This window comes from Marivita hallyeonensis (assembly GCF_900129875.1).
Lineage (GTDB): Bacteria > Pseudomonadota > Alphaproteobacteria > Rhodobacterales > Rhodobacteraceae > Marivita > Marivita hallyeonensis.
In genome coordinates, this window is the sequence record NZ_FQXC01000008.1 from 1 (window position 1) to 55,165 (window position 55,165).

Consider the following 55,165-nt stretch of genomic DNA (forward strand, 5'->3'; position numbering starts at 1 on the left):
GCGATATCCAGACGTCCGTTCGCCGAAACAAACCAAACCGCCCGCATATCTCTTCAGATATCATCAATGTCAAAGAGCCAAACCCCAGAGACAAATACCAGACCAGTGCGCCCTATAGAACCGGCGCGCCCGCCTGACATAAACCTCTAAAGTTATCCGCTAGATCAGCCTCGAAGCTCAGCCCCGCTTCCGATCCGCGTCCCAACGTCCGCCTCAGCAGCGCCGGTGAAGGGGTATTTACGGTTAGGGCGGTGGGGGTGCAAGAGGAAAATTCGACCAAACTGCACTTTTTTTCATTTTTTCATTTTGCTTATGAAAACATGGGTTTGACGCAATTATGTGTCGTCAGTCCGCGTCGATACAGCTGAATTTTCTGATCATGCCCACATCTTGGGCTTTGTGAAAACCACACCGCTACAGCTGGCGCTCGCGTGAAGTGGATCAGCCTATCCCCGGGCGGGTGTCGAGCGACTCGCCCAAGGTAACTCGCGGATGCGCGTGGCCAGCAGCCCCAGAATGACCAGTGCATACAGGATCGGCTCCCACTGGAAGCCCTTGACCAGAAGCAGGAAGTGCAGCGCGCCCAGAATGGCGATCGGATAGACCAGCTTGTGCAGCTTGCGCCACGTGTCAGTACCCAGTTTCCGCAGGCTCCAATTGTTCGATGTCAGCGCCAGCGGGACCATCAATACAAAGGCCAGCATACCGACGGTGATGTACCATCGCTTCACGATGTCGGCCCAGACATTCTGGAACTGCACATCCAAGACCAGCCACGTGAGCAGATGGGCCAGCAGATAGAAAAACGTGATCACGCCGATCGCCCGACGGAACTTGAGAAGGTTCACGCCTGCGAACCGGCGCAACGGGGTCACGGCCAGACCCGCGATGATCAGCCAGAGGCTCCACAGGCCCAGCTGGTGTTCGATCACCTTGGCAGGGTCCACACCCAACTGCCCGGTCAGGCCCAGGTAATAGATCCAGAGCACCGGAAATGGCGCCGCCGCATACAGCACCCATGCGTGCACGCGGCGCAGACCAGAGTTGAGCGCAGCCACCATGGTCAGATGAACTCGCTCAGGTCCATGCCGTCGTAGAGGCTGGCAACGTCTTCTTCGTAGCCGTTGAACATGAGGGTCGGTTGGCGCTTGGCGAAAAGGCCGCCGCCGATCCGGCGTTCGGTCGCCTGTGACCACCGCGGATGATCCACGTTCGGATTCACATTACTATAGAAGCCGTACTCGCGCGGGTTGGTGACGTTCCAGCTTGCGGGCGGCTCTTCCTCCACCAGCGAGATACGGACAATCGACTTGATCGATTTGAAACCGTATTTCCACGGCACCACCAGACGCATCGGTGCACCGTTCTGTTTGGGGATGTCGCGGCCGTAGATGCCGGTCGCCATCATCGTCAGCGGATGCATGGCCTCATCGAGACGCAGACCTTCCACATAGGGCCAGTCCAGAACGGGCGATGCGAGACCGGGCATTTCCTCGGGGCGCATGGCTGTCTCGAAGGCGACGTATCTGGCAGAAGACTGAACACCGACCCAATCCAGGAGATCGGCCAGTTCAAACCCGTTCCATGGGATCACCATTGACCACGCCTCGACACAGCGGAACCGGTAGATGCGCTCCTCGACGGTCATCTGGGACAGGATATCGGCAAAGCTGTAATCGCCCGGCTTGTCGACCAAACCATCGATCCGCACGGTCCATGGGTCGATCGTGAGGCGATGGGCATTGCGCGCCGGGTCGTCCTTGCCGGTGCCGAACTCATAGTAGTTGTTGTAGCTGGTGATCTCTTCCCAAGTGTTCGGCTCCAGCGCGTCCTGAGCGCGGGATGCCATCGGCATCGCTCCGGCAATGGCCCCCGCCGCGGCGCCCGCCATCAACTGGCGTCGGTTCAGGTATGCGGCGTAGGGGGTCACGTCGTCAGACGTCAGCGTGTTTTTCCAGCGAAATGCCATGAGGTCCTCTGCTTTGATTTCCAACAGGATATAGAAAGCGGATGCGCGTCATCCAAACCAACTCGTCTCACATTGGCGTGGTGGTTTTGAAATGTTTGGCAAAAGTCGCAGCGGATTGCGGTCAAGACCCCGCTTTGATCGGATACCGATCCGCTTCCGCGAAAGCATCGATCACACATGTGCCCGCCTTGATCCGGGCGCCGTGTTCGACACCTGCGGGGATATCGTAGCTTTCACCAGGGCGGTAGGTTTTCGTCTTTCCGCCAATCGTCAATTCAAGTTCTCCTTCAATCACGGTGCCCCATTGCGCGCCGTGCGCATGCGGCGGCAGCTCCATATCCTTGTGAAATGTAAAGAAGGCCACCAGACCGCTATCGGATCGGATCACGTTGCTCTGAACGACGTCGTCGGGGAAGGGCACGTCGAGCGCCGGGAAGGATTGGATGAAATCGGGATAAGCCATGGGAAGGTCCTGTCATGCGGTTTGTGACACAGCCGCAGCCTGCGAGACGCAACGCCGCTTGGCAATGGCTGGCTGCACGGCGCACTTGCCATGGGTCAGGAATTCTGCGACCGAGGGCCCGTTCTCAGGGCGGGGCGGAATTCCCCACCGGCGGTAAGTGGGGAAACCTGCAAGCCCGCGAGCGCCTCTCGCGTTGAGAGGGTCAAGCAGATCAGGTGCGATTCCTGAGCCGACGGTCAAAGTCCGGATGAAAGAGAATATGTGGCCGACCCGCATCTGCGGGTTCGGTTTGCATGTGATCGCCTTGGGTGACGTGTCACTACGAAAGGAGATCCACATGACACACACCCGATACGCTTTTATCAAAGCCAACTGGCACCACGAGATTGTCGATCAGGCACTGGTCGGATTTCTGGAAATGGTTCCAAAAACCAGCGTTGACGTGTTCGACGTGCCCGGCGCGTTCGAGATGCCGCTTTTGGCCCGCGATCTGGCACGTACAGGGCGCTACTCTGCCATCGCTGCGGCGGCCTTCGTTGTAGATGGCGGCATTTACCGGCACGAGTTCGTGGCGCAAGCCGTGGTCAACGGTCTGATGCAGGTCGGTCTGGAAACCGATGTGCCTGTCTTGTCCGTCTCATTGACCCCGCATCAGTATCAGGAGACCGAACATCACACCCGCATCTATCGCGAGCACTTCGTCCTGAAGGGCCGCGAAGCTGGCCAAGCGGCTCTCAAGATGACAGAGCTGCGCACCGCCAAGGCAGCCTGACCGAACTTGGGCGGTGGGCAACCACCGCCTGACACTACGCGGCGGATTGCGGCCAGAGATCAGACATCAGAATGGACCGACCGTCCGGTTGCACGACGCGCACGTGTTGACGTCGCATCAGGCGCGGTTCAGCCACTCCGACGGAATGGGCGATGGTTTCTACCTCTTTGACGATCTCCTTTGCATAGGCCGCGACGCGCAGTTCCTTGTCTTCGACAACAAGCCCTGACTGAAAGCGTGGATTGTGCGTGGTGATGCCGGTGGGACAGGTGTTCTTGTTGCACTTGAGCGCCTGAATGCAGCCCAACGCAAACATGAAGCCCCGTGCCGAGGTGACGAAATCCGCCCCAGTCGCAAGCGCCCATGCCACGTCCCCTGGATTGACCAGCTTGCCGCTTGCCACCAGTGGAACGCGGTCGCGCAGACCGTGGGCATTGCGGATGTTGGCGACCATGGGCAGCGCCTCGCGAATGCTCATCCCGACAAGGTCGATCAGAGGCATCGGGGCCGCGCCTGTTCCGCCTTCTCCGCCGTCGATGGTGATGAAATCCGGCGCGGCATCCGCCCCTCGTTTCGAGATGGCGTCGAACAGCGCGGCAACACCGTCTTCGGACCCGACGCACATCTTGATGCCCGCCGGTTTGCCGGTCACATCCCTCACACGCGCGATCATGTCCATGAGGTCGTCCCAATCATCGACCTCTTCGTGCCGATTGGGCGAGATGCTATCCTGTCCCTCAGGTATGCCACGCACGCGCGCGATTTCTGGCGTGATCTTCGCGCCCGGAAGGATGCCGCCCTTGCCCGGTTTCGCCCCCTGACTCAGCTTGATCTCGAACATGCGCACTGTCTCGTGCGCCGCCACCTCGCGCAGCTTGTCTTCGTCCAGCGCGCCGTTTTCGTCCCGAACTCCGTACTTGGCCGTGCCGATCTGAAAGACGATGTCGCAGCCACCTTCAAGGTGATAGGGGGACAAACCGCCTTCGCCGGTATTCATCCAGATGCCCGCGCGCCTTGCTCCTCGACTCAGCGCCTGCACAGCCGGCTTTGAGATCGCGCCGTAGCTCATGCCGGACAGATTGAAGAAAGACCGCGCTGTAAAAGGCATCCTCGCGCCCGGACCAATCACCTTTGGCTCAGAACTCGCAAACTGGTTGTCGACCGGCGGAAATGGCGCGTTCACAAAAATCGGCGTGCCCACGATCGAGGTGTTCCGCGTCGATCCGAACGCCACGGTGTTCCCATGGCCCTCTGCTGACCGTTTCACCCATTCCCGCTGTGCCCGATTGAACGGTAGCTCCTCGCGGTCCATGGCGAAAAAGTATTGCCGAAAGAACTCCCCAAGGGTCGAGAACAGCCCGCGAAACCGACCGATAACCGGATAGTTCCGGCGGATGGCGTCGCTTGTCTGCGACCGGTCGATAATCAGCAGCGCGATCCCGATCAACACGGCCACGCCGATCAGGCCGACAAACAGCACTGCCAGAAAATTCAACGCGTACATTGCAGCGCCCATCACAGCCTCACATTCGATTCATTGCATTTATTGCAACATCCAGACTACACTATCGGCACAGCGCTCCGACTCTGTCGACCTGAAACCTGCCACACCTGCCACAAATGGTGATCCCATGAAACGTCTGCTCGCCTGCCTCATCCTGACCGTCCTCGCCTCCGGTGCCGTGGCGAAAGACGTCATTACCTACGACACGGACCAATCCTTCGACGATGTCATCTTCGGCCTCGAAAGCGCGATCCTAGACCGTGGTCTGGTGATCGACAGCATCAGCCACACGGGTGACATGCTCGAACGCACCAAGGGCGACGTCGGATCCGACGTGACGCTGTACCTGCACGCCGATGTCTACAGCTTCTGTTCGGCTCAGCTCTCGCGCGAGGTGATGGAGGTCGATCCGATGAACATCATCTATTGCCCTTACGACATTTTCGTCATGGTCCGTCCCGAGACGCCCGACACCACCACCATTGGGTTCCGCACCTTTCCAGATGGGCCGATGAAGCAGATCGAGGCACTTCTCGACGGCATCAGTCGAGCCGCAATCGGGCTGGATGAATAACGGACCTCACACGCGATATCACAAGAATATCAGTTGATTGCGCAAAATCCTGCGGCTTAGGCGGCGAGGCTTTGCCGTCAAGCCATATCGGCGAAAATCCCCGGTCATCCAAAACGATTTTACCATCGTTATATGGACAGATGTGGATGACACACATCACAACGTTATCAAAAGGACGACCCTAATGTTTCGTAAGACAACAATCGCCGTCACTACCGCAGCCGCTCTTCTGGGCACAGCCGCCATCGCAGGCTCCATGGGCAAGAAAGACATCGTGGACACTGCCGTTGAAGCAGGTTCCTTCACCACGCTCGTGCAGGCAGTCGAAGCAGCTGGCCTCGTTGACACTCTGAAAGGCGAAGGCCCGTTCACCGTGTTCGCACCGACTGATGAAGCGTTCGCTGCTCTGCCGGAAGGTACGCTGGAAGACCTCCTTCTGCCGGAGAACCAGGATCAGCTGGTCGCGATCCTGACCTACCACGTCGTGCCGGGCACCGTCATGTCCACGGACCTGACCGACGACATGGAAGCAGCGACCGTTCAGGGCTCTAGCGTGACGATCGATCTCGACAATGGCGTCATGGTCGAAGAAGCGTCTGTCGTGACTGCAGACATCGAAACGTCGAATGGCGTCATTCACGTCATCGACAAGGTGATCCTGCCGGAAGGTTAAATCCACCACTCGCACAAAACCTTCAGGGGCCGCCAAACTGGCGGCCCCTTTCTTGTCTCTGGGTTTCACGCGCATCGCCTGCTAACAGCAGGGAATGTTCCAGGCGCTCACCGACAAAGGCTATGACATCGCCATTTCTAACCACGCAGGCGCGATCCTGTCGGTGGATTTCTCTCGCGTGACCCGCGAACTGGTTGGCGCGCTAGAGGATTTGACGATCCCCGACACCGAACTGATCGGCTCAGGTGGCGGCGAAGCTCCGTCGACGCAACGCCTGCGCCGAAGACTCTACGAAGCGGGCTGGCCAAAACACACGTTCGACTTCCGTTTGATCGTCGATGGCCGCGAAACCGTTTCGCATAGCCACGAGATCGACCACGTCCGCCGCGCCCATGCCGGCACCGTCGCGCTCGAGATCGAATGGAACAACAAGGACCCGTTCTTCGACCGTGACCTGGAAAACTTTCAGCGTTTGCACGCGCAATCAGCCATTTCCGTCGGCGTCCTGATCACCCGTGGCGCAAGCCTGCAAGACCAGATGCTGAACATCATCCAGAATTGCATCATCCGTCACGGGATCGAAAACGAGGTTGCACTCGTCGAGGCGTTCAACATGAAGGACCGCACCAAACGTCAGCGCGAAGCGGTCGACCGACTGATGGCATCCGGTCTGCCCTTCCCCGATGCGTTCGCCAAGCAATTCGTCAGCGACAAATTCGGGGCCGCGACAACGCACTGGCAAAAGCTGAAAGACCGGATCGACCGTGGCGTCGGCAACCCGTGCCCTTTGCTCCTGATTGGCTTGCCCGCATCGATCATCACTGCATGACCTTCATCGATTTGCCGTAATATCCAGGCATAATCCTTGTATGCGGCACGGATTCGAAGATCATGGGCTGAGACCCTATTTCATCTCTGCGGCACTTGTCGCTCTGATCGCATACGCGCTGCTGATCGTGTGGATCGCCTTTCTCCCCCCTGACGAACTCAGCAGAGAAGACAAAGCGCTTTCACTAACACTTTTGACGGCACTACCTGCAAAATTCGGCCTTTCGTAGTGTTCAAGCATTTCAAGGTGCCTCCTAAACGCCGCGAACGACTGTCGACCGCATTGTTCATCGGTCTCATAGTCGCTCTATTTAAAGCAACCGAGGTCGGCGGTTACGTCAATGCCATCCGCACGTTCTGCGTGACGTTCACTCTCGCAACACTCGCGGTGATGGCGCTTGACGTCGCCACAGACTGGATATGGACAAAATGGAAAGCACGCAGTGCCTGACTGCTCAGGGTGCTTTCTTGGTCCCGCCTACTCGGCCGCGACGCTCGAATTGTGCTTATAGGTCTTCCAGGTCGGCTTGTAGTCATCGTCAGCCTGATTGCCCCAAACGGTCCAGCCATCGCGACGTCCCCGGCCAAACAGTTCAAGATACGGACCCCAGGAACAGCCTTCGATGATCCGGTACTGTTCATCCGGCTTGCGGCTGTGCTCGCGCTTGCGCGTCTTGAGCACATCGCCGTCGGGCTCTTCCGCCTCGATGTAATTCACCTGGCTCCGGCCGGGAGCAAGAGTACGGACATCTTTTCCACGCACGCCGAAAAGGAGAATCTCGGTCACATTGCGGAAATAGAAACCAACACCGCGGCCATCAGGGCCGCCGTCTTTGCGCACCTTTTCCCATATGATGTTCGACTTGTATTCGAACCCCCACGCGTCCAGCACCTGCAAGCCCTCTGGCAAAAGCGCGTTTGGCACCCAAAGGTAGCAATGCGCCCGGTCTTCCAGATGCTCAGCCACGGGCAGCGCGCAGATTTCACCCAGTTCCATCGTCGGATAACGGGCAAGCCGCTTGTGCTCGGGCGCGACCTTGCCGGTGCGGTTCTGGAATCGCCAAGGAGGATCGGCCATGACACAGCCAAAACGGTCTTCGCCCAAGAAACCGCGCAGATCGTCTGCCGCTGTCATACCTGCCTCCGCTTGTGTGGTCTGCCACATCTACCGCAACATCTAGTCGACAGTAAACGGGATTCCCCTGCGCACGAAAGCGTTTTCCCAAAGAAGTCCTAAAAAATCGTAGGCCGGGCAAATGCCCGGCCTACAGATCATTGGTTAGTGTACGACCGCATCATCCGGTCGTGGCCGGTTCGACGCCGCCACACGGTCACCGATGATGAGCCCTTCAGCCCCTGCCGTGACCGGTACCATGTCGCCGTCCGCGATATCGCCAGCCAACAGCATCTCTGCCAGCGGATCCTGCAAAGCGCGCTGGATCACGCGCTTCAATGGCCGCGCGCCGAAGACCGGGTCGTAGCCCTCCTCGGCAAGCCACTTGCGAGCACCGTCGTCGAGTTGCAGGTCGATCTTCCGCGCCGCCAGCCGCTTGAGCAGCCGCGTCATCTGAATATCGACGATCCCCGCCATATCCTCACGCTTCAGGCGATCGAAGATCACGGTCTCATCCAGACGGTTCAGGAACTCCGGCCGGAAATGCGCCCGCACAGCGTCCATCACGTCGCGTTTGGCCTGGCTCGGATCAGCGCCATCGGGCAACTGGCTCAACGCCTGAGACCCAAGGTTCGACGTCAAAACGATCAACGTCTGCTTGAAGTCCACCGTCCGGCCCTGACCATCGGTCAGTACGCCATCATCGAGCACCTGCAACAGCACGTTGAACACGTCCGGATGTGCCTTTTCGACTTCGTCGAACAGAACCACCTGATACGGACGCCGCCGCACGGCTTCGGTCAGCACACCGCCCTCGTCGTATCCGACGTAGCCCGGAGGCGCGCCGATCAGACGGGCCACCGCGTGTTTCTCCATGAACTCCGACATATCGATGCGCACCATGGCGTTGTCGTCGTCAAAGAGGAACTCGGCCACAGCCTTGGTCAACTCAGTCTTACCGACACCGGTCGGCCCGAGGAACAGGAAGCTGCCCAGCGGACGGTTCTCGTCGTTCAGCCCCGCACGCGCGCGCCGCACGGCATTCGCAACGGCACGCACCGCCTGATCCTGACCGATGACCCGCTTGTGCAGACCGTCTTCCATGCGCAAGAGCTTCTCACGCTCACCTTCAAGCATCTTGGACGTCGGAATACCGGTCCAACGCTCGACGACGCCAGCGATCTGTTCAGGGCGCACAGCCTCTTCTACCATCACGTCGTCATCGGCGCTTTCGGCCTCGGACAACTGTTTTTCAAGCTGCGGGATCACGCCATAGGACAGCTCCCCAGCCTTCGCCAAATTGCCTTCGCGCTTGGCGATTTCCAACTCGGCCCGTGCCTTGTCGAGCTGTTCCTTCAACTCGCGCGCCGACGCAAGCTTGTCGCGCTCCGCCTGCCACTTGGCCGTCATCTCCGCCGATTGCTGCTGCAGTTCGGAGAGGTCCTTTTCCAGCTTCTCAAGCCGGTCTTTCGACGCCTGATCGTCTTCCAGACGCAGCGCCTCGACCTCGATCTGCTTTTGCAGAATGTCACGGTCAAGCGCGTCCAGTTCCTCCGGCTTGGAGTCGACTTCCATCCGCAACCGCGACGCGGCCTCGTCCATCAGGTCGATGGCCTTGTCAGGCAAAAAGCGATCCGTGATGTAGCGATGCGAAAGCGTGGCCGCAGACACCAGGGCCGAGTCCGAAATTCGCACCCCGTGGTGCAGTTCGTACTTTTCCTTGATCCCGCGCAGGATGGAAATCGTGTCCTCGACTGTTGGCTCAAGAACCATCACCGGTTGGAACCGGCGGGCCAAAGCCGCGTCTTTTTCCACGTGCTTGCGGAACTCATCCAACGTCGTCGCACCCACACAGTGTAACTCACCCCGCGCAAGCGCAGGCTTGAGCAGGTTCGACGCATCCATCGCGCCATCGGCCTTGCCCGCACCCACGAGCGTGTGCATCTCGTCGATGAAAAGGACGATCTCACCGGCAGCTGCGGTGACTTCGGACAGGATGGCTTTCAGTCGCTCTTCGAACTCACCGCGGTACTTCGCACCGGCAATCAGCGCACCCATGTCGAGCGCAAGCAATCGCTTGTTGCGCAAGCTCTCGGGCACGTCACCGTTGACGATCCGCAACGCGAGACCTTCGGCGATTGCCGTCTTACCCACACCGGGCTCACCAATCAGAACAGGGTTGTTCTTGGTCCGGCGCGACAGCACCTGCATCGCGCGCCGGATTTCGTCGTCGCGCCCGATGATCGGGTCGATCTTGCCCTCGCGCGCCCGTTGGGTCAGGTCCAGCGTGTATTTCTTCAGCGCCTCGTACTGATCCTCAGCGCTCGCGCTGTCCGCTGTACGCCCTTTGCGTATGTCATTGATGGCAGAATTCAGTGCCTGTGCATTGACCGCACCGGCGTCCAAAGCCTCTTTCGCAGGGGATTTCACCATCGCCAGCGCCATCAAAATGCGCTCGACCGGGACAAAGCTGTCGCCCGCCTTTTTCGCGATCTTCTCGGCCTCGTCGAGGACTTTGCCGGTTGCTGAATCAAGATATACCTGACCGGCATCACCCGATACCTGCGGGATCTTGGCGAGCTTGCCATCCAGCGCCTGAACAACGCGCTGCGGCGCACCGTCGGCAGCCGTGATGAGGTTGGAGGCCAGCCCCTGCTCATCATCCATCAATGCTTTCAGAATGTGTTCGGGTGCCAGCCGCTGGTGGCTCTCCCGCATCGCGATCGTCTGGGCGGCCTGAATAAAGCCGCGCGACCGCTCCGTGAACTTCTCTAAGTTCATGGGCCTTCTCCTTCTCCTAAGCACCCTGAAACCTGAAAACGCCCGCTTGGCGGCACGTCTTGTGTAGGGCCTTCGGATAAAGAGATGGGAAACGAAAACGACCCCTTCAAGGGGCCGTGATCGCTCAGTTCTGTATTTCTTCGAGAACGGTTTCGTTATCGCCGTATTCCGGTCCGGACGGGCTCGGGATGAAACTGCCGTCTGTGTCAGGGTCGTCAACCACTTCAAGCGCAGTCTGAGGCGCCACACCCGTATCGAGAGGGCTTGTCTCGATTTGTGCCGAAGGGGGCGCTGCGGGGCCGCCGGTGCGCTCACCGACGAGCACCATACCGCCCGCGAGGGCAACAAATCCAAGCGGAATGAGGACGTATACTGTGCGTGGCATCGTCATCCTGAGCTCCCTTCAACTTCGTCGGCCCGGATAAGACCCGTGTCATTGCTTACCGTGCCATTCTCAAGGTCATGTACGTCGCTCGGCGACAAAAGACGGCGCCCCTCATCTGCGACAGTGTTTTCGTATCCCGGACGCTCTATCGCCGTTAGGTCAGACGCGTCACCAGAGCCGTCGATAAGCGATCCAGTGTCCACATGCATGACGACGCCGTCATCCGATAACGCAACGGTCCCTTCAGGGTTGCTTCCTGCCCCTGTCGGATTCTGTGCAACGGTATCTGCATAAGGATTGGTCTCTGAGTACGGTGTCGGGCCAAAGACCCATACTGCGACACCGACAAGGCCAAGGCACACCACCGAAACAGCGGTGAACGACAGCGCGGTGCGCGTAAAGCTTGGTTTGTGGAAGTCAGTCATTGGTTGTTCCTTTCGTTGCCTTCTCAACGGCTGAGCTGCGTCAGAGTTCCTTGACCCGAACAAACCACCCTGTAAGACAAGGCAAATTTGCAGAGGGAGTTCACCCCATGACCGATGACCGTTTGATCGTTGCTCTGGACGTGCCGAATGCCGTTGCCGGTCTTGAACTGGCGGCCCGGATTGGGGACGCGGTGTCATTCTACAAAATCGGCCTTGGCATGCTGACCGGCGGCGGTCTGGCGCTGGCGAATGAGCTGAAGCAGGACCACGGCAAACGCATCTTTCTCGACATGAAACTGTTCGACATCGGCGCGACCGTCGAAGCGGCAACACGTGGCCTCGCGCAGTTCGATCTCGATTTCCTGACGGTGCACGGAGATCCCCATGTTGTCCGTGCTGCAAAAGAAGGCGCGTCAGGGTCGGACCTGAAAATTCTGGCTGTCACGATCCTGACCTCGCTCGACAGGAGCGATCTTGATGCCAATCTGATCCGCGAAGGCGACATTCCCGAAATCGTGGCCGAGCGCGCGGTTAAAGCTTTCGAGGCAGGTGCCGATGGAGTAATTGCGTCGCCCAACGAGGCGGCCATGATCCGTGCTCTGCCCGAGGCCGAGGGTCGATTGATCGTCACGCCCGGCGTGCGCCCTGCGGGGGCCGATCTTGGCGATCAAAAACGTGTCGCAACCCCGGCCAATGCAATCGCCAGCGGCGTCGACCATATCGTGGTCGGACGCCCGGTCTGGCGCGCGACCAACCCGCGTGCAGCCGCCCTCGCCATCGTCGCCGAGATGCAATCGCCGCAAGCTGTTCAAGCCAACGCCTAATCCTGCGGACGCGTGGTCACATAGCGCTGCACCATCATCGCGAAATGCGGGACGGCGTCTCTATGGCTGATAAACGACTGGGGCAGCATGAGGTGCCAGCCCAGCCCTTCACCGCCGAACACGATATCGCGGTCCGCGCCATCGGGAAGATGCGAGGCAAAAAACACGCCGCGCTTGTACCTTGCCCGCCAGACCAGATGGTCGTGTTCCAATCGAAGGCCGATTTCTTCGTGAGTCTCGCGTAAGACACAGGCTTCCGCCGTCTCGTCGCCTTCACGCCCGCCACCCGGCAGGTCGAGCCGCCCTGGCCAGGGGATACCGGGCGTGTGGTCACGCTTGAGCACCACGATCTGCGGACCGATAAAGAGGATCAGTTTCGCCCCGCCGAACTCTGTCACCGCTTGACCCTTTTGCCTTCTCAGCCGTGGGTGTACTCTGCCCGCACCCGACCGGAACGCCAACACCATGCCTGCCGTTTGCCGCGATTGCCTTACCGAATTCGACACCGGACCCCGCTGCCCGTCCTGCCGGAGCCCGCGCATTATCGCGCATGATGAGCTTTACGATCTGACCATCGCGCATATGGATTGCGATGCGTTCTATGCGTCCGTCGAAAAGCGCGACAATCCAGAGCTTGCAGACAAACCCGTCATCATCGGCGGTGGTCGGCGCGGGGTCGTGTCCACCGCCTGCTACGTTGCACGCATTCGCGGTGTCCGGTCGGCAATGCCCATGTTCCAGGCGCTCAAGCTCTGCCCGGACGCGGTGATCATCAAACCACGCTTTGACGCCTATGTCGCCGCATCCAAGGCCATCCGCGCGATGATGGACGAATTAACCCCCATCGTCGAACCCCTGTCACTCGACGAGGCGTTCATGGACCTCACCGGCACCGCTCGCCTGCACGGCCATCCGCCAGCGGTGATGCTGGCGCGGCTGGTGAAGCGGATGCGCGAAGAACTCGGTCTGACCGGCTCAATCGGGCTCAGCCACAACAAGTTCCTCGCCAAGATCGCCTCCGACCTCGACAAACCGCGTGGATTCTCGGTGATCGGCAAGGCCGAAACCGAGGCCTTCCTGCGCCCCAAACCAGTGCGCCTGATCTGGGGTGTCGGCCTCGCCACTCAGGAGGCCTTGGAAAAAGCGGGCATTCGCACATTCGAAGACCTTCATCGCTGGGACAAAGAGGATCTGACCGCCCGCTTCGGCGGGATGGGAGAACGTCTTTGGTACCTCGCACGTGGACAAGATCATCGACGCGTTTCGGCCAACGCACCGATGAAATCCATCTCGAACGAAACAACCTTCCACGAAGATACCAACGACCCCGACTTGCTGGACGGCCATCTCTGGCGGATGTGCGAAAAAGTGGCTGACCGTGCGAAAGCCAAGGGGATGGCGGGGCGCGTTGTCACTCTCAAACTCAAACGGTCGAACTTTGCGCTGGTGACCAAGCGCACCTCGCTGACTGATCCCACCCAGATCGCGGACCGCATCTACCGCATCGCGCGCGGGCTCTTCGATCAAGTCGGAGATAAGGGCCCATACAGGCTCTTGGGTGCAGGCATCAGCGATCTCAGCCCCGCAGACGGAGCTGACCTGTCGGGCGATCTTCTTGATCCTCAGGGCGTGAAGCGGGCACAGGCGGAACGGGCGACGGACGCCATTCGGGACCGGTTTGGACCCGACGCCATCCTGAAGGGTCGCGCCCTACGCTAAGGTGCGGCCGTTACCACATTCACATCAACTGGTTTTCCTCGTCGGTCGCCGAGATACCCAAAGCCTCAAGCCCCGCTTCCAGATGGTCGGCCAGATGAGGCGTACCAATCAGGTAGTCTGCAGTCGGCGTCGTCGCTTCGCGCATGGCTGTCGCGTAGGCTTCGTCCCAGTCATCGACCTCGAACGCGCCTCGTCCGATCCACATGATGGTGACCAGCGCGGCTTGCTCTTCCTCGTCCATCCGGTCGATGAAGGCCCGCATCTCGCCCTCCGCGCGCTCAAGCTCGCGCGCCATCACAATAACTGCGGCGACCTTCCTGACGCTGATCTGTTCCATGCCGACTCTCCCTTCCGGTTTCGCTCAGAATGAAAGGATTACCGCGGGTCGGCTTTGATCTTAAGCAAATAAACGATAGTAAAGCCAATCCGGCAGGAATTGACTGCCGCGGAACACCCAGGAAAACACGGTTGGAAAGCTGCGCTTGAAGCTGTCGGTGTTCATATGTTCGAAAAACTCGCGCGCCGCTTCGTCGGGTTCCATGATAAACGGCATGCTGAAATCATTCTTGTCGGTGAGGCGCGTTTTCACGAAGCCCGGGTTCACCAACTGCACCTTCACGTTGCTTTTATGCAAATCGGCATAAAGCGACTCGGCAAGTGTCATGACGCCCGCCTTGGACGACGTGTAAGCCGCCGCGTTGGGCAAGCCACGGAACCCGGACAGAGAGCCCGTCAGAACAATATGCCCGGCGTCCCGTTCCACGAACTTCGGAACGACGACGCCCATCAAACGCATGGCACCTGTGAAATTGATGTCGGCCATTGCGACGGCTTGATCCGCATCCCACTCTTTTGCGCCGAACGGCCAGTAGACGCCCGCGATCTGGATGACGCCGTCGATGTCCCCTATCGAGTCAGCAGCCTCTTTGACCGAGTCCATGTCCGACACATCAACGGTCACCACATCGGCGCGGCCGGGCAATTGGTCGGCCAGTTCCTTGAGCTTGTCTTCACTTCGCGCAGAGAGGATCAGATGCACCCCTGCCGCACTCATCTTTTTCGCAAGCGCTTGTCCCAGGCCTTCACTCGCCCCGACCAACCAATACCGTTTTCCAGCCCAATCGCTCACGCAGCTTCCTTCCGTCGCATCGTGGCCACCAACTCGGCCACCTTGATTCCGTATTTACGGAACTGGCTGCGGTTCACGATGGTTCCGTTCGGTGCCAGATACATCCAATCGGTGGTATCCAGCACATGCCCGCCCTGCGCCTCGGGGAGCTTGAACTTGTATTTCAACTTAACGGTCGGGCCGCTTTGCATGCCTTCGCCTTCGCCGACCACGTCTGAGGCCGTCGCGCGAATGCGACCGTCATTACCCACCGTGAGGTTCCACTCGCGCAAGGCCTCTTCGCCGTTGTCGTAGACGAACCGTTCCCTCATGACGCCCTTGTTGCCGGTCCATTCCGCTTGGAAGTCGCCAACAAAGCGCGACGTCACGCGACCGGTCGGTCCATAGATGACCCCTTCACAGACAATCGGCCCGTTAAGATGCGACCGCAGGTCAAACACCTCGCCCTGCGCATCGGCGTAATCGGTCGGATTTTGGCTGATGAAGCCGAAATACCGGCTTTTCAGGTAGCCGAGGATGAGCATGATGCTCGCCCCTAGAAAGACGAGAAAGACAGTCTCCATGACGTCACTCCTTCCCTAGTGGTGTTGCGACCAGCAAAGCGATCGCCACCAGTTTCAACGCGCAGGGAACTCCTGCGTAGAGCAGTGTCAGTGTCCAAAGAGCGGTTTCAGAATTGTCGGTCCCCGAGACAAAACCGCTTGCCTCGAGGATCGGAAGTAGCGCAATCGCCGCAAAGGCCAGCGTGAACTTCGACACGAAGCCCCAAAGCGCAAATCCTTCTGTCGCGTTCGGCGCCACCGTTTCCATCCGCCGCGCGAAAATCGCAGGCAGAAGCGTCAGATCGGCGCCCACCGCCGCGCCGGAGGCAAGGCAGATCACAGCAAAGAACAGCGTGTCGCCACTGCCGAGAAAAAGCGCGAAACTGAACGCGATGATGGCCAGAACCATCGCGGCCAGCAGCGCCTGCTTCGCGCCGATCCTTTCGGCGAGCGTTCCCCAAACGGGCGCCGCTGCTGCAGCAGATACGAAAAACAAGAGAAGAAGCGGACCTTCCCAACCCGGCGCATCCAGACGGCTTTCGACAAAGAACAGAAACAGTGTCGAACTCACCGCCACTGGCGCGGCATTCACCAATGCAATCAGCAAAAGCCTGCGCGAGACACCGTCCTTCAAGACCGGCCCGAACCCCGCCGACAACGTCGTCGCGCGGCCGCGCCATTCGTTCTGCATCGCCAGTCCAGCCAGCACACAGGCCAAAGCGAAAACGATGGCGTAAGCGGTGAACTCAGGCCACGCCAGTGCAAGAAAGATCGATGGCATCACGGACGCGACGCAGACACCCAGAAGGGCCCCGGTCTCACGCCACCGCGCCAATCGGATGTGGCCGGTGCCGCTGCCCAGCGCTTCAGCCTTCTGCACTCCGCGCGCATAGAAATTGATGGTGAGGAAACTGAACGCGGAAAACACCAGCGTCAGCATGACGGCAAACCACAAAACGGGATTGGTCGGCGGATCGATGGCGAACAACCCGAACATCGCCACCGCCATGATCGCAAGCGCCAGCGCGATCGCAAGTCCCTGAAACCGGCGCACGGCGACGGCAAGTTTCCCCAACAGCGGGTCCTGCACCACGTCAAGCAAGCGCAACCCGAACAAGACGGTCCCGAGGGCAGCAAGGCTCACGCCGTATTCGTCGACATAGAATTTCGGCGCGTGAATATAGATCGGCAAACCGGCTGCCGCGAGGACAGCCGCAAAGACGGCGTAGCCGCCGAGGTTCTGCCGAACGGCCTGCATTATTGGCTCACTTCTTCCATCGGCGGCTCCGGCCGCGTACGATAGCGCGACCCCTTCCACCAGAGTTTCAGCGCCTGCCAATGGATCAGCGCCAGAACGCGCCGCGACCCCAGCGGTCGACGCAGAAGCGACCGCAAAATCGACCCGTTGCTGATGGCCTTGCGCGGTCCCGTGAGTGTGGCAATCAAACCGCCCGAGGTCTGGCTGTAATCAATCCAGATCCCGATCTTGTCCGGCCGGATATCGAAGCGGAACTCGTACCCACCTTCGACCGGTTGGAACGGCGAAACGTAGAAAATCTTCGTCGCGGTCAGCCGGTCGGACGGTGAAATCGGCGATCCGTCAGACTTGCGGCAGAGATAAGAATGACGGTCCCCAAACGTGTTCGTCACCTCTGCTATCACTGCGACGAGATTGTCGTGCGCGTCATGCGCCAGCCAGAAGGACACCGGGTTGAACACATGGCCCAGAACCCTCGGTTGCGCGAGCAGCATCAACCGCCCCTTCGCCCGTACCTGATGCGCCTCCAGAACCTCACGCGCCCAAGTCGCGCCTCGGCCCTGCCCCGGCGCGCCACCGTGATCGACGTCGTAAAGGCTCGTCAGATTGCGCCCGTTGCGCGAGAAGAACCACGGCGTCTGCGGCTCTTCCTCAGCGTCCAGCATCACGTAGTCGATAGAGTAGCGAAACGCATTGTCGTTGCTCCCCTTGCGACCGTGATAGGTGTGGCCGACGATATGATCGACGGTATTCATCACTCGGCCGCCACCGCAACCGCGCTGCGCGCGCGGATTGCTTCGACCACGTCAACCGCGCTCGACAGCCCGTCTTCGTGGAAGCCATTCTTCATCCACGCCCCGCAGAACCACGTGCGATGCGTCCCGTTCATATCGCGCACGGTTTCCTGCGCCGCCAATGCCTCAAGGTCATAGACCGGGTGACGCAAGGTGCATTCGTCGTAGATCAGCTCCTCGCGAATGGGTCGCGTCGTGTTCAGCGTCACGAAATGTGGATCGCTCTCCGGGATCGGTTGCAGCGAATTCATCCAGTAGGTGAGATCAATCGTGTTCATCTCTTTCTGCGCCGTCTCGGTGTAGTTCCACGACGACCAGCAAAGGCGCTTCTTCGGCATGATGTTCGGGTCTGCATGCAGGACCACGCGGTTCGGCTGATACGTGATCGCGCCCAGCGCCTTTTGCTCAAGCGGCGTCGCATCCGACAGCAATCGCAGCGTGTCGTCGGAATGCGTGGCGAAGACCACCTCGTCGAACCGCTCCCACTCAGCGCCCTTGGCTTTGACCTCCGCCCCCATCACATCGCGGCGGACACCGTCAGTTGGCGCGCCAAGGCGCAGGGTCGTACCGCGCGCCCGCAAGGATGCCTCAAGCCGCTTCACGTATTCGATGGACCCACCTTGCACCGTGTACCACTGGTGCTGGCCCGAGTAGGACAAAAGCGCGTGGTTCTCCATGAATTGCACCAGCGCATGCGCCGGGAAGTCCATGACCTTCTCGGTCGGTGTCGACCAGATCGCGCCGGTCAGCGGCAACAAGTAATAGTCGCGGAACCACGGTCCGGTACCAAGTTGCGCCAGAAAATCGCCAAGGCTGAGGTTCCGGTCGCGCGTCGCGTCCATCGCGTGCTTGTTGAAATGCGTGATGTCGCGCAGCATCCGCAGAAATCGCGGGTTCAGCGCATTCTTGCGCTGTGCAAAGATGGAATTCAGCGTCGCAAGCGCGTATTCGATCCGCCCACCATCAAGGCTCGCACCAAAGCTCATGTTGCTTTTGGTCACCGGCACGTCGAGCGCTTTGAAGAGCCGCGCGAGATGCGGGTAATTGGCGTAGTTGTAAACGATAAAGCCTGTATCGACCGGCTGGTCCCCGTTTTTGCCCGCCATGATGGTCCGCGCATGACCACCCAGACGCGGCTCTGCCTCGAACAGGGTGACGTCATTGTCGGCCGCCAACATATGTGCGGCTCCCATCCCGGAAATCCCTGCGCCAATGACGGCAATTTTCTTGGATGCGCTGGCGCGGGCTTCAAAGGGCATAATGATCTCGCTGTGATTGGTGTCTAGTTTGGTTTACGGCCCGAGTTCCAAACCGGATGCAAAAAGAAAATCTTTTTTCTTTGATCCAACGGGACCGCTGAGGCGTAACTTACACATGTTGATGTCGACAACCCCTTCTACGGAGTGCGACCCCAAGCCCGTTGTCAGCGGCATGGAAATGCGCGATTCCAGCGTGAGGGATGTTGGCGGACTAAAGATTTTGAGTAACGGAACGCAATCACAGATTGCCGAATGGGTCGATGAGCTCGTTCGGGTCCGCGACCAGCGCGACGAAGCGGCCTTTATCAGGGTGTTTCAGCATTTCGGTCCGCGGGTGAAAGCGTTCCTCATGCGGACGGGTATGGATGCTGCACTCGCCGAAGAGTGCGCCCAGGAGGTGCTCGTCACGGTTTGGAACAAGGCGCATCTCTACGATGCGAGCCGGGCAAGTCCTTCGACTTGGATCTTTACGATCGCCCGCAACAAGAAAATCGACGTGCTGCGCAAGCAGAAGCGTCCCGAACCCGAAGACTTGCCGTGGGGGCCCGAAGCGGAACCCGATCAGGCCGATGTCCTTGGGTTGCAACAGGAGAGCGAACAACTGGGTCGTGCACTACGCGACCTGCCCGAGAAACAGAGGGAACTGATCGAAAAGGCCTATTTCGGAGATCTCTCGCACAGCGAAATCGCCGAACAGACCGGTCTGCCGCTCGGCACGATCAAATCCCGTATCAGACTGGCGCTTGATCGACTGCGCCATTCATTGAAGTGACGGACACCATGACTGTAAAACACCACCTGACGGATGATCTGTTGATGGCCTACTCGGTTGGCGATCTTCCCGAGGCTGTAAACCTGATCGTCGCGACGCATATCTCGCTCTGCGATGAATGTCGCGCCGCGCTCGAAGCGTATGAAGCACTGGGAGGCGCCGTGCTTGACACGTGCGACAGCGTCGCACTGTCCGAGACGAGCCTGACCTCTGTGCTGGACATGATCCACACACAGGACAATGCCATCGTCGTGAATGATCGGTCTGCGCCTGCCAAAGATAGCGTTTTGCCCACCCCGCTCGCCGATTATGTCGACGGCGGTCTGGAAAACGTGAAGTGGCGGTCGGTCGGCATGGGTGTGAAGCAAGCTGTGTTGAACACATCTTCCGAGGCCAGCGCGCGGCTGCTTTACATCCCTGCCGGCACGGCCATTCCCGACCATGGGCACAAGGGCATGGAACTGACCCTCGTTCTACAGGGCGCGTTTCAGGACGAAGACGGATACTTCGGCCGCGGCGATATCGAGATCGCCAGCGAAGATGTGCATCACACACCGGTAGCGGACATCTCCGAAGACTGCATTTGCCTGGCAGTGACCGATGCGCCTTTGAAGTTCAAAGGGCTGGTACCGCGCATCGCGCAGCCATTCCTTGGCATATAAAACACGGAAGCCGTCGCACGTGCGACGGCTCTATTGTGTCCGATGACCCCGAAACCGATCCTCAAAATGGCTCTCGGATTCACCGTGCTGGCCGTTGTCTGCGGCACGCTCGAGGTGCTCTTCTTTGGTGGTCGTTTGGATGAAAACGGCGTGGTGCAGGAAAGTCTGTTCCTACCGCTCAGTTTCATCTTCGCCGCCATGGCGATCACCGCCGTGGTTTTCGCGATCCTCCGGGTCTTCCTGAAATAACCGCAAAACCATTCTCTGTTTTACAAATACCTTCGGGGGGTTTGGGGGGCAGACAGCCCCCCAAAATTCACATCATGCGTCCCGCAGGGACACATTCCGATCACGACGCCTTTTTCTTCTTCGGCGGCATCAGGTCGGTGATCGTCCCTTCGAACATTTCGGCGGCAAAGTTCACCGTCTCCGACAACGTCGGGTGCGGGTGGATCGTGTGGCCCAAATCCACCGCATCGGCCCCCATCTCAATCGCCAGCGCCACTTCCGAAATCAGATCCCCGGCATTCGTGCCGACGATACAGGCCCCGATCACGCGGTCGTCTTCTGGGTCGAAGAGGAGCTTCGTGATCCCCTCACTGCGCCCGTTCGACAAGGACCGGCCAGATGCGGCCCACGGGAAGACACCCTTCTCGTACTTGATGCCCTTGGCCTTCGCCTCGGTTTCGGTCAGTCCACACCACGCCACTTCCGGATCGGTATAGGCCACCGAAGGGATCAAATGCGCGTCGAAGAACCGCTTCTCACCCGCACACACCTCTGCCGCGACCTTACCCTCATGCACCGCCTTATGCGCCAGCATCGGCTGACCCACGACGTCGCCGATGGCAAAGATGTGCGAAACACCGGTGCGCTGCTGGTTGTCGACCGCGATAAACCCGCGCTCGTCAACGGCGACTCCGGCTTTCTCTGCATCGATCAGCTTACCATTCGGCTTACGCCCAACGGCGACCAGAACCTTGTCGAAGGTGTCGGTAAAGGTCTCGCCCTTGTCGTCCTCGAAGGTCACCTTGAGGCCTTTCTTCTGGGCCTCGACATCCGTCACCTTGGTCTTGAGGAAGATATTCTCGTAGCGACCTTTGATCCGGTTGTGCAGCGGTTTGACAATGTCCTTGTCCGCGCCCGGAATGATCTGGTCCATCAGCTCGACCACAGTGATCTTGGATCCCAGCGCATCGTACACACAGGCCATTTCCAGACCGATAATGCCCCCGCCAAGGATGAGCATCTTCTTCGGAATGTCCTTAAGCTCCAACGCCCCGGTTGAATCAATCACCCGCTCGTCGTCATGCGGAATGAAGGGCAACTGCACCGGCTCGGACCCGGCGGCGATGATGCACTGGTCGAAGCTGACGGTTTTGGTGCCGTCATCCGTCTCGACCTCGATCATGTTCGGACCGGTGAACTTGCCGTAGCCCTGAACGGTCGTCACCTTGCGGCCTTTCGCCAGACCGCCCAAACCGCCGGTCAACTGGCCAATCACGTCATCCTTAAACTTGCGCAATTCGTCCAAATCGATCTTCGGCTTACCAAAGCTGATCCCGTGCGAGGACATTTCCTCTGCCTCGGTGATCACCTTCGCCACATGCAAAAGCGCCTTCGACGGGATGCAACCAACGTTCAGACATACACCGCCAAGCTGGGCGTATTTCTCGATCAGGACCGTTTTCTTGCCCAGATCCGCCGCGCGGAACGCTGCTGTGTAGCCGCCGGGGCCAGAGCCCAGAACGACCACCTCGGCGTGAATGTCCCCCTCGCCGGAAGCAGTGCCCGTCGCCTCGACCGATTGCGGCTTGTCTGCCTGCGGTTCCGATCCGCGACCGCCATAGCCGCCCTTGACCTCGCCACCCTGACCGACCGCGTCTTTCGCCTTGGTCGCGCCATCCTCGGCATCGGCGCCTTCCAGCACCATGATCACGGTGCCTTCGGAAACCTTGTCGCCTTCGCTGACCATGATCTCTGTGATCTTGCCTGCGGCGGGCGAGGGCACTTCCATCGTGGCCTTGTCGGACTCCAACTCGATCAGCGGGTCTTCTTCGCTGATCTCGTCGCCAACGCTGACCAGAACAGAAACCACCGGAACGTCCGTGAAATCCCCGATATCGGGTACCTTGATATCCATCAGATCGCCCCCCTTACCACATCAACTTGCGCATATCGCCAAGCAGCGTCTTGAGCGTCACGCAGAAGCGCGCGGCCAAGGCACCGTCGACGGCACGGTGGTCGTAGGACAGGCTGAGGGGCTGCATCAGGCGCGGCACGAATTCCTCACCATTCCAGACCGGGGCCATCTTCGACCGCGTCAGGCCAAGGATCGCAACCTCGGGCGCATTCACGATGGGGGTAAAGCTAGTGCCGCCGATGCCACCGAGCGACGAAATGGTGAAGGTCGCGCCCTGCATATCACCGGATTTCAATTCGCCCGCGCGGGCCTTGCCGGATAGCTCACCAAGCTCTTTGGAAATCTCCACCAGACCCTTGCGATCGGCGTCTTTGATGACCGGAACCATCAGACCGTTCGGCGTGTCAGCCGCAAAGCCGATGTTGTAGAAATCCTTCTTGATCAGCTTGTCACCATCTGGATGGATCGACGAATTGAACTCCCAATGCTCTTTCAGAGCCGACACGGACGCCTTGATGACGAAGGACAAAAGCGTCACGCGATAGCCGTCTTCCTTGGCCATCGTGTCCATTTCCTTGCGGTATTTGTCGAGCTCGGTGATGTCCGCCTCGTCATTATGCGTGACATGCGGAATGTTCAGCCAGGACCGGTGCAGCGCCGGACCCGAGATCTTCTTGATCCGGGACATCTCGACTTCTTCAATCGGCCCGAACTTTGAGAAATCGACCGCCGGGATGGGCGGAATTCCCATGCCGCCCTGCGCAGCGCCACCAGAGGCTGCCGCCGGAACGGTCTGCGCCTTGAGCGCCTTTTCCACGTCCTCACGCAGAATGCGGCCCTTGCGGCCAGACCCATTCACCTTGGCAAGGTCCACCTCGACCCGGCGCGCATAGGCACGAACCGAAGGCGAGGCGTGGACTTTGCCGAACCCAGCATCCGTCTTGGCTGGTGCGGCTGCGGGCGTGTCGGCTTGCTTCGGCGGCTCGCTGGACTCGGTCTTCACCGGCTCCGACTTGGTGTCGGACTTCGCGTCATCCTTTTTCGCATCGCTCGACGTGTCGCCCGATCCCTCACCTTCGACGATAAGAACAACGGACCCTTCCGAAACCTTGTCCCCTTCGCTCACCTTGATCTCTTTCACCACACCGGCGGCCGAACTTGGCACTTCCATCGTCGCCTTGTCGGACTCGAGTTCGATGATCGGGTCTTCCTCGGCAATCGTGTCGCCCACGCTGACCAGAACGCTGATCACGGGCACGTCTGTGAAATCGCCGATATCCGGCACTTTTACTTCTGAAGTCATGTTGTTGGTCTCCTCCCGCTCACACCAGACGCGGGTTCGGCTTGTCGCCGTCGATGTCGTATTTCTTCAAAGCCGTCTTGAGGTCTTTCTCACTCACATTGCCCTCGCGGTAGAGCTCCACCATGGCGGCGGCGGCAATGTGGTTGGCGTCAACCTCGAAGAACCGGCGCAGATTCACCCGGCTGTCCGACCGGCCAAAACCGTCGGTACCCAGAACCGTGAAGCGGCCCGGCACAAAGGCGCGGATCTGCTCGGCATAGTTCTTCATGTAGTCGGTCGCGGCGATGATCGGCCCCTTGGCGCTTTCCAAGGTCTGCGTGACGTACGGGACCTTCTCGTCGTCCAGCGGGTTCAACCGGTTGTGCCGCGCACAATCCTGACCATCACGGGCCAGCTCGTTGAACGACGTTGCCGACCAGATATCCGCCGTGATACCGAAGTCCTCTTTCAGCATCTCCGCCGCCTTGATCGCCTGCACGAGGATCGTGCCAGAGCCCATCAGGTTGACGTGCTTCTTGCCCGGCTTGGTGGTCTTCTGCATCCGGTAGAGGCCTTTGATGATGCCCTCTTCGGCACCCATCGGCATATCGGGATGCTGGTAGTTCTCGTTCATCAGCGTCAGGTAGAAATAGACGTCCTCCTGATCCTGATACATCCGCTTCAGACCGTGCTGCACGATCACCGCAACCTCGTAAGAGAAGGTCGGGTCATAGCTGATGCAGTTCGGGATCGTGCCGGCGAGGATGTGGCTGTGCCCGTCCTCGTGTTGCAGGCCCTCGCCATTCAGCGTCGTCCGCCCGGCGGTGCCGCCCAACATGAAGCCCCGCGCGCGGCTGTCGCCTGCGGCCCAGGCCAGATCACCGATCCGCTGGAAGCCGAACATCGAGTAGTAGATGTAGAACGGGATCATCGGCACGCCGTGGTTGGAATACGACGTCGCCGCCGCGATCCAGTCCGCCATGGCGCCCGCTTCGTTGATGCCCTCCTGAAGAACCTGTCCGTCCTTCGATTCCTTATAGAACATCATCTGGTCTTTATCCTGGGGCGTGTAGTTCTGCCCCAGCGGGTTGTAGATACCCACCGAGCGGAACAACCCCTCCATCCCGAAGGTGCGGCTTTCATCCGGCACAATCGGTACGACGTTCTTGCCGATCTGCTTGTCCCGCAACAGCGTTGTCAGGATGCGGACAAACGCCATCGTGGTCGAGATTTCTCGGTCGCCGGTCGATTCCAGTTGACCCTTGAACTTGTCGAGACCTGGCACCTCGAGTTTCGGCGTATCTTTCCAGTGACGCACCGGGAAGGAACCGCCCAGATCCTTACGGCGGTCCGCCAGATACGCCTTCTGCGCGTTGTTCAGGCTGACGAAGGGCACATCCTTCTCGAGCTCTTCGTCCGTCACCGGGATCTGGAACCGATCCCGCATCGCCTTGAGCTGGTCGAACTGCATCTTCTTCTGCTGGTGGGTCGTGTTCTGGCCTTCACCAGCGGTCCCCATGCCGTAGCCCTTGACGGTCTTGACGAGGATGCAGGTCGGCTGACCCTCGGTTTGTGTCGCCCGCAGGAACGCGTTGTAGACCTTCTTCGGATCATGCCCGCCCCGGCGCAGCGCCCAGATTTGGTCGTCCGTCCAGTCTTCCACCAATTCGGCGGTTTCGGGGTACTTCCCAAAGAAATGCTCGCGGATGTAGGCACCGTCCTTGGATTTGAACGTCTGGTAGTCGCCGTCGATGGTCTCGTCCATCAACTGGCGCAGCTTGCCGCTGGTGTCCTTCTCCAGCAGCTCATCCCAGCCGCGACCCCACAGCAATTTGATCACGTCCCAACCCGAGCCACGGAACGTACCTTCAAGTTCTTGCACGATCTTGGAATTGCCGCGCACCGGACCATCAAGGCGTTGCAGGTTACAGTTCACGACAAAGATCAGGTTATCCAAACCTTCCCGCGCCGCGAGGTTGATCGCGCCGAGCGATTCAGGCTCGTCCATTTCGCCGTCGCCGAGGAAACACCACACCTTGCGGTCGCCGGCGTCGATCAGACCCCGGTTGTGCATGTATTTCATGAACCGCGCCTGATAGATCGCCATCAGCGGGCCAAGTCCCATCGACACGGTCGGGAACTGCCAATAGTCCGGCATCAACCACGGGTGCGGGTAAGAACTCAGCCCTCCGCCATCAACCTCCGACCGGAACGCCTCAAGCTGTTCCGTGCTGATCCGGCCCTCCATGAAAGAGCGCGCGTAAATGCCCGGGATCACGTGGCCCTGAAAGAACACCAGATCGCCACCGTGGATCGCCGATTTCGATCGCCAGAAGTGGTTCAGCCCTACATCGTAGAGCGCCGCAGAAGAGGCAAAAGACGCGATATGCCCGCCGTATTCGCTGCTTTCCTTGTTCCGCTTGACCACGGTCGCCATCGCATTCCAGCGATTGATCGTGCGGATACGCCATTCCATCTCGGTATCGCCGGGAATGTCGACTTCGTCGTCAGGATCAATCGTGTTCTGGTACGGGGTCGTGGCGGAAAACGGCAATCGCGTGCCATGTGCACGGGCCTGTTGCACCGCCTTGTCGAGCAGGAAATGCGCACGATCGGCGCCATCCCGAAGGATCACATCCTCAATCGCGTCTTGCCATTCCTGAGATTCGACCGGGTCAATATCGTTCGGGCTGTCTTTCATATTCCCTCTTCCCTTGGTCTGGCCGCTCTGGCCTTTAGTTCATCGCTGAACCATATGAACTGGAAACATGGCTCAACTTTGGATAACGCTCCCTAACACGACAAGTTCCTTTACGGCAGGGGCAGCGATACATAGCGTCCATGCATTTTGCGCATAGCAAGATAGTTTAGAGTTGAACAATTTCTACGCGTAGTGCTTGCGGCGCGACGTTTTGCCAATTCCCGGGTTGAACGAATTCGTCGGATCAATCGATTTGTAGAACTCGGCTAGGTCCGACTTGGCCTTGTAGAGATGACCGACATTGTGCTCAGCCGGATACTCCGCCCCACGTTTGTCCAGAAGCGCCAGCATCTCGGCCTTCAACGCTGCAACGTCCACACCCTTCTTCACGATGTAGTCCTGATGCAGCACGTGGCAGAAGAAGTGCCCGTAGTAGAGCTTGTGCACGATCTTCTCGTCGATCTCAGCGGGCAGGTCCTCCAGCCAGGCCCGGTCGTTGCGTTTCAGCGCGATATCCAAGGCGAGGATATCCTCAACCTCGTCCCGATGCACGTTCTGGTACCGAATGGCTGCGCCCGCGGCGGCAAAGCGGTTCAGCCCGGCCAGTTTGCCTTCACGCTCCGTACATTCAAAGAAGTCTCCGTCCCGCGCCGCGAAAAACTCCTTCAAAAAGCTCCGCGCCTCTGCCACGCCACCGTCCCGCATCTTCAAAATGAGATGGTGTTCATACAGGTCGCGGAAATCGGTCAGGCGCTTCGGCAGCAACTTCGGTGTGAACCGCGACACCAGCTGCATGAACCGATCAGTGAATCCGCGCGTCAGCGAGACCTTGTTCAACCGTGCATCGACCGCGCCCTTGAGCGCAAAGAACATGGGCAGCTTGTCGGTGCCAAGCTTGTCGATCATCAGCACCGTGTCTTTCCCGTATGTCTCCGAGATATTGAAACAATCGCGATGCATGTACTCGCCCGAGACCGGCAAACTGTCGAACTCTGTCAGAATATGCCGCCGCAGATCGGTCAGGGCATCGGGATCATTGGTCCCAATGTAAAAGGTCTGTTCATCCTGATTGATCGGGTAGGTGTCGAGCCGCACCGCAAACACCGCCAACTTCCCCGCGCATCCGGCGGATTCGTAAAGCCGCCGCTTGTCGGCATTGAAACGCGCGGGCGTGTCGGCATCAACGTCCCTCACGCGACGGTGGTACTCCGTATCCGACGCGCGTTTGTTGGTTGCCTCAAGGTCGGCCTCCGTGAACGATCCCGTCTGCACCCGCGTGAGGATCTCTTCCGGGGTCTCTCCCAGGTCGATCCCTAAATGATTGACTAACTCAAGCTGCCCGTCCTCGGTGATCCGGGCAAACAACGACAACTCGGTATAGCTCGGCCCCCGCTCGATCAGCGCCCCGCCCGAGTTGTTGCACACCCCGCCGACAATCGACGCGCCGATACAGGACGACCCGATCACCGAATGTGGCTGACGCCCCAGTGGCTTCAGCAGTTTCTCCAAGGCAAACAGCGTCGCCCCCGGCAAACTGACAACCTGCTCCCCGCCTTTGACCTTATGGATCGCATCCATACGCCGCGTATTGATCAGAACCACGTCCCGGTCATACGTCCCCTTGGGCGTGGATCCTTCGGTCAATCCAGTATTCGCCGCCTGCATGATGACAATCTTGTCCGCCGCGACACAGGCCTGCAGCACGTGCCACTGCTCCAACACGTTCGCGGGTTGCACCACCGCAAGCGCCTCTCCTTCGCCGGACCGAAACCCCTTGCGAAACCGTTCCGTCCGCTTCGCCCCGGTCAACACATGGCGCGCGCCCACAACCTCACGCAGACGTTTCAGAAGATCGTTATCGGTCATCCGTCGTCCCCCTCGTCACGACCCTCAGCCTAACAAGGCCGCCCCGGGGTCCGACAACAGGACAAATTGCATCGCATCGGAACTTGAACTCCGCGATACGATTCAAACCTCTCTGCGATCATACTCTTGCCGCAGTGGCTGATTAGCAAAAATGTCATGTCCAAACACGATTCAGTTGCCCCGACAAACCGATGCACCGCCCTTTTCATTGATGGCGACAATGTTGACCCCTCTTACGCCCCCGGTATCTTCACGCATGCAGGCGCTGCTGGTCGAATCGACATCGCCCGCGTGTATTTGCGTGCGCAGTCAACGTCGCCTTGGTCGGAGTGCGCTGGCGTCCATCCAATCTTTGCCAGTACGACGCGGAAAAACGCGACGGACCTCATGCTTAGTGTCGACGCCATGGAATGTGCCTTGGTGCGCCGGATCGATACGGTCGTCATTGCCGCGTCAGACCGGGATTACACACACCTTGCGGTAAAACTGCGCGAACACGGCGTTTTGGTCGTCGGCTTGGGCGATCACAAAGCACCACGTGATCTGCGTGAGGCCTTTCACGAATTTCACGACCTTTCCCCAACCAACAAGCCGTGCGCAACACACGCAGCAACGAAACAGGACGCCCGCATTCAGAAAATCATCTCAGGCGCCCGAGACGGCCTGAGCGTGGCGGAGCTCGGTGCAAAAATGTATGACGCGCATGGCGTCAGAAGCGAGGCCCTGCCCGGCAAGAATTGGCGAAAATACCTGCAGTCACGTCAAAACTTGTATGAGGTTGATATCTCCGGGCCTCACCCACGTGTCAGGTGTCGAACTCGCACCGCCATTAAGCCCGACTGAAGCACCTCACGGCGCGTGCCGTCAAAGATCAAACGTCGCAAACACCGGCGCGTGATCGCTGGGCTGGTCCCATCCGCGCGCGTCACGAATGATCCGGCTGGAATGCGCCGCGTTCGAGATATCCGGGGTGGCCCAGACATGGTCTAGGCGTCGCCCCTTGTCAGCAGCGTCCCAATCCCGCGCGCGGTAGCTCCACCAGCTGTAGAGCTGTCCATCTGGGATATCCTGTCGCGTGACATCGACCCACCGCCCGGCCTCCTGCGTGTCGGACAAATGCTCCACTTCAATGGGCGTGTGGCTCACCACTTTTAGCAACTGCTTGTGTGACCAGACATCGTCCTCACGCGGTGCGATGTTCAGGTCGCCGACCAGTACCGATTTCGAGACCTGTTCAGCCTTGAACCAGTCACGCATCTCCGTCAGGTAATCGAGCTTCTGCCCAAACTTCTCGTTCACCTCGCGATCCGGCACGTCACCGCCTGCCGGCACATAGAAATTGTGGATCGTCACCCCGTTCTCCAACCGCCCCGCCACATGGCGCGCATGGCCCAGACCGGCGAAATCCATATCGCCAACATCTTCGATCGGCAGCTTCGACAGGATCGCAACCCCGTTGTAGCCCTTCTGTCCCCGCGCCACCATGTGGCCGTAGCCCAGCGCGCGAAACTGCTCCACGGGGATCTTCTCGACCGGGCTCTTGCACTCCTGCAGGCATAAAACGTCCGGGCCTTCCTCGGCCATCAGCTTTGCCACCAGCCCCTCGCGCAGGCGGACCGAGTTGATGTTCCATGTGGCAAGGGTAAACGGCATCGCAACGCTCCGGCTTTTTGTTCGGCCAGAGCCTGCCCGTGCCAGCCGCGCCCCGCAACCCGGAATCGGACAAGAAAAAACGCCCCGGGCTATGGCAGCCGGGGCGTGAGGTGTGTCTGCGAACAGACGAGGGAAGTCAGATCACCAGTCCTTTGGACCTTTGTCGCCGAACTGGTGCACGAGGAAGTCGATGAAGGCCCGCACCTTGGGCTGCGTAAAGCGCCCCGGCGGGTAAACGGCGTAGATGCCTTGGGTGTCGACGGGCAGGTCGGGAATGGCGTCCTCGATCAGCCCTTGGTCCATGGCGTCGGAATACAGGAAAGACGGCAGGTAAGCGATCCCAAGCCCCGCGATACAGGCGTTCAGCAGCGACTGTCCGTCATTGACCGACAGCCAGCCCGCGGTGCGCACCTGGCGCTTTTCGCCGGAGGGTGCGGTGACCTTCCAGACATTACCGCTCGATTGGTTCGAATAATGCAAAAGCTTGTGTTCATTCAGATCGTCGATCCGACGCGGACGACCGTATTTCTCGAAATACGACGGCGCCGCGATCATGCGTTTCGTTGTCTCGGTCAGCTTGCGGGCGCGCAGAGTGCTGTCTTCCAGCTCCCCGATGCGCACCGCCATGTCGAACCCTTCAGAGATCAGCTCAACATACCGGTTGTTCAGAACCATGTTCACCGTAATGTCCGGAAAATCCGACAGGAATTCGCCCAAGACCGGCGACAGGTGGTTCACACCGAAATCCGTCGCCACCGAAATCCGCAACAGGCCCGACGGCGCAGACTGCATGGACGTCACCAGCGCGTCCGCCTCACCGGCATCGTTCAACACGCGACGCGCGCGGTCGTAATAGGCCAGACCGATCTCCGTGGGGCTGACCCGCCGCGTCGTGCGATTCAACAGACGCGCCCCAAGACGGGCTTCAAGGCTGGACACGTGCTTGGAGACAGCGGATTTCGAGATCCCCATCTTCTTGGCCGCATCGGTGAAGCCGCCTTGATCCACAACCGTGGCAAAGGCCTCCATTTCGGTAAGACGGTCCATACGTATTCCTCGTTTCGTGTTGAGGAGGGTATGATGTTCAAATCAGGCGCGACTTGGGCGCGCTGCAGACAATATCTGGGTTTTCTTGGACAATGTCGCCTTAAGGGAAACAGCCTTAATGCCGGGAAAGCCCTGATTTTCCTGTCTGCCCGGTCACAATTTGGCAGTTGCGCCATTCGCCCTAAGCTTACCTCACGGAAGCAAAAGCGCGTCAGAACTGCGCGTTCATTTGGGAGGACCACCATGAAACATCTGATTTGCGCCGCCGCTCTGGCGCTGACCACCACCGGAGCCGTATCCGCCGAAGGCACGCCAGCGCCGGAGGGGGCATCGCTCTATGTCGTCAACCTCGAAGACGGGGCCAGCGTTCAATCCCCCGTGACCGTTATCTTCGGACTCAGCGGCATGGGCGTGGCCCCGGCCGGGGTGGAGCGCGAGAATACCGGACATCATCACATTTACCTCAATCGCCCCGCATTCGGTGAGGCCGAGGGCGATGACGAAATCGCGGCGAACGGGGTGCCAAGTGACGACAACCACCTGCATTTCGGCGGCGGTCAAACGCAGGCCACTCTTGATCTGCCGGCGGGCACACACACGATCCAACTCGTGCTGGGTGACCAGTTCCACGTCCCGCATGACCCTCCCGTGGTCAGTGACCGCATCACGATCACCGTGTCGGAATAGAAAAAAGCCGGGCGTATGGCCCGGCTTTCTCCTACTGGATTTAGGCAGCAGCGCGGTGAGCATCTCCGCTCTGGATGACCTCGACAATCTTCTCGACAAAGGCCTTGAGGTCCTCTGGCTGACGGCTCGTGATGATGCCGTGATCAAAGACCACTTCCGCGTCATGCCAATTGGCACCTGCGTTCATGACATCGGTCTTGATCGAGTGGTACGATGTGGCATCACGGCCCTTGAGGATGCCGGCTTCGATCAGGACCCACGGCGCGTGACAGACAGCGGCGATCGGTTTGCCAGCTTTGTGGAACGCCTTCACCAGCGTCAGAACGTCGTCATCGACCCGCAGTAGATCCGGGTTGATCTGACCACCCGGAATCACCAACGCGTCGTAGTTTTCGTGCTTGGCGTCGGCGATCTTCAAATCCGCATCTGCCATACGGCCCCAGTCGTCACCTTCCCAGCCTTTGACGGCCTTGCCATCTTGGGTTGCAACATGCACCTCAGCGCCCTTGGCGCGCAATTGGTCGCGCGGGAATTCCAGTTCGGATTGCTCGAACCCATTGGACGAGATGATCAGGACTTTCGCTTTTTCGATATTCGGCATGACTGCCTCCTATACGTTTGGATCTCCTGAACCGCGCCGACCGCGCGGCCCTTCAGATCATCAACGCACAGACGGGGCTGCCGTTCCGTTACAGCGACGCGGCGAGCCGTGTTCCCTGATCAATCGCGCGCTTTGCATCGAGTTCAGCAGCCACATCCGCGCCACCAATCACGTGACACGAGATGCCCTTGGCCTCCAACGCGTCCGCTAGTGACCTCTCGGACAATTGCCCTGCGCAAAGGACGATCGTATCGCATTCGATCACCTCAGGCCGCTCCCGCGCTTCCCCGTATGAAATATGCAGGCCGTCTTCGTCGATCCGCTCATAGTTCACGCCGCCCTTCATCTGCACGTCCTTCATCATCAGGCTCATGCGGTGAATCCAGCCGGTCGTTTTCCCCAGCCGCTTGCCCGGCTTTTCGGCCTTGCGCTGCAACAGCGTCACCTGCCGCGCGGGCGGCGTCGGTTGCGGACCCTCGGGCGACAGACCCGCACGTTCCTCGGCCGGGTCGGTGATGCCCCATTCCTTCATCCATTCGGGCAGGTTCTCGGTCGGGCTTTCACCCTCGTGGACAAGGTATTCCGACACGTCAAAGCCGATGCCCCCGGCCCCGACAACCGCCACGCGCTCCCCCACGGGCGCTTTGCCACGCAGAACGTCGATATAGCCCAGAACGTTATCGCCATCCTGACCCGGGATTTCCGGATCGCGTGGCACCACGCCAGTGGCAATGATCACTTCATCGTACCCGTCCAGATCGTCCACCAAGACCTCTTTGCCCAAGGACACCGTGACGCCGGTCTCCTCCAGCATGGTCCGATACCAGTCGACCAGTCCCCAGAACTCTTCCTTGCCCGGAACTTGCTTCGCCATGTTGAGCTGGCCACCGATCTCGTCCGCCTTGTCAAAGAGCGTCACCTGATGCCCACGCTCCGCCGCCGTGATCGCGGTCGAAAGACCCGCAGGCCCGGCCCCCACCACGGCAACGCGCTTGGCGTTAACGGTTGGTTCAACCACCAGCTCCGTCTCGAAACACGCCTTCGGATTCACGAGGCAGGAACTGATCTTCATCTGGAAGGTGTGATCGAGGCATGCCTGATTACACGCAATACACGGCGCGATCTGCGCCGCCTTGCCCGCCATCGCCTTCGCAACGAAATCCGGGTCGGCCAGGAACGGGCGCGCCATCGACACCATGTCGGCGCAGCCATCGGCGAGCACTTGCTCGGCGACCTCGGGCGTGTTGATCCGGTTCGACGTAATCACCGGAATGCCCACCTTGCCCATCAGCTTCTTGGTCACCCAGGCAAACGCGGCACGCGGAACGCTTGTGGCAATCGTCGGAATGCGCGCCTCGTGCCAGCCGATGCCAGTGTTGATGATCGTGGCTCCCGCCTTTTCGATCTCTTTCGCGAGTTGGACAACCTCTTCGTGGGTCGACCCGTTGGGCACGAGGTCGATCATCGACAGACGGTAGATCACGATGAACTCCGGCCCCACCGCCTCGCGCACGCGTCGGACAATCTCGATCGGCAGACGCATCCGGTTTTCGTACGATCCACCCCAGCGATCCGTACGTTTGTTGGTGTGCGTCACGAGGAACTGATTGATGAAGTACCCCTCGGACCCCATCACCTCGACGCCATCATACCCCGCCTCTTTCGCGCGGGTCGCAGCGGTGACAATGTCCGAGATCTGTTTCTCGATCCCGTCCTCATCAAGCTCTTTCGGCGGGAAGGGAGAGATCGGCGATTTGATCGGGGATGGCCCGACGCATTCCTTGCCGTAGGCGTAGCGCCCAGCATGCAGGATCTGCATCGCGATCTTGCCATCGGCCTCGTGCACCCGCTCCGTCACGATGCGGTGATTGGCGATGTCCTGATCGGTAAAGAGCCCCGACGCCCCCGGAAACACCCCGCCTTCGCGGTTCGGTGCCATGCCGCCGGTAACCATCAAAGCCACCACACCCCGCGCGCGCGTTGCGTAGAATTCGGCCACGCGGTTCCAGTCGCCCGTCTCTTCGAGGTTGGTGTGCATCGACCCCATGAGCACGCGGTTCTTCAGCGTCGTGAAGCCAAGGTCGAGCGGGGCCAGCATTTGGGGGTAATCGGTCATCGCAGAACTCCTCCGTTCCCGTCACCTGACACGGGCGCGGTTGACGTGTCACGCCCCAACGTCACGTCACGGCCGGTTGAACTCGGCGGCGTGCCGCCCGGCCCAGAGGCCCGTCGCGAAACAGGCTGTCAGAAGGTAGCCACCCGTCGGTGCATCCCAGTCCAGCATCTCGCCCGCGCAAAAGGTGCCGGGACGGTCCTTCAGCATAAGCGTCTCGTCCAGCGCGGCGAACGGCACACCGCCAGCGGTGCTGATCGCCTCATCCATCGGGCGCAGACCCGCATGGTGGACCGGTAGGGCTTTCAATAGCCCAGGCACATCGTCCCAGACGAGTGGCCCCGTGGGGCGAAACTCGTTGAAGAGCGCGATCTTCTCGGGCGTGAACCTTAACGCATTGCGGAGGATCTTGCCGACACCGGCTTTCGGCGTGTCAGGCAACTTTCCCCGAAGTCGATCCACCGTCAGGTCCGGGACCAGATCAACCGTCAGCGGCGCGCCATCGCGCAGAGCGGGGCTAAGCGTGTAGACCCCGCCGCCTTCCAACCCGTGTTTCGAGATCGTCGCCTCGCCACGCGAAACCTGATCGCCCGCGTGCCACGCGACCGCCTTCAGCGCCTTGCCAAAATGCGCGACCATGTGGTCCGACCAATCGACCAGCAGCCCGACATTCGAAGGTTGGAACGGCGCAACTGCGATCCCGTTCGCAGCGAACAGATCGGCCCAAGCCCCGTCCGACCCCAAGCGGGCCCAGCTGGCACCGCCCAGAGCCAGAACCGTTACACGCGGGGTCAGCGCGCGGGTGCCTTCGGGCGTTTCGAAAACCCAGGCGTTGTGGTCCCACCCGGTCCAGCGCCAGCGGGTGTGGCTGGTTAGGCCCCTGTTATTCAACCGCGCCAGCCATGCCCGTAACAAGGGCGAGGCTTTCATGACTTTCGGGAACAGCCGTCCGGTTGATCCGGTGAACGTGGCCTGCCCCAGACCCTCAGCCCACGCTTGCACCTCGTCCGGGCCAAAGGCATGCAGCGCCAGTTTCAGGGTCGGATGCATGTCGCCGGTATAGGCCGACAGGAACGGCCCGAAGGGCTGCGTCTTGGTCAGGTTCAGGCCAGATTTGCCCGCCATCAGGAACTTGCGTCCGATGGATGGTTTCGCCTCGACCAGCGTCACGGCGCGGCCCGCCGTCAGCAGCGCATCCGCCGCCATAAGACCCGCCGGGCCACCACCGATCACCAGCGCGTCCGTCATGCCTCCGGCGTATTGCGCATCTCGATGACGCGGCGGGGGTACGGGATTTCGATATTGTGCTCTTTCAGTGCGTTCCAGATCAGGAAGAGCACGTCCGAAGCGTATTTGTTCTGGCCATCGTCAATGCCGTTCACCCAGAACTCGACGCCGAAGTCGATGCCCGAGTCCCCGAACCCGCGCAGTTCCACGTCTGGCGGTTCAGGCTCGTCGAGGACGCCGGGGTGCTTCGCGACCGCCTCCGCGATGATGTCGGGGATGAGATTGATATCGGTGTCATAGCTGACGGAGAACCCGACTTCGAGGCGGTTGGCGCTGCCCTGGTCGGAATAGTTGATGACGCGGGTGGTGATGAAGTCCTCGTTCGGGACGACGATCCAGCGGCCATCGAAGGTTTCGAGGATCATCGCCCGCGCGGTGGTCTGGACGATCGTCCCCGCCTCTCCGTTGTCGAGTTCCACGTAATCCCCAATCGTCGCCTGCCCTTCCAGAAGCAGGATCACGCCCGAGATATAGTTCGCCGCAATCTTCTGAAGGCCAAAGCCAAGACCCACACCAATCGCACCACCCAGCACCGCGAGCGAGGTCAGCGGCACGCCCATGATGTTCATCAGCAAGAAGAACGCGACACCGAAGATCACGACCTCCGCCGCTTTCGCAGCGAGCTGCCGGGTCGCGGGGCGCATCTCTTCCTGTTTGTTGATGTAGGCGGCGGATTGGTCGTTGGACCAGCGCCCAAACCAGAACAGGAGCGCCCCCGCGATCACACCACGCAGAAGCGCCATGATCGAGAAAGAGATATTTCCAAGGTTGACGGTTGTTTCGTTGAGGAACTGTGACAGGGGGTCAAGAAGCCCGACCGCATACACCGCCATCACCGGGAGGAGCACGTAGCGGCCCAGCAGTTTCAGGAACGGATCCGCCACGATCTCGCGGACAAGGATGCGCGCGGCAAGGAACAGGAAGACACGTTTGCCGAAGGCGATGATGTCACCCGAGCCAAAGACCGATCGGATGATCTCTTCCCCGATGGCCGTCAACGCGTAGGCGAAGATCGGCAAGAGCAGCGGCAGGCACAGAAGAAGGAAGCGCCGCGCGGATGCAAAAATGTCGGTCGCGCCCTCTTTCGGAGTCAGCCAACCAGTGAGCGTCTTCCGCAAGCGACGCGTGATAACGAGGGCGAGAAGGAACGCGGCAAGCAGCACCGCAAATTGCGACCACGCAGCGGGAGAGACCAGCCACGACAGGGCAAGCGCGTAGGCCTGTTCGAGGTAACCGACCGCCTGTTGGACAATGGGCGGTTGCGCAGACAGGTCCCAGTCCATGGCGATTCCCTTGAATTCTCGTCGCGTCGTGTCAGCTAGATGCCTTGACCCACGCTTTCGCACAAGAGCCGTGACTGCAAGACTGTCCGATGACCGAGACCGATCCGATCTGCCCGCTTTGCCTGCGCCCGATCCCGCCCGGCGTGAAGCAGAGCCAGCATCACCTGATCCCGAAGCTGAAGGGCGGCAAGGGCGGGCCGACGATCCTGATCCATCAGATGTGCCATAACGAGATCCATGCGACGCTGACCGAGGCGGAGCTGGCGCGGGAGTACAATACGCCCGAGGCGTTGCGCGCGCATCCACAGCTTGGCGCGTTCTTCAATTGGGTGGGAAAGCGCCCCCCGGACTTTCATGCGCGCAGCCGGGGTAGTGTCCGCAAGCAGCGGTCGCGAAAGCGCAGATAGGTCCGTTCTGATCCTATTGTTTCGCGCGCGAAACATTGGGACCGGTTCGGACCTTTTAAGGTTTTGGTAACGAATGGGATTTCACCAAATCCGGTCGTAGATCGCGACGATCTCTTCTGCGGTGGGCACGCGCGGATTGTTCTGCGGGGAACCAGACGCCAGCGCCTGATCCGCCATGGTCGCAAAGGTCGACGCGTCTTTCGCGTGGCCCAGGCTGCCGGGGTTCGGGACCTTGAGGTCGTCGTTCAGCCTCTGGAGGTTCTTGACCAGCTTTCCGCACGCGACCGCATCGCTGTCGGTATCGTCGGCCCAGGTCATCACGCGGGCGCAGGTGGCATAGCGGTCCGACGCCGCGTCGACGGAGAACCGGGTGACTTCCGGCAGGAGCATCGCGTTGGACAGCCCGTGCGCCACGTGGAAATGCGCGCCGATGGGGCGGCTCATGCCGTGGACCAGCGCGACGGAGGCGTTCGAGAACGCCATCCCGGCCTGCGAAGCGGCAAGCATCAGGGCTTCGCGCGCTTCGGCGTTTTCAGGTTCGGCACAGGCGGTGCGGACGTGGCGCGCGATGGCGGGCATGGCGGCGAGCGCGAAAGCGTCGGTGTAGGCAAAGGCTTTGCGGCTGACATAGGCCTCAATGGCGTGGGTCAGACTATCGACGGCGGTGTCGGCGGTGATACGCCACGGTTTCGTGGTGGTGAACGTCCAGTCGATGAGCGCGGCAGTGGCGACGCAGGCAAGGCCCGAGAGGTTGTATTTCTCGGTCTTCTCAGTGTCGGTGATGACGCACCAGCGGGTGAGTTCGGACCCGGTCCCGCCTGTCGTGGGGATCAGGATCACTGGCGGGCCGCAGCGGTCGATCTGGGTCGGGGCCTTGTAGTCGCGGACATGGCCGGGATTGACGGACATGAAGCTGATGGCCTTGGCCGTATCCATCGGGCTGCCGCCGCCGAACCCGATCACGCAATCAAAATCGCCTGCGTTGAAGGCCGCGAGCCCTTCGGCGAGGCAGGTATCGGTGGGATCCTCGACCACACCATCGAAGACTGTCCAACCGATCCGCGCGTTATCGAGCACATCGGTGATGGTCTGCACATGGCCAAGCTGCACCAAACCCGTATCGGTCACGATCAGCGGGCGGGTCAGGCCCAATTGTTGCAACACCTCGGCTAGCTCATTCGCAACGCCACCGCCGATGCGGATGATGCGTGGGGATTGGACGCGGCCGATTTGGGCGAGTGTCATGTGGTGCCTCTGGGTCAGTCTTCGTCGACGATCTGGTGGACCTCGATCACGTTGCCATCGGGGTCATAGAAAAAGATCTGGTGCCAGCCTTTCACCGCGTCGCTGCCCCAATCGGAATAGGGCACGCCCTTGTCTTCAAGATGCTGCCTGAAGGCCGCGATATCGTCGGTGCGGTAGGCGATGTGCCCGCGTTCGAGCGGGTTGACCACATGCCCCGACCGGAACGAGTTCAGCACGTCGCGCGGGGTCAGGTGCATTTGGATATCTCCGTCCGTGACAAAAGAGACGTCTCCGACCAATCCTCTGTCCGCATTGACCGGTGGGAGCTTCGTGGGATCATCATCGCCGAGTTGCAGGACGTCCCGGTAAAACCGGTCCATCTCTGGCACGTTGGCGGAACACAGGTTGATGTGATGCAGTTTGAGCTTCATGCCGGGACCGTGGCGCAAAGCCCGATCGAACGCAATCAGGACGCGTTCATGCGCTCCACATAGGCGCGCATCTCTTCGGCTTCGTGCCGGGCGTCGCGCAAGCCTTCCATCGCGGCGGCGAGTTCGGCCTCGGTCTGGGCGAGCTGATTGGTCAGCTCGGCCTCGCGTTGCTGCAGGTAAGTGATCGCCTGATCGCGGGTTTCCTCGGCCTCGTGCAATTCCTGGCTCATCTTTTCGAGCTGATCCATGTCGGCTTGGCTGACGCGCGTAAAGCGATGCACGAGCCAGTTGGCGAACCAGCCAAGGCAGAACGCCACGAACAGAATAATGGCTGTGGTGATGACGAATTCAGTTCTGTTCATCCGACTGTCCCTCTGCCCCGCCATCTGTTTCGCCCGTAGGGACCGATTGTTCAATACTTTCGAGCGTGGTTTCGACCTCGGGGATGGGTTCAGGTTGCCGCAGCTTGAATTCGATACGTCGATTGGCCTCGCGGCCTTCTTCGGTGTCGTTGGACGCGATGGGACGTTCCTCACCGTAGCCGCGCACCTCGTAGCTCGACGTCAGCACGCGGCGGTCGCGCAAAGCGTTCGCCACCGCCTGTGCGCGGTCCTGGCTGAGCTGGAGGTTCATCACTTCACGTCCCTGGCTGTCGGTGTGTCCGGCGATCACCAGAGGAATGTCGCCACACAGCTGCAGAAGCTCTGCGATTTCGTCCATGATGTCCCGCGTTCCGGCGTCGAGTGTCGCGGAGCCGGGTTCGAAGGTGATCTTGCGGTCGCCGATGATCTCTACGATCTGGGCCTCGCATTCCTCGGGCGTCGGGATGCCCAGAAGCGGATCGAGCTTTTCCTGGTAGGTGACGTTGATCTCGAATTCCTCGGCATCGCCCAGTTTCTCGGCCAGAAGCCCGGCGATTTCCGAACTGGCGTTCTGGTTGCCGGTGTTTCCGCTGATGGCGAGGCTATCGGGTGTCACGACAACCGCACCGTTCGACAGCCGCGACAAGGCTTCCAGACCCGCAAGGACCCGGCTGGACCACGTGGCAGGCAGGGTTTCGTCGACGCGGGCGGTCATGCGAACCGAGGACGATCCAAAGGCGGCGCGGGCAAAGCTGTCGGCCGTCTGCCGCGCGATTTCGCTGTTGATGCGGCCACGGAGCTGAACACTGCCCTCGGGGCTGTGGGTCGCGGTGAATTCCGGGATGCCCACGGGCTGTTCGGGGGGCGGTTCCGGCAGGGTCGCATTGACGACGAAGACCTTGGGCAGGTCGGCTTCCAAGGTGCCAACCACCTGATCGAAGAGGTTCTGATCGGTGCCTTCCAGGGCAAAGAGAGAGACATCGGCATCCGCGAAGGTGATGCTGCCACCGCCCAGCGCGGCGATCGCTTCGATTCCCATGGCGGTTGCTGTGCCCCATTCGTTTGTCGGCGTGCCAAGGCCAAGGCGGCAGTCGATCTTGTCTTCGATCCCGGCTGCGCCTGCCGCGGCGAGGATTTGGGCACGGGCGTCCTCGGTCGGAGCAGAACAGGCGTCAAACCGCGCACCGTCGGCATCCTTGATAAACCGCAGGGTGAACGGCGAAATGACCGGGCGCGGCGCGGTGATTTCAAGCGCCAGTCGCACGTCGTCGCCTGCACGGCGGGCGAAATCAGCCTCGATCCGGCGGCGGGCGTCTTCGCTTTCTGCCGCGCCCTTGATCGAGACGCGACCGGCTTCGACAGAAATCTTCGACCGCTCAAGATCGTCGAGCACTGACACCGAATACTCCAACGCATCGTCCCAGCCTTCGGGAACGGGGTAATCCGCGATCTCAAGCAGATCCGACACCGGCGCATCGGGAACAGCGCGGGAGATGTCCCGTATCAGCTGATCTCGATCCGTGGCCAAGGGCAAAAGTCCGATCAGGGAGATCCCGCTGTCGCTGCGCAGCATTTCAATCGAGAACCGCGGCGGCGCGATCCCGTCAGTGTCGATGATGTCGATCTGGTCGATCACGCGAGCGGTATCGACCACGCGGCCCGCTGCACTGAGCGCCTGAAACCGGGCGGCTTCGGTCGGGGCGGTGCCGATCAGGAAAACCTGCAATCCGTTGGTGTCCACGTCCGCCCATGTCAGCGCGTCGCGATCCAGCTCTGTTCTGACAGCACGCTCGGACGTGTCTTCGACCGCATCCACCGAAAACCACGCAGCAGCGAGGCTGAGCACGGCGGCGATTGCGAAGGTGCTGAAAAGCACAATGACAGAAGACAGGCGCATGAGCGTTCCGCATCAGGTGACGTTGGCCCAGCGATACGCCGCAGGGCCAAGGAGTGCAATCAAACCAGAAGCGCTGTGGCGAAAAACAGCACAGGAATCAGGCCCGCATTCCGGTTGGACCGAAACACTTCCAGAAGGCGGTCGGGATCGTCAAGATCCACCTTCCGCATCTGGAACATCATGTGCCACCCCATCGCCCACGGCCCACCCAGCGCGAGGACCAGTGCAAAGATCTCACCGCGTGGTGCCGCGAGGATGATGGCGAGGCCCATCAATGCCACGGTGAGGACCAGAAACCACGCGAGGTAACGGGGCGTGTCGTCGCCGAACAGGCGCGCGGTGGATTTGATGCCGATGAGCGCGTCATCGTCCCGGTCCTGATGCGCATAGATCGTGTCATAGAACAGCGTCCACGCGATGCCCGCCGCATAGAGGCACAAGGCAGGCCAACCGAGTGTGCCCGTATGTGCCGTCCAGGCCAGCAAAGCCCCCCAATTGAAGGCGATGCCAAGAAACACCTGTGGCCACCATGTGAAGCGCTTCGCGAAGGGATAGATGGCGACCGGGATCAGCGCGATGACGCCAAGCAGAATCGCCATCGGCGGAAAGGTGATGAGGATGAAGAACGCGGTCACCGATTGGATCACGGCCCAAACCAGCGCCTGTTTCGCAGACACCTGACCAGAGGGGATCGGGCGGGACGCGGTCCGCGCGACCGAGCCGTCGAAATCGCGGTCAGTGATGTCGTTCCAGGTGCAGCCCGCGCCGCGCATCAGGAACGCGCCGATGCCGCAACCGACGATGATCCAGAGATCGAACAGCCGCATTTGCCCGGTGTGGAACATCGCAAGAAGCACGCCCCAGACGCAGGGCGCGAAGAGCAGCCAAGTGCCGATGGGCCGATCCGCACGGGACAGGCGCAGATAGGGGCGCGTCCATTCAGGCGCCAGCGTATCGACCCAGTTGCCCGAGACGGCATCAGCGACCTGACCGCCCTGGTCTGGTGTTGTCTGCGGGCCGGGCATATGTCTGGCTCCATGAAGGCAAAAGTCAGATTGTATGTAGATCAGCCGCTCGGGGCGGCACAACCGGTCCCTCTGACGCGGGAGCAGGCGCATTACCTGCTCGGTGTGATGCGCATGGGGGTCGGTGACGCCGTGGCGCTGTTCAACGGGCGTGACGGGGAGTGGCAGGCCGAGGTCGCCGAGGCGGGCAAGCGCGGCGGCGTGTTGGTCTGCCGTGAGCAGTCCGCGCCTTTGACTTTGCCCCCCGATCTCTGGCTTTTGTTCGCGCCGATCAAGAAGGCGCGCACCGATTTCATCGTCGAGAAGGCCGTCGAAATGGGCGTGCGACGTATCTGCCCGGTGCAGACGGCGTTCACGAATTCCGAACGGATTCGGCAGGACCGGTTGCAGGCCCATGCGGTCGAGGCGGCAGAGCAGTGCGGGGCGACATTTGTGCCGGAGGTCGCGGATTTGGCAAAGCTGGACCGGGTTTTGGCCGATTGGGACACTTCGCGGAGAATCGCGTTTTGCGATGAGGCTTTGGCGGGCGAAACTGGTCGTTTGCCGGACGCGCCGGGGCCATGGGCCATTCTGATCGGGCCAGAAGGTGGATTCTCGGAAGCCGAGCGCAGCCGGTTGCGCGGGTTGGCGCATGCGACGCCAATTGGCCTTGGTCCCCGCATCCTGCGTGCGGATACGGCGGCGGTGGCGGCGTTGACCTTGTGGCAAAGCGCCTTGGGGGATTGGGCGTGAGCTTTTTCCGGCCCGAGGCGAAGGCGCTGCTGCGGCGGTGGCGCGAGGCGTTGGTCGGGGCGGCCCTTCTCCTGCTCGGAGCATATTGGAGCCTTGGGACCACCCCCGGTCCGTTGTCATGGATCGGTTTGCTGGTTGTCTTGCTGGGCGCGGCGCTGTTCTTTGCCGGGCTGCAAAGAGGGCGCGCGCGTCACGGTGGCGGCGGACCGGGCGTTGTACAGATCATCGAACGGCGCATCGGGTATTTCGGCCCGCTGAACGGTGGCATTGTCGATCTGGACACCATCACCTCGATCAATTTCGACCCCACAGAACACCCATCGTCCTGGGTCATTACCCACGAGGGCGGACCCGCGTTGCACATCCCCATGAATGCCGAAGGCGCGGACGGTCTGTTCGACGCATTCGCAAGCCTGCCGGGTCTGAGTCCCGGGCGCATCGCTGCCGTGTCACAGCAGGACAGCGACCGACCGATTGTGCTCTGGCGCAGATCCGATCTTCGGAAACGCATCGCCCGGCTGCATTGACACCCCGGAGAATTCGGACCAAGGCTGGCCTCCTATCGCGAGCAGACAGACCGGAGACACGCCATGTCCATTCCTCAGTCCGGTGGCGGGCCTATCGAACATCACGATCAACTGGCCCAGTACCTGGCCGATGGCTGCAAGCCGAAAGAGGACTGGCGTATCGGGACCGAGCACGAAAAGTTCGGCTACTGCAAGGATAGTCTGCGCCCCCTGCCCTATGCGGGCGAACGATCGATCCTCGCCGTTCTGGAAGGGCTGCGCGATCGTCATGGCTGGTCCCCCATCCTAGAAGGCGACAACCTGATCGGGTTGGTCAAGGGCGGCGCGAACATCTCTCTGGAACCGGGTGGGCAGTTGGAGCTGTCCGGCGCGCCTTTGGAAACCATCCACCAGACCTGCGACGAGGTGAATGAACATCTGGTCGAGGTCAAAAGCATCGCCGACGAAATCGGCGTCGGGTTCATCGGCCTTGGTGCCGCGCCGATCTGGACGCATGAGGACATGCCGCTCATGCCCAAGGGGCGCTACAAATTGATGGACCGCTACATGCAAAAGGTCGGCACCTCTGGCACGACCATGATGCGGCGGACCTGTACGGTGCAGGTCAACCTCGACTTCTCGTCCGAGGCGGACATGGTGCAGAAGATGCGCGTAGCGCTCGCGTTGCAGCCGGTCGCGACCGCGCTGTTTGCGACCTCGCCGTTTTTCGAAGGCAAGATCAACGGGCACAAAAGTTGGCGCTCACGCGTCTGGCGGCATCTGGATGACGACCGCACAGGCATGCTGCCCTTCGTGTTCGAGGACGGGTTCGGGTTCGAGGCGTGGGTGCAATACGCGCTCGATGTGCCGATGTATTTCGTCTACCGCGACGGGGTGTATCACAACGCGCTGGGCCAGTCGTTCCGCGACTTTCTGAAGGGCGAATTGCCAGCCTTGCCCGGTGAGACCCCGACCTTGTCGGATTGGGCGGATCACCTGACGACGATCTTCCCCGAAGCACGGGTGAAAAAGTTCATCGAGATGCGCGGCGCCGATGGCGGACCGTGGCGGCGGCTGTGCGCCCTTCCCGCGCTCTGGGTTGGGCTGACCTATGATCAAAACGCGCTCGATGCGGCGTGGGACCTGGTCAAGGGCTGGGACGCAGAGACGCGCCAGAGCCTGCGGGTCGCGGCCTCGGTCGACGGGCTTCAGGCGCAGGTCAACGGAATCGACATGCTGGCCCTGGCGCGGGAAGTGCTGGATATCGCCGAAGCCGGGCTTGTCGCGCGGGCACGGCCGGGCGCCGGTGGGCTGGTGCCGGATGAGACGCATTTCCTCAACGCGTTGAAGGAAAGCGCGGAGAGTGGAAAGACACTTGCCGATGAATTCCTCGACCACCACGCGACCGATTGGGACGGTGATATCAGCCGGATTTACGGCGACTACAGCTATTGATCGTCAGGAGGTCGGACGGGTTTGTCCGACCTACGTGTCAATACCCGATGGCGCAGCCGTCCTTGCGGGGATCGGACGCCCCCTCGAGAACCCCGTTGTCATGCAACTGGATGGCTTGCGCGCCGCCGATTGCGACTTCGGGTATATCCACATCGTGGCCCCACTCTGCCAGCTGCGCCCGCACGGCGTCCGAATACCCCCGTTCGACCATGAGCTTGCCCTTCTCGGCAAAGCAGCGCGGTGCGTCGAGGGCTTCTTGCGGCTCCAGTCCGAAATCGGTGACGTTGGTCACGAAGCGGGCATGACCAGTTGACTGATATTGCCCGCCCATCACGCCGAACGGCATCATGACCTTGCCCTGATCCCGAAGGATTGCCGGAATGATCGTGTGCATCGGGCGCTTTCCGCCGCCGTATTCATTTGCGTGACCCGGTTCGAGCGTGAAACCGCCACCACGGTTCTGGAACAGGATGCCGAACTTCTCGGATGCGATGCCGGAGCCGAAGCTGTGGAAGATCGAATAGATCAGAGAGACCACCATGCGGTCCTTGTCGACGACGGTGATATAGATCGTGTCCTTGTGAACCGCTTCGCTGATCGTCGTGGCGCTTTGCATCGCCTTTTTCGGGTCGATGAGTGCGGCGAGCTTCTTGGCCGTTTCCATCGACAGCATGTGGTCGAGTCGCGTCATGTGATCGGGGTCTGCCACGAAACGGTTGCGCGTGTCATAGGCCAGCTTCGTCGCCTCGGCTTCGAGATGCGCGCGTTCGGCCCCGAACGGATCGAGCGCGGCCAGATCGAACTGCGACAGGATGTTGAGCAACAGGATCGCTGTGGCACCCTGACCGTTCGGCGCATGTTCGAGGAGTTCGAGTCCGCCGTATGTACCGCTGATCGGATCGCCCATCGTGGCCGCCGTGTTCGCGAAATCATCGGCCGTGTGAACGCCGCCCATGGCATTGAGCACGGCAAGCATGTCGTCTGCGATCTCGCCGGTGTAGAACGCGTCGCGGCCGTCTTTTGCGATGCGCTTCAGCACCTCTGCCTGGCCGGGCAACTGGAACAGCGTACCGCGCGCGGGCGCTTGGTCGTTGGGCAGGAAATGTGTCCGCGCATGGCCCTGAAGAAGGTCCGCGTTTGACGCCCAGTCCCAGGCCACACGTTCGGCCACGGGCAGCCCGTTTTCCATGTAGTCGATGGCAGGAGCAAGACTGTCGGCGATGCCGAGCTTTCCGTACTTCTCCGACATGGTGCAGAACGCATCTATCGCGCCCGGGACCGTGACAGCTTCGGGGCCGTAGAGCGGGATCGTATCTTCACCGCGAGCGCGCAGATCATCGGCCCTGGCCGCCGCAGGCGCGCGCCCGGAGCCGTTCACGGTGATCACGTCGTCACTGCCCGCCGGTGAAATCAGCGCGAAGCAGTCGCCGCCGAGTCCCGTCATTGCAGGCTCTGCCTGACCAAGGATGACCGCACCGGCAATTGCCGCATCGATGGCGTTGCCGCCGCGCTTCAAGATATCGACCGCCGCCTGTGCCGCCAGCGGGTGTGACGTGGCGCACATGCCGTTTGTCGCCAGAACCGCAGAGCGCCCCGGCAATTGGAAATCTCGCATAAGACCTGTCCCCTCTTTGAAGGGCAAAATAATCGCAGGCCCGGCGGCGTCAATTCGATGTCTGTTTGGGAAGGGTAGATACCTCGACGCCGTACACTGGGTGGGGGCTGTTAACGGCACGGCGCCGAGGTGAAGCTTGTTGCAGCTACCCTGTCTGTTTGACCGTGAACTCCGCCCAAAGTTCAGCGCGATTAAGGCCATTGTGAGACATTACCCCCTGATGCGTGAACAGAGGGGCATTTGGGCCCCTTATTGCGAACAATTCAACGATAATCTGATGAGAATTTGGGAGGTCCGACTGCAGGAGATCCGCCCTCAGAGACCGAACGCCAAAGTGAGTCGGTTCATGCCCTCGGCGCGCTCATACGCCAGCTCTGAGACAAGCGCGCGAATGAGGAACCAGCCATATCCGCCCTCTGCCAAATCTGTCGGATTCGGAGACGATCCGCGCGGTAAGGTTTGGCAAGCGTAGGCGCGGCCCCAATCCCGCACATTGATCGTCAAAACCGCATTCGTCGCATGCATGTTTATCGCAACTGCTCCGACAGAGCGCGGCGGATACCCGTGTTCGACAATATTGTTCAGAACCTCGGCCAAAACGATCCGGACGTCATCGCGCAGCTCCTCGAACCAGCGCTGGACAAGGGCCGAATCTACCTGCGACAGCAAAAGCGGCGTTGTGGCGTCCATCGCGGGGAGACATGCCGCGAAAATCGACGATCCCGGACTGTCAGGAAGAAACCGATCCACTGGCCTGGTCCGCGTCGTCGTGAATCGTGAAAATCGAATCCATCCGGGTCAGGCGGAACACCTTTGCGACAATCGGCTGTAACGCGGCGAGTTCGAGGACCTGACCCGGGCGAAGCTGCTTCATCGAGGCGACAACGGCGCCAAGGCCGCTTGAATCGATGAATTCCACCTCTTTGAGATCAAGAACGAAGCGCCCGTCACCTTTCGACGTCAGGGCGCGCATGTCTTCCTTGAATTGCAACGCGGTTGGCGCGTCGATGCGGGGGGCATTCACGCGGATCACGATGGCTTGCGGGGTCAGGTCAACGGTCAGTTCCATAGCGCCTCGGCAATTTGCTGTGCCGCGCACCCTAGACGCCAATCCTTACCATCCGGTATGCAAGGCCCAACGCGAAGACGAGGGGAGGATCGGCATGACCGAGGTTGTCATCACGGGCGCATCGCGGACGGCGATGGGCGGGTTCCAGGGAGCGTTTTCAAGCGTTTCCGCTGCCGATCTCGGCGGCGCGGCCATGCGGGCTGCGCTCGATCAGGCGGGTGCGCCTGCGGTGGACGAAGTGCTGATGGGCTGCGTCCTGCCGGCAGGCCAGGGGCAGGCCCCCGCCCGGCAAGCCGGGTTCGCCGCCGGTCTGGGCGAAGAGGTTCCGGCGACGACGCTTAACAAGATGTGCGGGTCGGGCATGAAGGCCGCGATGATGGCGTTCGATGCCATTGCGCTGGGCCGTGCCACGACCATCGTCGCTGGCGGGATGGAGTCGATGACCAACGCGCCCTATCTCCTGCCAAAGATGCGGGATGGCGCGCGCCTTGGTCATGGTCAGGTCATCGACCACATGTTCCTCGACGGACTCGAAGATGCCTATGACAAGGGACGGTTGATGGGCACCTTCGCCGAGGATTGCGCCGAGGCGTTCCAGTTCACCCGCGAGGCGCAGGACGAATACGCCTTGCGGTCGCTGTCGAACGCGCTTGACGCACAGACGTCAGGCGCCTTCGATCGTGAGATTACCCCGGTGACCGTGTCGTCGCGCAAGGGTGAGGTCACCGTTGCCGAGGACGAACAGCCCGGGAATGCCCGCCCGGACAAGATCCCGCACCTCAAACCCGCGTTCCGCAAGGACGGCACGGTGACACCGGCCAACAGCTCGTCGATCTCTGACGGCGCAGCCGCGTTGGTGCTCACAACGGCAGAAGCGGCCGGCGCCAACGCGCGCGCCCGTATCGTCGGTCACGCCAGCCACGCGCAAGCGCCGGGCCTGTTCACCACAGCGCCGGTTCCGGCAGCGCAGAAACTGCTCGACCGGATCGGGTGGTCGAAAGACGATGTCGATCTGTGGGAGGTCAACGAGGCGTTCGCGGTCGTGCCGATGGCCTTCATGCAGGAAATGGGTCTGTCGCGCGATATCGTGAACGTCAACGGTGGCGCTTGCGCCCTGGGTCATCCCATAGGCGCGTCAGGTGCACGGATCATGGTGACCTTGCTGAATGCGCTCGAAAAGCGCAACCTGAAGCGCGGTGTCGCGGCGATCTGCATCGGCGGCGGCGAAGGCACGGCGATTGCCATCGAACGCATCTGATCTTCTCTGGTTCACAAATATCTCGGGGGTGTGGGGGCTGGCCCCCACGACAACATGGCCGATTACGGAACGCTCTCCAAAACCATCGAGGCGCTCACCGAAGGTGAAACCGATACCGTGTCGCTTATGGCGACGGTGGCCTGCGAAGTGCACCACGCAGATGATCGTTTCGATTGGACCGGGTTTTACCGGGTGGCGGGGCCGGGTCTGCTCAAGATCGGGCCTTATCAGGGTGGACACGGGTGCCTGACCATCCCGTTCTCCCGCGGCGTCTGCGGCGCGGCGGCGCGTACGGGTGAGGTGCAACTGGTTCCGGATGTGGACGCCTTTCCCGGCCATATCGCCTGTGCCTCATCCACGCGCTCGGAACTTGTGTTGCCGGTGTGGAACGGCAAGGGTCGGCTGTTGGGGGTCTTCGACATCGACAGCGATCAACCGGACGCATTTACTGAAGGCGATGCAGAGGCGCTTGCGGATATTCTGGGCCGGACCTTTGCTTGCATTTCCTAAGCAGACCCTTTCAGGCAGCTAAGCCCAAATCATCCAAGGCCACCTATCACCATCTCCCTGCAGCCTTGCGTCGCTGGATCCAATTGGCAGCGGTTTCTTCCCCAACCACGTTGTTTTCGACAAAAATTGAGCACGCCTTACCGTCCTGCCATCCACCGATCGCGTCCCAGATTTCATCCATTGCCTGAAGTGACCCGCTGATACCGGTATCGGTTTTCGCCATCCCGGGCGCGATGCAGCCCGCGAGTGTGAAGGCGTTGTCGTTCAAAGCGTCATGTATCAAGTGCGTGCGTATCCCTTCATGATTGAAGCGCAGACATTTGACCTTCACACCGCCTTTTCTGTCGGTGTTTTTGTAGTCCACCATGAGCCGATACGTGCCTTTGCGAACGAATGTGTATCCATTGCCGCGTTCGATGGTGGGCCACGTTTTGTCTCCAAGCGTGAGTTCGCCGGGGATCGTACCGTTCGCATTGGCGGTGAGCGAGCGTTTGAAAGTGAAGAAATGGATGCGTTCGAAGCCGCAAACGCCGTACTCGGGCGTTTGTAGAAAAGAGAAGGGTTCCGCTGGCATCACAGTGAATGGTTCAGTCGACATTAAAAAACTCTCCCGGTCAAAAAATGAAATATCTGATCAAGGTACGCCTGCGCCCTGAGTCGAGCAAGACATTGGTCATCGATGCCTTTCTTGCGGACGTGGGCCAACTGAAATGGCCTTCGTGAAAATTCTTCTTGAAATTTCACCTTGACTGTCGTGAAAATCGGGCAAGAATTTTCACGGACGACTCATGCAGCACGATCCGATTCTGCACAACAAGACGCTGGGCGCCGATCTTCGGGCTCTTCGTAAGGCGCGTGGGTTGACTTTGCAGGACATCGCGACTGCCCTTGACCGCTCGGTCGGATGGGTCAGCCAGGTGGAGCGTGACCTTTCGGAGCCATCGGTCACTGACCTGCGGCACATCGCGAAACTTCTGGACGTGCCTGTCTCGCTTCTGTTCGGGCACGCCAATGTCGCGGCCGAAGAAGCCGGGATCATCGTGCGGGCCGGGGCGCGTCGGCCGATTGGAAGCGGCGCATCCGGACTGGTCGAGGAGCTTCTCTCTCCGGACCTCTCGGATGATTTCGAGATGGTACACTCCACCTTCCAACCGCATAGCCGCATCGGCGAAGTGGTCACGCGCCCGACGCAGGAGGTCGGGTATCTGGTCTCGGGCAGGCTGGATCTGGTGATCAGCGATCGTAAATTTACGCTCGATCCCGGCGACAGCTTCCGCATCAAGGCCGAGCCGTTTGAATGGATCAATCCCTACGATGAGCCTGCTGTCGCCATCTGGGTGATTGCTCCGCCGGTGTATTGATGGTCGGGACGCAGGATTTGGGAGAACGCCGATGAGCCTGACAGGAAGCTGCCTCTGCGGTGCGGTTACCTACACCGCGACTGGAACGCCGGGCGCACCTGCAGCCTGTCATTGCACGCAATGCCGCAAACAATCCGGCCACGTCTGGGCGTCATCCTACCTTGAAGACGGAACGCTGGAGATCGCCGGCGACGTTCGGTGGTTCCAGTCTTCTGAAAAAGCCCGGCGCGGGTTTTGCCCGACCTGCGGGTCGGCGCTGTTCTGGGATCACGAAGACGACCCGTTCGTCTGTTTTTCGACCGGATCGATTGACGGACCCACCGGACTGAAACTGCGTGGGCATATCCATACCCGGACCAAGGGCGACTATTACGAGATCAACCCCAATGACGCGCAACGGGAAGAGTGACGTATGATCGATCTCGCCCTGTCCATTCCGCTTCTGACTTACGCGACCTTCATGGGGGCTGCATTTCTTCTGTTTCTGACCCCCGGCGCGGACATGATGTTCACGATTGCCAGCGGCATGCGGGGCGGAGCGGGATCAGGCATTGCGGCGGCGTGGGGGATCAGCCTCGGGTCGCTCTGCCATGCCGCGATGACTGCTGCAGGACTGGCCGTGCTGCTTGCGGCCTATCCCGTGGTCTATGACGGCATCCGGTATCTGGGTGCCGCGTATCTTTTGTGGCTCGCCTGGCAGGCGTGGCACGACACCAGTGCGGTGACCGAGCGTCGCGGAGCCACCGAGATCCGGCGTGCGTTCGGACGTGCGTTTTTGACCAACCTGCTGAACCCGAAAGTCGCGTTGTTCGTCCTCGCCTTCTTTCCGCAATTCGCGGATCCGGCGCTAGGGCCCGTCTGGCAGCAAATCCTGATCCTTGGTGTCCTGATGGCCGTCTGTGGCGGCGTTATGTATTCCGGACTGGGTGCCTTTGCGGGCTTGGCGGCTGCCCAGATGCGGCGCGCGTCCCGTTGGATGGGCAAAGCGTCAGCCCTTGTTTTCGGCGGCCTGGCCGTCCGTATTGCCCTTGATTGAGGAGAGACCCATGTCCGATTTTCCGACCACAGCCCGCGTCGTCATCATCGGTGGCGGCGTTGTCGGCACGTCTTCGCTGTATCATCTGGCGAAGGCGGGCTGGACCGACTGCGTCCTTCTGGAAAAGAACGAACTGACCGCCGGGTCGACATGGCACGCTGCGGGCAACTGCCCGTCCTTCAGCACCTCATGGGCCATCATGAACATGCAGCGCTATTCGCTGTCGCTCTATCGCACATTGGCGGACGAGGTCGATTACCCGATGAATTATCACGTCACCGGATCGATCCGTCTTGGCCACAGCAAAGAACGCGTGATGGAGTTCGAGCGAGCGCGATCCATGGGGCGCTATCAGGGCATGAACCTTGAGATGATGCAGGTCAGCGATCTGAAGGACCGCTATCCGTTTCTCGAAACGCACGACCTTGCCGGTGCGCTCTATGATCCCGACGACGGGGATATCGATCCGGCACAGCTGACACAGGCTCTGGCCAAGGGCGCGCGCCAGATGGGCGCGCGGATCGAACGGTTCTGTCCGGCAACCGGCGTGAGCCGCGAGAACGGCGAGTGGATCGTGCACACCGACAAGGGCGATATCCGCAGCGAATATGTGGTGAATGCGGCCGGCTACTACGCCCAGCGCGTCGGCGAATGGTTCAAACCCTATGGCGGGCGCACGGTGCCGATGGCGGTGATGAGCCACCAGTTCTTCCTGACCGAAGAGATCCCGGAACTGAAGGAGTGGAGCCTTGAGAACGGCAAGCTGCCGCTCCTGCGCGACGTAGACAGCTCTTACTACCTTCGGCAGGAAAAGTACGGTCTGAACCTTGGACCGTACGAACGGAACTGCAAGGCGCACTGGGTCACCCCCGACGATCCGATGCCGGACGATTTCAGCTTCCAACTCTTCCCAGACGATCTGGAGCGGCTTGAATGGTACATCGAAGACGCGATGGCGCGCGTGCCGCTTTTGGGGACGGGCGGCGTCGGCCGCAATATCAACGGTCCGATCCCCTATGCGCCCGACGGTCTGCCTTTGATCGGTCCAATGCCGGGAGTCCCGAACGCCTTTGAGGCCTGCGTGTTTACCTTCGGGATCACGCAAGGCGGTGGCGCGGGCAAGGTGCTTGCCGAATGGGTCACCGAAGGACAGACCGAGTGGGACATGTGGGCCGTCGATCCACGCCGTTACACCGATTACACCGATCAGGATTACTGCAACCAGAAGGCTATCGAGGTGTACGGCCACGAATACGCGATGCATTTCCCGCATCACGAATGGCCCGCCGGGCGGGACAAAAAGCTGTCGCCGGTGCATGACCGCGTGGTCGAAATGGGCGGCGTCATGGGGGCCTATAACGGTTGGGAACGCGCCAATTGGTTCGCGCAGCCGGGCGACGATACGTCCGAGGAAACCACGCAGACCTGGGGCCGATCCGGCCCATGGGAACAGCGCGTGCGCGAGGAATGTGAGGCGGTGCGGGATACGGCGGGTCTGCTCGACCTGCCCGGGTTCTCACGTTACCGGCTGAAAGGCCCCGGCGCGGCAGAGTTCCTGCGCGTGCTGTGTGCGGGGGGCATTCCGAAGGTCGGCCGAATCGGGCTGCTCTATTTCGCGGACATGCGCGGGCGGATCGTGACCGAGATGTCGGCGATGCGTCTGGACGAGGATGATTTCTTCCTCATCACCGCGGCGGCGGCGCAATGGCATGATTTCGAATGGCTGCAGAAGCACCGGCCTTCGGACGCCGCATTCACCCTGACGGATGCCACCCGCGATTTCTCGTGCCAGATCCTGACCGGGCCGAAATCGCGCGACATCCTGTCGTCTCTGACGTCCGCCGATCTGACCCAGCCGTGGCTGAGCCACCAGTCGGCGCAAATCGGCGACACTTGGGTTCAGTTGGTGCGCGTGTCTTTCGCCGGGGAACTGGGTTGGGAGGTGCACAGCCAGATCGCGGACACGGCAGTTGCCTTCGATGCGCTCTGGCAGGCCGGTCAGCCGCATGGGATGAAGCCGTTTGGAATGTACGCGCTCAACTCGTTGCGTCTTGAGAAAGGGTACCGCGCTTGGAAAGGCGATCTGTCGACCGACTATTCGCTGCTCGAAGGCGGGCTGGACCGATTCATCAAACTCGACAAACCGCAGGATTTTCCGGGCAAGGCCGCTTTGCTGAACGAAAAGCAGCAGGGCGTGAGGAAGCGTTTCGTCACCATGACAGTCGAGGCGAACGGCTGCGATGCGCCGTACATGTCGACGGTCTGGCATGACGGAAAGGTCGTAGGGGAAACCACGAGCGGCGGTTGGGGGTACCGGGTGAACAAGTCGATCGCGCTGGGCATGGTCCGTACCGATCTAAGCACGCCGGGGACCGAGCTGGTGGTCGATATCTTCGGCCAGATGTGCCGGGCGACGGTTCAGAAGGATGAGCCGCTTTGGGATCCGCAGAACGAACGGCTGCGCGCATGAGCGACGGTCGTCCGGATCGCGCAGCCGACTGGCAGGACACCCACGCCGGGCCTGTTGCCTCTGATTACCGGACCGCGCGCCAAGCGTTCGATGCCGGGTTCGCCAACATGCCACGTTGGGTCGATGGGGCCATGAGCGCACGCAATGCGATCGTGCGCCGGTTCGGACTTGTCACGGGCGAAGAGGGCGCGGGCGTCATGACCCGGTTGCCTGTGTGGCGCGAGACGTCGGACGTGTTCGAGACCGGACTTGTGGACAAGCACCTGACTTTTTCAATCGAAACCCGCCTTTCCACCGGCCATGTCGCGGCGACGACGCGGATCTGGTTCAACCACTGGGCCGGGCGACTGTATCTTGGCATCGTAATGATCCCGCACAAGATCATCATGCGCCATATCGTGAGGTCTTTGGCATGACGGAAATCACCTTGCTCGATGGCGGCATGGGTCAGGAACTGGTCCGGCGCTCGGGCGCGAAGCCCACGCCGCTTTGGGCGACGCAAGTCATGATCGACGCGCCGCACATCGTGCGCGAAGTGCATGACGATTACTTCAAGGCGGGTGCGGATGTTTTGACCACCAACACCTACGCCGTCCATCGCGACCGTCTTGCCGGTACGCAGTTCGAAGACCGATTCGAAGAGTTGCACCGCGTGGCTCTCGACATGGCGCTGGCG

At 60.6% G+C, this 55,165-nt stretch carries 58 protein-coding genes and 1 riboswitch (1 of these 59 cut by a window edge); of the genes, 24 read left to right on the plus strand and 34 right to left on the minus strand.

The features are described from left to right. Positions 1 to 446 precede the first annotated feature (446 nt). The 3 genes from msrQ to BUA42_RS19000 all read right to left on the minus strand — a co-directional run bounded on the left by msrQ (position 447) and on the right by BUA42_RS19000 (position 2,432). Positions 447 to 1,061, minus strand: a complete 615-nt coding sequence (gene msrQ / locus BUA42_RS18990) for a protein-methionine-sulfoxide reductase heme-binding subunit MsrQ (RefSeq protein ID WP_072779925.1) — start codon at positions 1,059 to 1,061, stop codon at positions 447 to 449. A 2-nt stretch (positions 1,062 to 1,063) separates the two neighbouring features. Then, the gene (gene msrP, locus BUA42_RS18995) at positions 1,064 to 1,969 is read right to left on the minus strand and encodes a protein-methionine-sulfoxide reductase catalytic subunit MsrP (protein ID WP_072780009.1); all 906 of its coding nucleotides are present in this window, start codon (positions 1,967 to 1,969) and stop codon (positions 1,064 to 1,066) included. A 121-nt stretch (positions 1,970 to 2,090) separates the two neighbouring features. Continuing rightward, entirely contained in the window at positions 2,091 to 2,432 is a 342-nt protein-coding gene (locus tag BUA42_RS19000) for a cupin domain-containing protein (protein WP_072779926.1), read from the minus strand. A gap of 116 nt (positions 2,433 to 2,548) precedes the next feature. Next, positions 2,549 to 2,695: riboswitch (FMN riboswitch) on the plus strand. 74 nt (positions 2,696 to 2,769) lie between these two features. Here BUA42_RS19000 and BUA42_RS19005 point away from each other — a divergent pair. Then, positions 2,770 to 3,204, plus strand: coding sequence for a 6,7-dimethyl-8-ribityllumazine synthase (locus BUA42_RS19005; RefSeq protein WP_072780010.1), 435 nt, complete (start codon positions 2,770 to 2,772; stop codon positions 3,202 to 3,204). Between the two features lie 34 nt (positions 3,205 to 3,238). On the opposite strand, the gene BUA42_RS19010 is transcribed toward BUA42_RS19005, so the two are convergent. Beyond that, positions 3,239 to 4,720, minus strand: coding sequence for an FMN-binding glutamate synthase family protein (locus BUA42_RS19010; RefSeq protein WP_072779927.1), 1,482 nt, complete (start codon positions 4,718 to 4,720; stop codon positions 3,239 to 3,241). Between the two features lie 115 nt (positions 4,721 to 4,835). On the opposite strand from BUA42_RS19010, the gene BUA42_RS19015 reads away from it, so the two are divergent. From BUA42_RS19015 to BUA42_RS19035, 4 genes are all read left to right on the plus strand, one after another. Continuing rightward, positions 4,836 to 5,282, plus strand: coding sequence for a DUF302 domain-containing protein (locus BUA42_RS19015; protein WP_072779928.1), 447 nt, complete (start codon positions 4,836 to 4,838; stop codon positions 5,280 to 5,282). 184 nt (positions 5,283 to 5,466) lie between these two features. Then, positions 5,467 to 5,955, plus strand: coding sequence for a fasciclin domain-containing protein (locus BUA42_RS19020; RefSeq protein ID WP_072779929.1), 489 nt, complete (start codon positions 5,467 to 5,469; stop codon positions 5,953 to 5,955). Between the two features lie 94 nt (positions 5,956 to 6,049). After that, a complete protein-coding gene (locus BUA42_RS19025) occupies positions 6,050 to 6,784 on the plus strand; it encodes a BglII/BstYI family type II restriction endonuclease (protein ID WP_072779930.1) in 735 nt (244 codons plus the stop codon). A gap of 228 nt (positions 6,785 to 7,012) precedes the next feature. Then, entirely contained in the window at positions 7,013 to 7,234 is a 222-nt protein-coding gene (locus tag BUA42_RS19035; RefSeq protein WP_072779932.1) for a hypothetical protein, read from the plus strand. A gap of 27 nt (positions 7,235 to 7,261) precedes the next feature. Here BUA42_RS19035 and BUA42_RS19040 read toward each other — a convergent pair whose 3' ends face one another. The 4 genes from BUA42_RS19040 to BUA42_RS19055 form a co-directional block, all read right to left on the minus strand. Continuing rightward, positions 7,262 to 7,918, minus strand: a complete 657-nt coding sequence (locus BUA42_RS19040) for an MT-A70 family methyltransferase (protein ID WP_072779933.1) — start codon at positions 7,916 to 7,918, stop codon at positions 7,262 to 7,264. Positions 7,919 to 8,062: 144 nt separating this feature from the next. Continuing rightward, entirely contained in the window at positions 8,063 to 10,678 is a 2,616-nt protein-coding gene (clpB, locus tag BUA42_RS19045; protein ID WP_072779934.1) for an ATP-dependent chaperone ClpB, read from the minus strand. A gap of 124 nt (positions 10,679 to 10,802) precedes the next feature. Next, a complete protein-coding gene (locus BUA42_RS19050) occupies positions 10,803 to 11,069 on the minus strand; it encodes a hypothetical protein (RefSeq protein WP_072779935.1) in 267 nt (88 codons plus the stop codon). Then, positions 11,066 to 11,488: a hypothetical protein gene (locus BUA42_RS19055; protein ID WP_072779936.1), complete on the minus strand. Its 423-nt coding sequence runs from the start codon at positions 11,486 to 11,488 to the stop codon at positions 11,066 to 11,068. The genes BUA42_RS19050 and BUA42_RS19055 overlap by 4 nt, the downstream gene beginning before the upstream one ends. A gap of 107 nt (positions 11,489 to 11,595) precedes the next feature. Here BUA42_RS19055 and pyrF point away from each other — a divergent pair, with 107 nt between their 5' ends. Further along, on the plus strand, positions 11,596 to 12,312 hold the full coding sequence (gene pyrF, locus BUA42_RS19060) for an orotidine-5'-phosphate decarboxylase (RefSeq protein ID WP_072779937.1): 717 nt from the start codon (positions 11,596 to 11,598) through the stop codon (positions 12,310 to 12,312). On the opposite strand, the gene BUA42_RS19065 is transcribed toward pyrF, so the two are convergent. Then, entirely contained in the window at positions 12,309 to 12,710 is a 402-nt protein-coding gene (locus BUA42_RS19065; RefSeq protein ID WP_072779938.1) for an NUDIX domain-containing protein, read from the minus strand. The two genes, pyrF and BUA42_RS19065, sit on opposite strands and share 4 nt — an antisense overlap. Positions 12,711 to 12,777: 67 nt before the next feature. Between BUA42_RS19065 and BUA42_RS19070 the strand changes: the two genes are divergently transcribed. Then, positions 12,778 to 14,031, plus strand: coding sequence for a DNA polymerase IV (locus BUA42_RS19070; protein WP_072779939.1), 1,254 nt, complete (start codon positions 12,778 to 12,780; stop codon positions 14,029 to 14,031). A 19-nt stretch (positions 14,032 to 14,050) separates the two neighbouring features. On the opposite strand, the gene BUA42_RS19075 is transcribed toward BUA42_RS19070, so the two are convergent. The 6 genes from BUA42_RS19075 to BUA42_RS19100 are packed head-to-tail and all read right to left on the minus strand — an operon-like array spanning position 14,051 to position 19,013. After that, positions 14,051 to 14,368, minus strand: a complete 318-nt coding sequence (locus BUA42_RS19075; protein ID WP_072779940.1) for a DUF3775 domain-containing protein — start codon at positions 14,366 to 14,368, stop codon at positions 14,051 to 14,053. 60 nt (positions 14,369 to 14,428) lie between these two features. Continuing rightward, entirely contained in the window at positions 14,429 to 15,160 is a 732-nt protein-coding gene (locus BUA42_RS19080; protein ID WP_072779941.1) for an SDR family NAD(P)-dependent oxidoreductase, read from the minus strand. Next, positions 15,157 to 15,723 carry a DUF3833 family protein gene (locus tag BUA42_RS19085; RefSeq protein WP_072779942.1) on the minus strand — a complete coding sequence of 189 codons (567 nt, stop codon included), beginning with the start codon at positions 15,721 to 15,723 and terminating at the stop codon, positions 15,157 to 15,159. Before BUA42_RS19085 ends, BUA42_RS19080 begins: the two co-directional genes overlap by 4 nt. 4 nt (positions 15,724 to 15,727) lie before the next feature. Continuing rightward, positions 15,728 to 16,960, minus strand: coding sequence for an MFS transporter (locus tag BUA42_RS19090; RefSeq protein ID WP_072779943.1), 1,233 nt, complete (start codon positions 16,958 to 16,960; stop codon positions 15,728 to 15,730). Continuing rightward, complete coding sequence (locus BUA42_RS19095) at positions 16,960 to 17,718, minus strand: DUF1365 domain-containing protein (protein WP_143152754.1); 759 nt, start codon at positions 17,716 to 17,718, stop codon at positions 16,960 to 16,962. The genes BUA42_RS19090 and BUA42_RS19095 overlap by 1 nt, the downstream gene beginning before the upstream one ends. Next, on the minus strand, positions 17,715 to 19,013 hold the full coding sequence (locus BUA42_RS19100; protein ID WP_072779945.1) for an NAD(P)/FAD-dependent oxidoreductase: 1,299 nt from the start codon (positions 19,011 to 19,013) through the stop codon (positions 17,715 to 17,717). The genes BUA42_RS19095 and BUA42_RS19100 overlap by 4 nt, the downstream gene beginning before the upstream one ends. Before the next feature lie 115 nt (positions 19,014 to 19,128). On the opposite strand from BUA42_RS19100, the gene BUA42_RS19105 reads away from it, so the two are divergent. From BUA42_RS19105 to BUA42_RS19115, 3 genes are all read left to right on the plus strand, one after another. Then, positions 19,129 to 19,785, plus strand: a complete 657-nt coding sequence (locus BUA42_RS19105; protein ID WP_084066311.1) for a sigma-70 family RNA polymerase sigma factor — start codon at positions 19,129 to 19,131, stop codon at positions 19,783 to 19,785. An 8-nt stretch (positions 19,786 to 19,793) separates the two neighbouring features. Then, positions 19,794 to 20,447, plus strand: a complete 654-nt coding sequence (locus tag BUA42_RS19110; protein ID WP_178346937.1) for a ChrR family anti-sigma-E factor — start codon at positions 19,794 to 19,796, stop codon at positions 20,445 to 20,447. 66 nt (positions 20,448 to 20,513) lie between these two features. After that, entirely contained in the window at positions 20,514 to 20,696 is a 183-nt protein-coding gene (locus tag BUA42_RS19115) for a DUF3955 domain-containing protein (RefSeq protein WP_178346938.1), read from the plus strand. Positions 20,697 to 20,796: 100 nt separating this feature from the next. Here the strand turns inward: BUA42_RS19115 and lpdA are convergent, their stop codons facing one another. The 4 genes from lpdA to dld form a co-directional block, all read right to left on the minus strand. Then, positions 20,797 to 22,590: a dihydrolipoyl dehydrogenase gene (gene lpdA / locus BUA42_RS19120; RefSeq protein WP_072779948.1), complete on the minus strand. Its 1,794-nt coding sequence runs from the start codon at positions 22,588 to 22,590 to the stop codon at positions 20,797 to 20,799. Positions 22,591 to 22,603: 13 nt separating this feature from the next. Beyond that, the gene (gene aceF, locus BUA42_RS19125) at positions 22,604 to 23,893 is read right to left on the minus strand and encodes a dihydrolipoyllysine-residue acetyltransferase (RefSeq protein WP_072779949.1); all 1,290 of its coding nucleotides are present in this window, start codon (positions 23,891 to 23,893) and stop codon (positions 22,604 to 22,606) included. Between the two features lie 19 nt (positions 23,894 to 23,912). Then, positions 23,913 to 26,573, minus strand: a complete 2,661-nt coding sequence (gene aceE / locus BUA42_RS19130) for a pyruvate dehydrogenase (acetyl-transferring), homodimeric type (protein ID WP_072779950.1) — start codon at positions 26,571 to 26,573, stop codon at positions 23,913 to 23,915. A 183-nt stretch (positions 26,574 to 26,756) separates the two neighbouring features. Beyond that, positions 26,757 to 28,439, minus strand: a complete 1,683-nt coding sequence (gene dld / locus BUA42_RS19135; RefSeq protein ID WP_072779951.1) for a D-lactate dehydrogenase — start codon at positions 28,437 to 28,439, stop codon at positions 26,757 to 26,759. 156 nt (positions 28,440 to 28,595) lie between these two features. Here dld and BUA42_RS19140 point away from each other — a divergent pair, with 156 nt between their 5' ends. Next, positions 28,596 to 29,282, plus strand: a complete 687-nt coding sequence (locus BUA42_RS19140; RefSeq protein ID WP_072779952.1) for an NYN domain-containing protein — start codon at positions 28,596 to 28,598, stop codon at positions 29,280 to 29,282. A 21-nt stretch (positions 29,283 to 29,303) separates the two neighbouring features. Here BUA42_RS19140 and BUA42_RS19145 read toward each other — a convergent pair whose 3' ends face one another. Both BUA42_RS19145 and BUA42_RS19150 read right to left on the minus strand, forming a co-directional pair. Beyond that, the gene (locus tag BUA42_RS19145) at positions 29,304 to 30,092 is read right to left on the minus strand and encodes an exodeoxyribonuclease III (protein ID WP_072779953.1); all 789 of its coding nucleotides are present in this window, start codon (positions 30,090 to 30,092) and stop codon (positions 29,304 to 29,306) included. A 141-nt stretch (positions 30,093 to 30,233) separates the two neighbouring features. Beyond that, positions 30,234 to 31,139, minus strand: coding sequence for a LysR family transcriptional regulator (locus tag BUA42_RS19150; protein WP_072779954.1), 906 nt, complete (start codon positions 31,137 to 31,139; stop codon positions 30,234 to 30,236). Positions 31,140 to 31,382: 243 nt separating this feature from the next. Here BUA42_RS19150 and BUA42_RS19155 point away from each other — a divergent pair, with 243 nt between their 5' ends. Next, a complete protein-coding gene (locus tag BUA42_RS19155) occupies positions 31,383 to 31,826 on the plus strand; it encodes a DUF4399 domain-containing protein (RefSeq protein ID WP_072779955.1) in 444 nt (147 codons plus the stop codon). Positions 31,827 to 31,866: 40 nt separating this feature from the next. Here the strand turns inward: BUA42_RS19155 and BUA42_RS19160 are convergent, their stop codons facing one another. The 4 genes from BUA42_RS19160 to BUA42_RS19175 form a co-directional block, all read right to left on the minus strand. Next, positions 31,867 to 32,427 carry a type 1 glutamine amidotransferase domain-containing protein gene (locus tag BUA42_RS19160; RefSeq protein ID WP_072779956.1) on the minus strand — a complete coding sequence of 187 codons (561 nt, stop codon included), beginning with the start codon at positions 32,425 to 32,427 and terminating at the stop codon, positions 31,867 to 31,869. Positions 32,428 to 32,515: 88 nt separating this feature from the next. Next, on the minus strand, positions 32,516 to 34,543 hold the full coding sequence (locus BUA42_RS19165; protein ID WP_072779957.1) for an NADPH-dependent 2,4-dienoyl-CoA reductase: 2,028 nt from the start codon (positions 34,541 to 34,543) through the stop codon (positions 32,516 to 32,518). Positions 34,544 to 34,609: 66 nt separating this feature from the next. Continuing rightward, a complete protein-coding gene (locus BUA42_RS19170) occupies positions 34,610 to 35,788 on the minus strand; it encodes a TIGR03862 family flavoprotein (RefSeq protein ID WP_072779958.1) in 1,179 nt (392 codons plus the stop codon). Continuing rightward, the gene (locus BUA42_RS19175; RefSeq protein WP_072779959.1) at positions 35,785 to 37,110 is read right to left on the minus strand and encodes a mechanosensitive ion channel family protein; all 1,326 of its coding nucleotides are present in this window, start codon (positions 37,108 to 37,110) and stop codon (positions 35,785 to 35,787) included. The genes BUA42_RS19170 and BUA42_RS19175 overlap by 4 nt, the downstream gene beginning before the upstream one ends. Before the next feature lie 89 nt (positions 37,111 to 37,199). On the opposite strand from BUA42_RS19175, the gene BUA42_RS19180 reads away from it, so the two are divergent. Continuing rightward, positions 37,200 to 37,517 (plus strand): HNH endonuclease family protein, encoded by a 318-nt coding sequence (locus BUA42_RS19180; RefSeq protein WP_072779960.1) that lies wholly within the window; start codon positions 37,200 to 37,202, stop codon positions 37,515 to 37,517. A gap of 81 nt (positions 37,518 to 37,598) precedes the next feature. On the opposite strand, the gene BUA42_RS19185 is transcribed toward BUA42_RS19180, so the two are convergent. Genes BUA42_RS19185 through ubiA form a run of 5 tightly spaced genes read right to left on the minus strand, consistent with a single transcriptional unit; the run spans position 37,599 to position 42,477 of the window. Further along, positions 37,599 to 38,762 carry an iron-containing alcohol dehydrogenase gene (locus tag BUA42_RS19185; RefSeq protein ID WP_072779961.1) on the minus strand — a complete coding sequence of 388 codons (1,164 nt, stop codon included), beginning with the start codon at positions 38,760 to 38,762 and terminating at the stop codon, positions 37,599 to 37,601. 14 nt (positions 38,763 to 38,776) lie between these two features. Then, positions 38,777 to 39,193, minus strand: a complete 417-nt coding sequence (locus tag BUA42_RS19190; RefSeq protein WP_072779962.1) for a VOC family protein — start codon at positions 39,191 to 39,193, stop codon at positions 38,777 to 38,779. A 35-nt stretch (positions 39,194 to 39,228) separates the two neighbouring features. Next, on the minus strand, positions 39,229 to 39,555 hold the full coding sequence (locus BUA42_RS19195; RefSeq protein ID WP_072779963.1) for a hypothetical protein: 327 nt from the start codon (positions 39,553 to 39,555) through the stop codon (positions 39,229 to 39,231). Then, positions 39,542 to 41,452, minus strand: coding sequence for an OmpA family protein (locus BUA42_RS19200; protein ID WP_072779964.1), 1,911 nt, complete (start codon positions 41,450 to 41,452; stop codon positions 39,542 to 39,544). The genes BUA42_RS19195 and BUA42_RS19200 overlap by 14 nt, the downstream gene beginning before the upstream one ends. Before the next feature lie 59 nt (positions 41,453 to 41,511). Further along, positions 41,512 to 42,477 (minus strand): 4-hydroxybenzoate octaprenyltransferase, encoded by a 966-nt coding sequence (gene ubiA, locus BUA42_RS19205; RefSeq protein ID WP_072779965.1) that lies wholly within the window; start codon positions 42,475 to 42,477, stop codon positions 41,512 to 41,514. Between the two features lie 12 nt (positions 42,478 to 42,489). On the opposite strand from ubiA, the gene BUA42_RS19210 reads away from it, so the two are divergent. The 3 genes from BUA42_RS19210 to BUA42_RS19220 all read left to right on the plus strand — a co-directional run bounded on the left by BUA42_RS19210 (position 42,490) and on the right by BUA42_RS19220 (position 45,170). Continuing rightward, the gene (locus tag BUA42_RS19210; protein WP_072780012.1) at positions 42,490 to 43,209 is read left to right on the plus strand and encodes a 16S rRNA (uracil(1498)-N(3))-methyltransferase; all 720 of its coding nucleotides are present in this window, start codon (positions 42,490 to 42,492) and stop codon (positions 43,207 to 43,209) included. Further along, a complete protein-coding gene (locus BUA42_RS19215) occupies positions 43,206 to 43,736 on the plus strand; it encodes a hypothetical protein (RefSeq protein WP_072779966.1) in 531 nt (176 codons plus the stop codon). Before BUA42_RS19210 ends, BUA42_RS19215 begins: the two co-directional genes overlap by 4 nt. Positions 43,737 to 43,799: 63 nt before the next feature. Then, positions 43,800 to 45,170, plus strand: coding sequence for a glutamate--cysteine ligase (locus BUA42_RS19220; protein ID WP_072779967.1), 1,371 nt, complete (start codon positions 43,800 to 43,802; stop codon positions 45,168 to 45,170). A gap of 37 nt (positions 45,171 to 45,207) precedes the next feature. On the opposite strand, the gene BUA42_RS19225 is transcribed toward BUA42_RS19220, so the two are convergent. The 3 genes from BUA42_RS19225 to BUA42_RS19235 all read right to left on the minus strand — a co-directional run bounded on the left by BUA42_RS19225 (position 45,208) and on the right by BUA42_RS19235 (position 47,854). Further along, positions 45,208 to 46,785 carry a gamma-glutamyltransferase family protein gene (locus BUA42_RS19225; RefSeq protein ID WP_072779968.1) on the minus strand — a complete coding sequence of 526 codons (1,578 nt, stop codon included), beginning with the start codon at positions 46,783 to 46,785 and terminating at the stop codon, positions 45,208 to 45,210. Between the two features lie 315 nt (positions 46,786 to 47,100). Next, complete coding sequence (locus BUA42_RS19230) at positions 47,101 to 47,535, minus strand: ATP-binding protein (RefSeq protein WP_178346939.1); 435 nt, start codon at positions 47,533 to 47,535, stop codon at positions 47,101 to 47,103. Then, positions 47,516 to 47,854 (minus strand): STAS domain-containing protein, encoded by a 339-nt coding sequence (locus BUA42_RS19235; protein WP_072779970.1) that lies wholly within the window; start codon positions 47,852 to 47,854, stop codon positions 47,516 to 47,518. Before BUA42_RS19235 ends, BUA42_RS19230 begins: the two co-directional genes overlap by 20 nt. Before the next feature lie 94 nt (positions 47,855 to 47,948). Between BUA42_RS19235 and BUA42_RS19240 the strand changes: the two genes are divergently transcribed. Together BUA42_RS19240 and BUA42_RS19245 are read left to right on the plus strand one after the other, a co-directional pair. Next, positions 47,949 to 49,112: a thiolase family protein gene (locus BUA42_RS19240; RefSeq protein ID WP_072779971.1), complete on the plus strand. Its 1,164-nt coding sequence runs from the start codon at positions 47,949 to 47,951 to the stop codon at positions 49,110 to 49,112. 54 nt (positions 49,113 to 49,166) lie between these two features. Beyond that, a complete protein-coding gene (locus BUA42_RS19245; protein ID WP_072779972.1) occupies positions 49,167 to 49,622 on the plus strand; it encodes a GAF domain-containing protein in 456 nt (151 codons plus the stop codon). A 46-nt stretch (positions 49,623 to 49,668) separates the two neighbouring features. Here BUA42_RS19245 and BUA42_RS19250 read toward each other — a convergent pair whose 3' ends face one another. Continuing rightward, positions 49,669 to 50,220 carry a hypothetical protein gene (locus BUA42_RS19250; protein ID WP_072779973.1) on the minus strand — a complete coding sequence of 184 codons (552 nt, stop codon included), beginning with the start codon at positions 50,218 to 50,220 and terminating at the stop codon, positions 49,669 to 49,671. Positions 50,221 to 50,410: 190 nt separating this feature from the next. Here BUA42_RS19250 and BUA42_RS19255 point away from each other — a divergent pair, with 190 nt between their 5' ends. The 6 genes in view from BUA42_RS19255 to BUA42_RS19280 are tightly spaced (at most 31 nt apart) and all read left to right on the plus strand, a layout consistent with a single transcriptional unit that may run on beyond the window. Further along, entirely contained in the window at positions 50,411 to 50,983 is a 573-nt protein-coding gene (locus tag BUA42_RS19255) for a helix-turn-helix domain-containing protein (RefSeq protein WP_072779974.1), read from the plus strand. A 31-nt stretch (positions 50,984 to 51,014) separates the two neighbouring features. Further along, a complete protein-coding gene (locus BUA42_RS19260) occupies positions 51,015 to 51,392 on the plus strand; it encodes a GFA family protein (RefSeq protein ID WP_072779975.1) in 378 nt (125 codons plus the stop codon). 3 nt (positions 51,393 to 51,395) lie between these two features. After that, the gene (locus BUA42_RS19265) at positions 51,396 to 52,019 is read left to right on the plus strand and encodes a LysE family translocator (RefSeq protein WP_072779976.1); all 624 of its coding nucleotides are present in this window, start codon (positions 51,396 to 51,398) and stop codon (positions 52,017 to 52,019) included. A 10-nt stretch (positions 52,020 to 52,029) separates the two neighbouring features. Then, positions 52,030 to 54,489: a GcvT family protein gene (locus tag BUA42_RS19270; RefSeq protein WP_072779977.1), complete on the plus strand. Its 2,460-nt coding sequence runs from the start codon at positions 52,030 to 52,032 to the stop codon at positions 54,487 to 54,489. Further along, a complete protein-coding gene (locus BUA42_RS19275; RefSeq protein ID WP_072779978.1) occupies positions 54,486 to 54,905 on the plus strand; it encodes a DUF2867 domain-containing protein in 420 nt (139 codons plus the stop codon). Before BUA42_RS19270 ends, BUA42_RS19275 begins: the two co-directional genes overlap by 4 nt. Further along, positions 54,902 to 55,165, plus strand: the beginning of a protein-coding gene (locus BUA42_RS19280) for a homocysteine S-methyltransferase family protein (RefSeq protein WP_072779979.1). It continues 618 nt past the right edge of the window; only the first 264 of its 882 coding nucleotides appear in the window; the start codon lies at positions 54,902 to 54,904; the stop codon falls past the right edge of the window. The genes BUA42_RS19275 and BUA42_RS19280 overlap by 4 nt, the downstream gene beginning before the upstream one ends.

Excerpts from the sequence above, each read along its gene's own strand:
- msrQ (WP_072779925.1), bottom strand. The coding sequence starts at position 1,061 with ATGGTGGCTGCGCTCAACTCTGGTCTGCGCCGCGTGCACGCATGGGTG.
- msrP (WP_072780009.1), bottom strand. The coding sequence starts at position 1,969 with ATGGCATTTCGCTGGAAAAACACGCTGACGTCTGACGACGTGACCCCC.
- BUA42_RS19000 (WP_072779926.1), bottom strand. The coding sequence starts at position 2,432 with ATGGCTTATCCCGATTTCATCCAATCCTTCCCGGCGCTCGACGTGCCC.
- BUA42_RS19005 (WP_072780010.1), top strand. The coding sequence starts at position 2,770 with ATGACACACACCCGATACGCTTTTATCAAAGCCAACTGGCACCACGAG.
- BUA42_RS19010 (WP_072779927.1), bottom strand. The coding sequence starts at position 4,720 with ATGGGCGCTGCAATGTACGCGTTGAATTTTCTGGCAGTGCTGTTTGTC.
- BUA42_RS19015 (WP_072779928.1), top strand. The coding sequence starts at position 4,836 with ATGAAACGTCTGCTCGCCTGCCTCATCCTGACCGTCCTCGCCTCCGGT.
- BUA42_RS19020 (WP_072779929.1), top strand. The coding sequence starts at position 5,467 with ATGTTTCGTAAGACAACAATCGCCGTCACTACCGCAGCCGCTCTTCTG.
- BUA42_RS19025 (WP_072779930.1), top strand. The coding sequence starts at position 6,050 with ATGTTCCAGGCGCTCACCGACAAAGGCTATGACATCGCCATTTCTAAC.
- BUA42_RS19040 (WP_072779933.1), bottom strand. The coding sequence starts at position 7,918 with ATGACAGCGGCAGACGATCTGCGCGGTTTCTTGGGCGAAGACCGTTTT.
- clpB (WP_072779934.1), bottom strand. The coding sequence starts at position 10,678 with ATGAACTTAGAGAAGTTCACGGAGCGGTCGCGCGGCTTTATTCAGGCC.
- BUA42_RS19050 (WP_072779935.1), bottom strand. The coding sequence starts at position 11,069 with ATGACGATGCCACGCACAGTATACGTCCTCATTCCGCTTGGATTTGTT.
- BUA42_RS19055 (WP_072779936.1), bottom strand. The coding sequence starts at position 11,488 with ATGACTGACTTCCACAAACCAAGCTTTACGCGCACCGCGCTGTCGTTC.
- pyrF (WP_072779937.1), top strand. The coding sequence starts at position 11,596 with ATGACCGATGACCGTTTGATCGTTGCTCTGGACGTGCCGAATGCCGTT.
- BUA42_RS19070 (WP_072779939.1), top strand. The coding sequence starts at position 12,778 with ATGCCTGCCGTTTGCCGCGATTGCCTTACCGAATTCGACACCGGACCC.
- BUA42_RS19075 (WP_072779940.1), bottom strand. The coding sequence starts at position 14,368 with ATGGAACAGATCAGCGTCAGGAAGGTCGCCGCAGTTATTGTGATGGCG.
- BUA42_RS19085 (WP_072779942.1), bottom strand. The coding sequence starts at position 15,723 with ATGGAGACTGTCTTTCTCGTCTTTCTAGGGGCGAGCATCATGCTCATC.
- BUA42_RS19090 (WP_072779943.1), bottom strand. The coding sequence starts at position 16,960 with ATGCAGGCCGTTCGGCAGAACCTCGGCGGCTACGCCGTCTTTGCGGCT.
- BUA42_RS19100 (WP_072779945.1), bottom strand. The coding sequence starts at position 19,013 with ATGCCCTTTGAAGCCCGCGCCAGCGCATCCAAGAAAATTGCCGTCATT.
- BUA42_RS19105 (WP_084066311.1), top strand. The coding sequence starts at position 19,129 with ATGTTGATGTCGACAACCCCTTCTACGGAGTGCGACCCCAAGCCCGTT.
- BUA42_RS19110 (WP_178346937.1), top strand. The coding sequence starts at position 19,794 with ATGACTGTAAAACACCACCTGACGGATGATCTGTTGATGGCCTACTCG.
- BUA42_RS19115 (WP_178346938.1), top strand. The coding sequence starts at position 20,514 with ATGGCTCTCGGATTCACCGTGCTGGCCGTTGTCTGCGGCACGCTCGAG.
- lpdA (WP_072779948.1), bottom strand. The coding sequence starts at position 22,590 with ATGGATATCAAGGTACCCGATATCGGGGATTTCACGGACGTTCCGGTG.
- aceF (WP_072779949.1), bottom strand. The coding sequence starts at position 23,893 with ATGACTTCAGAAGTAAAAGTGCCGGATATCGGCGATTTCACAGACGTG.
- aceE (WP_072779950.1), bottom strand. The coding sequence starts at position 26,573 with ATGAAAGACAGCCCGAACGATATTGACCCGGTCGAATCTCAGGAATGG.
- dld (WP_072779951.1), bottom strand. The coding sequence starts at position 28,439 with ATGACCGATAACGATCTTCTGAAACGTCTGCGTGAGGTTGTGGGCGCG.
- BUA42_RS19140 (WP_072779952.1), top strand. The coding sequence starts at position 28,596 with ATGTCCAAACACGATTCAGTTGCCCCGACAAACCGATGCACCGCCCTT.
- BUA42_RS19145 (WP_072779953.1), bottom strand. The coding sequence starts at position 30,092 with ATGCCGTTTACCCTTGCCACATGGAACATCAACTCGGTCCGCCTGCGC.
- BUA42_RS19150 (WP_072779954.1), bottom strand. The coding sequence starts at position 31,139 with ATGGACCGTCTTACCGAAATGGAGGCCTTTGCCACGGTTGTGGATCAA.
- BUA42_RS19155 (WP_072779955.1), top strand. The coding sequence starts at position 31,383 with ATGAAACATCTGATTTGCGCCGCCGCTCTGGCGCTGACCACCACCGGA.
- BUA42_RS19160 (WP_072779956.1), bottom strand. The coding sequence starts at position 32,427 with ATGCCGAATATCGAAAAAGCGAAAGTCCTGATCATCTCGTCCAATGGG.
- BUA42_RS19165 (WP_072779957.1), bottom strand. The coding sequence starts at position 34,543 with ATGACCGATTACCCCCAAATGCTGGCCCCGCTCGACCTTGGCTTCACG.
- BUA42_RS19170 (WP_072779958.1), bottom strand. The coding sequence starts at position 35,788 with ATGACGGACGCGCTGGTGATCGGTGGTGGCCCGGCGGGTCTTATGGCG.
- BUA42_RS19175 (WP_072779959.1), bottom strand. The coding sequence starts at position 37,110 with ATGGACTGGGACCTGTCTGCGCAACCGCCCATTGTCCAACAGGCGGTC.
- BUA42_RS19180 (WP_072779960.1), top strand. The coding sequence starts at position 37,200 with ATGACCGAGACCGATCCGATCTGCCCGCTTTGCCTGCGCCCGATCCCG.
- BUA42_RS19185 (WP_072779961.1), bottom strand. The coding sequence starts at position 38,762 with ATGACACTCGCCCAAATCGGCCGCGTCCAATCCCCACGCATCATCCGC.
- BUA42_RS19190 (WP_072779962.1), bottom strand. The coding sequence starts at position 39,193 with ATGAAGCTCAAACTGCATCACATCAACCTGTGTTCCGCCAACGTGCCA.
- BUA42_RS19195 (WP_072779963.1), bottom strand. The coding sequence starts at position 39,555 with ATGAACAGAACTGAATTCGTCATCACCACAGCCATTATTCTGTTCGTG.
- BUA42_RS19200 (WP_072779964.1), bottom strand. The coding sequence starts at position 41,452 with ATGCGCCTGTCTTCTGTCATTGTGCTTTTCAGCACCTTCGCAATCGCC.
- ubiA (WP_072779965.1), bottom strand. The coding sequence starts at position 42,477 with ATGCCCGGCCCGCAGACAACACCAGACCAGGGCGGTCAGGTCGCTGAT.
- BUA42_RS19210 (WP_072780012.1), top strand. The coding sequence starts at position 42,490 with ATGAAGGCAAAAGTCAGATTGTATGTAGATCAGCCGCTCGGGGCGGCA.
- BUA42_RS19220 (WP_072779967.1), top strand. The coding sequence starts at position 43,800 with ATGTCCATTCCTCAGTCCGGTGGCGGGCCTATCGAACATCACGATCAA.
- BUA42_RS19225 (WP_072779968.1), bottom strand. The coding sequence starts at position 46,785 with ATGCGAGATTTCCAATTGCCGGGGCGCTCTGCGGTTCTGGCGACAAAC.
- BUA42_RS19235 (WP_072779970.1), bottom strand. The coding sequence starts at position 47,854 with ATGGAACTGACCGTTGACCTGACCCCGCAAGCCATCGTGATCCGCGTG.
- BUA42_RS19240 (WP_072779971.1), top strand. The coding sequence starts at position 47,949 with ATGACCGAGGTTGTCATCACGGGCGCATCGCGGACGGCGATGGGCGGG.
- BUA42_RS19245 (WP_072779972.1), top strand. The coding sequence starts at position 49,167 with ATGGCCGATTACGGAACGCTCTCCAAAACCATCGAGGCGCTCACCGAA.
- BUA42_RS19250 (WP_072779973.1), bottom strand. The coding sequence starts at position 50,220 with ATGTCGACTGAACCATTCACTGTGATGCCAGCGGAACCCTTCTCTTTT.
- BUA42_RS19255 (WP_072779974.1), top strand. The coding sequence starts at position 50,411 with ATGCAGCACGATCCGATTCTGCACAACAAGACGCTGGGCGCCGATCTT.
- BUA42_RS19260 (WP_072779975.1), top strand. The coding sequence starts at position 51,015 with ATGAGCCTGACAGGAAGCTGCCTCTGCGGTGCGGTTACCTACACCGCG.
- BUA42_RS19265 (WP_072779976.1), top strand. The coding sequence starts at position 51,396 with ATGATCGATCTCGCCCTGTCCATTCCGCTTCTGACTTACGCGACCTTC.
- BUA42_RS19270 (WP_072779977.1), top strand. The coding sequence starts at position 52,030 with ATGTCCGATTTTCCGACCACAGCCCGCGTCGTCATCATCGGTGGCGGC.
- BUA42_RS19275 (WP_072779978.1), top strand. The coding sequence starts at position 54,486 with ATGAGCGACGGTCGTCCGGATCGCGCAGCCGACTGGCAGGACACCCAC.